This window comes from Streptococcus sp. HMSC062D07 (assembly GCF_001814215.1).
Classification (GTDB): domain Bacteria; phylum Bacillota; class Bacilli; order Lactobacillales; family Streptococcaceae; genus Streptococcus; species Streptococcus infantis_I.
On sequence record NZ_KV815324.1, the window covers coordinates 126,310 to 182,407 of the forward strand.

The window sequence follows — 56,098 nt, forward strand, 5'->3', positions numbered from 1 at the left end:
GAGCAAATATGATATGATATAGTTCAAATTGAAAGAAAAAGAGAAGAAACTAGATGTCTAAACAAGATTTAGCTATGCAAGTATTGCAACAAGTCGTGAAACTCCCTGTTGTTAAAGTTGATCGTTCAAAATTTTTAGTAGATAAATTTTCCAAACTATTAGACCCAAAAGATATTCCTCGATTACTAGAAGAGGGACCAACAGCCTTGTTATCCCAGGATATTTTAGATAAAGTTGCCGATTCTTGTATTAAGGATAATGTTCTATTGGCGAGTGGAACTTCTGTTCTTGCAGGTATTCCTGGTGGTCTAGCCCTTGCAATCACCATTCCAACTGATGTTGCTCAGTTTTATGCTTTCTCCTTAAAACTAGCGCAAGAATTGGGATATATTTATGGCTATGATGATCTTTGGGCTTCACGAAATGAATTGAGTGAAGAAGCCAAAAATACGCTCTTGCTCTATCTCGGGGTCATGCTTGGGGTCAATAGTGCTGGAGCCCTCCTTCGAGCTGGGGGAGTATCAGTTGCTAAACATGTCATGAAGACAGTTCCCCAGAAGGCTTTGGCTAAGACTTTGTGGTATCCCATTTTAGAAAAAGTTTTGAAAATTTTTGGGGTGAATCTGACAAAGGGAGGCTTTGCAAAAGGAATGGGCAAATTTATCCCAATCCTAGGAGGTGTCGTTTCAGGTGGTTTAACCTATACGACTATGAAACCTATGGGTAAAAGTTTGCAAAGAGAATTATCCAAACTAGTCAATTATAGTGAAGCTCAGTATCAAAGAGATGTAGAAACGATTCGAAAAGAAGCAGAAATCATCGAAGTAGAGTAATGGGAAGAAACTAGTAGGCTTGTACTGCTAGTTTTTTTATCCTAGCCCTTGTGGTATAATAAAAAAAGAAAATCTAGTGTGAAAACAGAATGGAGGTTGTGATGGATAATATTATTGACGTATCTATTCCCGTTGCGGAAGTGGTGGATAAACATCCAGAAGTTTTAGATATTTTGGTTGAGCTTGGTTTCAAACCACTTGCAAATCCCTTGATGCGTAATACTGTAGGGCGAAAAGTTTCGCTCAAACAAGGTTCCAAGCTTGAAGGGACTCCTATGGATAAGATTGTGCGTACGCTTGAAGCAAATGGTTACGAAGTGATCGGGTTAGACTAATGACAGATGAACGTATTCATATCCTGCGGGATATTTTATTAGAATTGCATAATGGAGCCTCTCCAGAGTCCGTTCAGGAACGCTTTGATGCGACCTTTACTGGTGTATCTGCTATCGAGATTTCCCTCATGGAGCACGAGTTGATGAACTCTGACTCAGGCGTAACCTTTGAAGATGTCATGGAACTCTGCGATGTGCATGCCAATCTCTTTAAAAATGCTGTTAAGGGCGTAGAAGTTGAAGATACCGAACATCCTGGTCATCCTGTGCGTGTCTTTAAGGATGAAAATCTAGCTCTCCGTGCTGCCTTGATTCGGGTCCGTAGATTGCTCTCGACTTATGAATCTGTGGACGATGAGGAAATGTTGGTTGAGATGCGCAAAGGCTTGGTACGTCAGATGGGGCTTGTTGGTCAATTTGATATCCACTACCAGCGCAAGGAAGAGCTCTTTTTTCCCATCATGGAACGTTATGGGCATGATTCACCTCCCAAAGTCATGTGGGGAGTGGATGATCAGATTAGGGATCTCTTTCAAACAGCCTTAGTGGCAACTAAGTCGCTCCCAGAAGTGCCAATTTCCGCTGTGAAGGAAGCTTTTGAAGCTTTTGCGACAGAGTTTGAAAGTATGATTTTTAAGGAAGAATCAATCCTTCTCATGATTCTGCTTGAATCCTTTACCCAGGATGACTGGATTCAGATTGCTGAGGAAAGTGATGCCTATGGATATGCTATTATCCGTCCGTCTGAGAAATGGGTTCCTGAACGTCAACCTTTTGTTGAGGAAAAAAGTGTAGAAGAACCAACTCAGCCAGAAACTGTAGATGGACAAGTTCAGCAAGTGATTGATACACCAGAAGGTCAGTTTACTATCACCTTTACACCAAAGGAAAAGGAAACGGTGCTAGATCGCAATAGCCAGCAGGCTTTTGGCAATGGCTATCTCTCAGTTGAACAGGCGAATCTTATCCTTAATCATTTGCCGATGGAGATTACCTTTGTTAATAAGGATGATATTTTCCAGTATTATAATGACAATACTCCAGCGGATGAAATGATTTTCAAGCGGACACCGTCTCAAGTTGGACGTAATGTCGAACTATGTCATCCACCAAAATATTTGGAGAAGGTCAAAGCCATTATGCAAGGTCTTCGTGAAGGGAAAAAAGACAAGTACGAGATGTGGTTCAAGTCAGAATCACGTGGAAAGTTTGTCCATGTCACCTACGCTGCAGTACATGATGAAAACGGGGAATTTCAAGGTGTGTTGGAGTATGTTCAGGACATCCAACCCTACCGTGAGATTGATACAGACTTTTTCCGTGGATTAGAATAAGGAGAAAAAATGAGTTACGAGCAAGAATTTATGAAGGAATTTGAAGCCTGGGTTAATACCCAGATTATGATCAACGAAATGGCTCTTAAGGAAAGTCAAAAGGTCTATGAAGAAGATCAAGATGAGCGCGCTAAAGATGCCATGATTCGCTACGAGAGTCGCTTGGATGCCTACCAGTTCTTACTAGGTAAATTTGAAAACTTCAAGGCAGGCAAGGGATTCCATGATTTACCAGAAGGTTTGTTTGGCGAGAGAAATTATTAATGTTTAGAAATTAGAAAGGAGGCTGGGACAAAAGTCCTAGCCTCTCAATTGTCTTTGGATTGTCGAGCAAGACGCAGTGGTTGAGTGGGCTCTACTACGCTGATTTCATCAGCTTTTACAGCCCTACTCAACTGTGCGGAGGTGGGACGACGAAATCGAATTCTAACGAATTACCGATTTCTGTCCCACTCTCTTTTTCATTGTTCCTTGAGCCTTTTTGTGTTACAATGTTAGCATGAAAACGAAAAATATTATTAAAACAGGTTTAGTCGTGGCAGGGCTTGGAGCACTTGCCTTTGGTGCTAAGAAAGTAGCTGATGATCACAAACTCATGAAGACACAGGAAGAGTTAACTGCTATTGTGCGTGACTATTTCTCAGAAATGGGTGAGATTGGGACTCTCTATGTCCAAGTGTACGAAAGTAGCCTTGAACGTCTTGTTGGTGGTGTCATTTTTGAAGATGGTCGTCACTATACCTTTGTCTATGAAGATGAAGATCTCATCTACGAGGAGGAAGTCTTATGATTTCTCCTAAAAATATTGAAGAATTAGCAAATCTAGTAGAGCAGGATGGCAAGAAGGTCTTCCTTTTTGTTGCGGATTGGTGTGGCGATTGCCGTTATATCTATCCTGCCTTGCCAGAGATTGAAGAGGCAAATCCAGAGTTCACTTTTATACGGGTAGACCGAGATGAGTACATGGAACTTGCTAAACTTTGGGATGTATACGGGATTCCAAGTCTTGTTGTTTTAGACAAGGACAAGGAGATTGGACGTTTTGTCAATCGTGACCGTAAAACCAAGGGGCAAATCAATGACTTTTTAGCAAGTTTGAAATAGGAGAAAAGAATGATTTTTACATATAATAAAGAACATGTCGGCGATGTCCTTATGGTCATCGTGAAAAACAGTGGAGATGCCAAGCTAGATGTTGAGCGTAAAGGTAATGTAGCGCGTGTTTTCCTAAAAGAAACTGGTGAAACTGTCGCATGGAACATTTTTGAAGTTTCTAGCATGTTTGAGATCGCTGAGCGCGGTCAAGTCTTTTTAACTGACGACCAAGTAGCACGTTTGAACCAAGAATTGCAAGAAGAAGGATTTGCTGAAGAAATCATCAACGACAAGGAACCCAAATTTGTGGTTGGAGAGATTGTAGAAATGGTTGCGCATCCAGATAGTGACCACCTCAATATCTGCCAAGTTGCTGTTGGGAATGACAAAACAGTACAAATCGTTGCTGGTGCTCCCAATGCACGTGTTGGTTTGAAAACCATTGTTGCTCTTCCTGGAACCATGATGCCAAAAGGCAATCTCATTTTCCCAGGGGAACTTCGTGGGGAAAAGAGTTTTGGTATGATGTGTAGTCCTCGTGAACTTGCCTTGCCAAATGCTCCCCAAAAACGTGGTGTCATTGAATTATCAGACGACCAGGTAGTTGGAACACCCTTTGACCCAGCTACACACTGGACTGCTTAATCACTAAAAGTGGTTTATAATCTTTGCTTGAGGGAAATAAGATGGCAAAAAATGTAGTCATTACAGGTGCAACATCAGGTATTGGTGAAGCAATTGCGCGTGCCTATCTAGAAAAAGGTGAGAATGTTGTACTCACAGGGCGTCGAACAGAAAGACTCGAGGTTCTAAAAAACGAGTTTACAGAAGCCTTTCCAAATCAAAAAATCTGGACCTTTCCGTTAGATGTTACAGATATGTGCATGGTAAAAACTGTTTGTTCAGAAATTTTAGAAACTGTTGGTCAGGTTGATATCTTGGTCAATAATGCTGGACTGGCTCTAGGCTTGGCTCCTTATCAGGATTATGAAGAGTTGGATATATTGACCATGCTGGATACCAATGTCAAGGGTTTAATGGCGGTTACACGCTGTCTCTTGCCTTCCATGGTAGCAACTAATCAAGGGCATATTATCAATATGGGTTCTACTGCAGGGATTTACGCATATGCTGGTGCAGCAGTCTATTCAGCAACCAAGGCTGCAGTCAAAACCTTTTCAGACGGGCTTCGGATTGACACCATTGCGACAGATATCAAGGTGACCACTATTCAGCCAGGAATTGTAGAAACTGATTTTTCAAAAGTTCGTTTCCATGGAGATGAGGCACGGGCGGCGACGGTCTATCAGGGACTTGAAGCCTTACAGGCGCAAGATATCGCAGATACTGTAGTTTATGTGACCAGTCAACCACGACGAGTACAAATCACAGATATGACCATCATGGCCAATCAACAAGCAACTGGATTTATGATTCATAGAGATTAATATTATTTTTAAAAAAGTTACAAATCTTGTAACTTTTTTTCTTTTCCTTCGAATAGATAAGTAGGAGGATGAAAAATGTATAATAAAGTTATTATGATTGGACGTTTAACGTCTACACCAGAATTGCACAAAACCAACAATGACAAGTCAGTGGCTCGTGCGACTATTGCTATTAATCGTCGTTTCAAGGACCAAAATGGGGAACGTGAAGCTGACTTCATCAATATTGTTGTTTGGGGGAAACTTGCTGAAACCTTAGCTAGCTACGCGACTAAAGGCAGTCTCATTTCTGTCGATGGGGAGCTTCGTACCCGTAAGTTCGAGAAAAATGGTCAGACCAACTATGTGACCGAAGTTCTCGCTACAGGCTTCCAACTTTTGGAAAGTCGTGCTCAACGTGCTATGCGTGAAAATAATGCTGGTCAAGACTTAGCAGATCTGGTTTTGGAAGAGGAGGAGCTTCCTTTCTAGAATCAATTATAGAAAAAAGCTGGTTCGTTTATAGACTGGCTTTTTCTATTGTTTCTAGTTTTATTGTTCGGAAATTACTTCTTAAAATAGGTCAAATAAATGTCCTTGTACAATAAAATCAAGCATTTTTTTTGAAAAAGTAGTAGAATAAAGTAATATATATTCAAAATTTTCAGAAAAGGAATGAAATTTGAAGGAAAATAAAGAGAAAAAAGAATTGTTGAAATGGATGATAAAGCGTATATTACTGCTGATTCCAGTTGTCTGTATTCTCTTTTGGATTTTTGGCCGTTGTCAAACAAGTGGCATCAAGGATCAGACTAAAATTGGTGTAACCTATATGACCATGAACAATGAGTTCTATAAAAGTATTCATTCGGAAATTAGTCGAATTTCCGATGAAAGAGGAGCTCTTGTTTGCGTCCGAGATCCAGAATTGGATGAAGAAAGGCAGAGCCAGCAGATTGATGATTTTTGTGCTCAAAAAGTTGATGTGATTGTGATCAATCCGGTCAAGGGGGATAGCCAGTCCATTTTAACTGCTCTTGAAAAAGCTAGAAAACAAGGAATTAAAATCATTGCAGTCGATACCCAATTGAAAAATTTTAAGCCCGATGCAAGTATTGTATCTGATAACTACCAAGCGGGAGTAATGATTGCTAAAGAGCTCATGAAACGTTCTTCTAGCGCTCGAGTCCTCCTTTTGGAGCATAAAGGGACTGTCTCAGCAGATACGCGGATTCAGGGGTTTAAAGACACTATAGAGGGGCACAGTTCTTATCAGATTGTATCGGAACTAGAAACCAAGGGGCAAACGGAGATCGCCATGCCGGCTGTCCAGAATTTTTTACAATCAGGGATTGAAATTGATACCTTGGTTGCCTTAAATGACCGCTCGGCTATAGGAGCTTTAGCTGCAATTAAGGAGCAAGGAAATAGCCAGTCCATTGCAATTTATGGAATCGATGGCTCACCAGATATGAAATCCTTGTTGCACTCGACGGATGATGTAGTGGGAACCGTTGCTCAATCTCCCTTGAAGATGGGAGACCGTGTTATGGAAGTTATCCAAGATATTTCTGAAGGGAAGAGCTATACCAAAGAGGTGATCATTCCAGTTGAAATGATGACAAAGGAAAACATTGATCAGTTTGATGTGAATGGGTGGCAGTAATGAGAAAGTTTAGAGGTGTTCGATACAGTTTGGCCATTCTTATGGTCGTGAATTTTATTGCTGTTATGCTCAACAGCATCATCTATCTTCAAGCAACCAACTATATCATTGCTCAACGCCAAGCCTCTCTATTATTGGAGCGCCTAGAGCGTATTCCTTTTGCTCCATCTACGACTTTTTGGTTGTCAGCAATCTTATTTGCTGGGATTGCCTTAATCTCAATGAGTCGTTATAGACCTCAAACAAGTCGATGGTCCATTTTTGATAAGAGGAATCTTCTAGAGATTCTCCTGATGTTACTGTTGATGTGGGTTCAGAACATAGCTTATAACGGGCTCATTCTCTTGGTTTTTGCAGATATCTTCTATGGCTCCAAAGAGTTGAATACCAAGAGAGATCGGAAGTATTGGTTTGCCTTTATCCTAGTGAGCTTCTTGATGCTCCTTGTAACCAATTCAGACGTCTTTTCGCTTTTCTTCCCGATTCCTTCTCTTGATACCTATATTCATTTTTATCCTGAATCTATCCGTATTTTGGCCTTTTTCTTAAAGAATTCCCTCTACGCCTTGAATATGGTACTCTTCATTATTTCACTTTTATTTTATATCATGAATGTCCTTGCGGAAAACCATGAAGTTGAACAAGAGCTGGCCATGGTGTCCAAGGTTAATACCGAGTTGAACAACTATATGGCCTTATCTGAGAAGATTGCAGAGGATCGGGAGCGCAAGCGGATTGCTCGGGAGATTCACGATACCTTGGGACACGCGTTAACAGGGATTTCAGCAGGTTTAGATGCTGTCGGGGTCTTGATTGATATCAATCCAAGTCGTGCCAAAGAGCAGGTAAAAAACGTATCAGAAGTCGTCCGTGAAGGAATCCAGGATGTGAGAGGCTCTCTCAATCGCCTTCGTCCAGGAGCCCTTGAGGAGCGAACTCTCAAAGATGCTTTAGAAAAGACAATCCGCGAGTACCAAATTCTTTCAAACTTGCAAGTTGATCTCAACTATGAATGGATCGATGTCGATATGGACGTCATGATTGAAGATACAATCTTTCGTGTGATACAAGAGTCTATGACTAATGCGGTTCGCCACGGTCATGCCAGCCACATGGACCTCCATTTTTTTGAGGACGAAGAAGATTACATGATTGAGTTGCAGGATAATGGAGTTGGGTTTGAAACCTTGACCTATGGCTACGGACTCAAACAGATGATGGAGCGTATTTCAATTCTAGGAGGCCAGCTTCAATTTGAAAGTCGCGATGGATTTTTCACACGTGTTAGTTTACCAAAATATAAAGAAGGGAGATAATAGATGATGATAAAAGTAATGGTGGCGGATGACCAGTCCTTGATTCGAGAATCTCTGAAAATTATTTTGTCGGCCTACTCAGATATTGAAGTGGTAGCCACAGTGGAAGATGGGAATCATGTCTTGTCTAGCATTCCACACTCGCATCCGGATTTAATCTTAATGGATATTCGGATGCCAGGCATGGATGGGGTTTTGGCTACAAAAGAAGTAAAAGAGCACTATCCGGATATCAAAATTATTATTTTAACAACCTTTGACGATGATGAATTTATCTATAGTGCGCTCAAGTATGGTGCTTCAGGGTATCTCTTAAAAGGAGCCTCGACAGAGGAGCTTTATGAAGCTATTAAGGTGGTGCATCAGGGAGGAGCAATGATCAACCCTGATATCGCAAGCAAGGTCTTTCAAATTTTCTCGCAAATGGCCAAATCAAATTTCTCTATTGCTGTGGATGAGGATAACGTTAAGGATTTGAGCACGACGGAATGGCGCATTATCCAAGAGATTGGCTATGGTGAGTCAAATAAAGAGATTGCGGCTAAACTCTTCTTATCAGAAGGAACTGTTCGTAATTACTTATCAACGATTTTGTCGAAATTAAACCTAAGAGATCGAACGCAATTAGCGATTTGGTCAGTCCAAACAGGAGTGACCCGACGTGATTTTTCAAAAGGAAATACGGAATGAAATTGAAGCGAAAGCAACTTTGTTTAGGGATTTGTCTCCTTTTTATGCTCTCTTTGAGTGCTGGTTTTTATTGGTGGAAACAGCAACCGACCGTCCTTCATATAGGAGTTTATGCAGGCTCTAGTTGGGATGTACCGACCAGTCAACGTTCTCATGCATTGGATCTTGCGATCCAAAAATTTGAAAAGTCCCATCCTAATGTCCGTGTGGAATATGAAAATGGAATTCCGCAGTCGGAATATTCAAACTGGCTCTCAGAAAAAATTGTATCAGGAAAGACCCCTGATGTGTTTATGGTTTCTGAGAAAGATTTGTCCTTATTGGCGGCACGTGGCGTTTTAGAAAAGTTAAACGGCTATATGAATAAAGAAGACCAAGTTGCTTTTTATCCTGTTGCATTTGAATCAGGTGTTTATCAGGGGCAAACCTATGCCTTGCCATATGAAAGTAATCCTATTTTGATGTGTGTCAATAAAGATTTGCTGGATAAAGAAGGCATTGAGGTTCCCAAAGAAGGTTGGAGCTTGGAAGAGTTCTATACAATTTGTAAAAAACTAACCAAAGATACCAATGGAGATGGTCAATTGGATCAGTTTGGGAGTACAGAATACACCTGGAAAGAAGCTTTGGCAGCAAATGGGGGTAGTCTCTTTCAAGGTGGGATGCTCAAACTTACGGCTCCAGAAGTCAAAGAATCTTTGACTTTTCTGCAAAAATTGGAAGAGTTAAATAAAAATTATAAGGTGAGTTCCAAAGATTTTGACCAGGGGAAAGTAGCGTTTTACCCCATGACTTTGGCTCAATATAGGACTTATAAACCTTATCCCTATCATGTTTCCAAATATTCAAACTTCACCTGGACCTGTATTCCTATGCCTGCTAAGTCAAAAACCACTAAGGCGACCTTGGTTACGACGACTTCTTTTGCCATGTCTGCTCGGACTCCTCATTCAAAGTTGGCTTGGGAGTTGATGCAAGTGTTGACAGAGGATCCAGAAATCCAACAAACTCTTTTTGCTGAATCTCAAGGGATTTCTGTCATGCCTGATGTAGTCAAGAGTCGTTCTAGTAAAGACCTTCTGCAAGTGGATGATTTTGGGGCAGATTCCTTAACCAATCAGACCTTGAACCGAATCATGGAACAAGCTGTAGAAAGTAGTCCCAAGAATGTCTCGAAAGAAGTGTTAGAAAAACTGGACTACTTGATTGGCAATGCCTTGCGCAATCAAGATGTTGAGAACCGCCTGCCGCAAATTCAAAGGGAGATTGAAAGTAGTCTCCAGGTAGGATTTTAAAGAAAAAAAGATGACATCGTGTCAAGTGACAGATGTCATTTTTTTATTGCTAAATGTCATGTTTATAATGTGACATTTGACAATGTAAAAACGCTTTCAAATAATCTACAATAGAGTCAAATAAAGGAGGCGTAGCAAAATGAAATACCTCATTTTAGTCAGTCATGGAGGATTGGCAGAAGGCCTAAAAACATCACTAGCTATGTTTGCTGGTGATAAGATGAACCAGGTCATTGCAGTTGGACTCAAAGAAGGAAAGTCGGTCGATGATTTTGCAGTTGATTTTAGAGAAAGCATTTCAGAATTGACAGCAGATGATTCTGTACTGGTCTTGGCAGATATTGTAGGCGGTAGTCCACTAACCACAGCAGCAACTGTCCTAGAAGAAGTTGGGAAGCTAGATGAAGCTTTGATCCTTGGTGGAATGAATCTTACCATGGCTTTAACAGCAGTAGTGATGAAGGATGTGTTGGATGGAGACGATTTGTCAGCCACCATCTTATCAGAAGCACGATCTGCACTACAGCCTTTTGAAGTTTCAGCCACTAGTGCTGAAGAAGATGATGACGATATTTAATAGGGAGGTACCTTATGGTAGTAACATTTGTACGGATTGATGACCGCATGATTCACGGTCAAACAGTCACACGCTGGGCAAAAGAAAAACCATGTGATGGTTTGATTGCCGTAAACGATGCAGCAGCATCAAACAAGGTTTTGATCCAAGCTTACAAAGGCGCATCAGACAAAAAAACCTTTGTATGGACAAAAGAAGCATTTAAAGAAAAATCAGCAAAAGTAACAGAATCAGATAGTCGTTACTTCTTGATCACCAAAAATCCAATCGATATGAAGGAAATTTTGGTGGACCAAGGTTTTGTTCCAGGGGATGTTAAAGAAATCATCGTAGGCCCTGCAAATGATCGTCCTGGTGCAGTGAAATTGGGTAATAACCAATCCATCACACAGGAAGAAGCAGAAGCCTTCCAAGCCATTCAAGCAGCAGGCTATAAGGTGAAATTCCAGTTGTTGCCTGATGTTTCGATTGGTTACTGGGATGATTTCAAATCTAAATTTGGTTTTTAAACCTAACAATTTTATTAATTAGGTAAATAAATTTACAAACAAAAAGGAGCGTTTGTTATGACAATTTCATGGATTCAAGCAATCTTGCTTGCAGTTTTCGCCAGCTTGTCTTCAATGCCTGGTATGGGAGGTTCCAGTATCGGGAACTATACACTCGGTCGTCCCTTGATTGGTGGGTTGATCTCAGGTTTAATTCTTGGAGATGTGACAACCGGTATTATGGTAGGGGTTGCCCTTCAAGTCGTTTATATCGCCTTGGTAACACCTGGTGGAACCGTATCTGCGGATGTTCGTGCCATTTCTTATATCGGTGTTCCTCTTGCTATCTTGTTTGTGCATGCAAATCACATCACAGATGAAGCTGGAATTGCAGCAGCTGCAGCCCCAATCGGTGCGGCCGTTGGGACAATCGGTACTGTTCTTTTCTACGGAACAGCTACCATGAACTTGCTTTGGCAACACATTGGTTGGAAAGCCGTTGAAGAAGGAAACTTCAAAAAACTCTACGCAGTTGACTGGGTTTACCCATGGATCTCTCACTTCCTCTTCTCTTTCCTTCCAACTATGATTATCACTAAATATGGTGAAAACATGGTTGATTTGATGAAACTTTACCTTCCTATGGATGGTTTCTGGATGAAAGCTCTCTTTACAGTCGGAGCTCTTCTCCCATGTGTCGGTATTGCTATCTTGTTGAAACAAATTGTTACAAAAGCAACTGACTTCATTCCATTCTTTGTTGGATTTACCTTGGCTAAATCTCTCGGCTTGAACTTGGTAGCGAGTGCGGTTGTTTCATTGATCTTTGCAGTAATCTACTATGAACTTGAAGTAATCAAATCTATGAAAGCTGTTCCAGCTGGGGCTGTTTACGTAGACGATGATGAGGAGGATATTTAAAATGGCTGATAGAAAGAAAATTTCAAAGAAAACATTAGCAAAAGCATTTCATCATTGGTATTATGGTCATTTGACTTGTTTCTCTCAAGAACACATGCAAACCTTTGGATACTTGACTTCTATGCTTCCAATCGTAGAAGAAATGTATGATACAAAAGAAGAACAAAAAGATGCTATGCAAACCTATACTGCTTTCTTCAATACTGAACCGCAACTTGGATCTCTTGTTGTAGGGATTACAGCTGGTTTGGAAGAAGCACGTGCAAATGGAGATGCAGTAGATGGTGAAACCATCAATGGGATGCGTGCCGGTTTGATGGGACCAATCGCTGGTATTGGTGACTCTTTGATCGTTGGTACCTTGATTCCAGTTCTTTTGGGGATTGCACTTGGTCTTTCTAAAGGTGGTAACGTCGCTGGTGCTATCTTCTACATCGTCGTATGGAACTTCCTAGTCTACTTTGGTATGCGCTTTGCCTTCTTCAAAGGATATCAATTAGGGGATAAAGCCGTTGAATTCCTAGTAGGACCAAAAGGACAAGCTCTTCGTAAAGCAATCAGCGTTGTCGGTGGTATGGTTATTGGTGCCGTAGCAGCGACTTGGGTCTCTGTTACAACAGCACTCGAATTCAAAAATGCTAATGGAGAAGCCTTCCTTAAAATTCAAGAAAAGATTGATGGTGTTTATCCAGGTCTCTTGACAGCAACCTTCATCACTATTTGCTGGTGGTTGATGTCTAAGAAAAAAGTTTCACCAAACAAAGTCATGTTAATTCTAGTTGTTGTTGCCTTAATTGGTGTTGCTCTAGGTATCTTTGACCCACATCTTAATTACTAAGGTCAAGAGAACCCAATATTTACTAGTAAAAATTTTGAGAATGAAGTAGACTAATCTCCTTCTCTTACACTTCATTCTCAATTTTTATCAGGAGGATTTTCATGGTTACAAAACAAGAACTTGTTAATGGATATGAAACAGAAATTAAGTATCAACGCCACATGCTTGAAAATTTGGGTCGTTGGTTCAGTTTGCTCTTTATCACTGCTAGTATTGGTGTGGTATTGATTTATCTTTTTCATAAAACCTTCCTCCCACTCTTAATTTTCGGAATTTTACTTGCCTTGATTGGAATATTGGGAATGGTGGTTATTGGATATGGTATCTATCGAGGGCGGATCAATCTACAAAAAGTAGTCGATGATTTTAATCGAAAATTGACAATTCTCAATTAATATTAAAGGAACATCTCTTTCATTTTTTGAGGTGTTTTTTTCTTGACTATTTCTGACTAAGTGATACAATAGAACTATGGTTTAGCACTCGAACTTCAAGAGTGCTAATAATATGATTGTCTTATGGAGGAAAGCAGATGTTGAAACCATTAGGAGACCGCGTGGTCTTGAAAATTGAAGAAAAAGAACAAACTGTTGGAGGCTTTGTCCTTGCAGGATCAGCCCAAGAAAAAACAAAAACAGCTAAAGTTGTAGCTACTGGGGAAGGTGTTCGCACCTTGAACGGTGATTTGGTTGCTCCTAGTGTAAAGGTTGGAGATCAAGTTTTAGTGGAAGCTCATGCAGGTATTGATGTCAAAGATGGGGATGAAAAATATATCATCGTAGGTGAAGCTAACATCTTGGCAATTATCGAAGAATAGAAGGAGAAAGTAAGTATGGCAAAAGAAATTAAATTTTCATCTGATGCACGTTCAGCTATGGTTCGCGGTGTTGATATCCTAGCTGACACTGTTAAAGTAACCTTGGGACCTAAAGGTCGTAACGTTGTTCTTGAGAAATCATTCGGTTCACCATTGATTACCAATGATGGTGTAACAATCGCTAAAGAAATCGAACTAGAAGACCACTTTGAAAATATGGGTGCCAAATTGGTATCAGAAGTAGCTTCTAAAACCAATGATATTGCGGGTGACGGGACAACAACTGCAACTGTCTTGACTCAAGCAATTGTTCGTGAAGGGATCAAGAACGTTACCGCAGGTGCGAACCCAATTGGTATCCGCCGAGGGATTGAAGCAGCGGTTGCAACTGCTGTGGAAGCCTTGAAGAACAATGCCATTCCTGTTGCTAACAAAGAAGCGATTGCGCAGGTAGCTGCCGTTTCATCTCGTTCTGAAAAAGTCGGTGAGTACATCTCTGAAGCTATGGAAAAAGTTGGTAAAGATGGTGTTATCACTATTGAAGAATCACGTGGTATGGAAACAGAGCTTGAAGTTGTAGAAGGAATGCAATTCGATCGTGGTTATCTATCACAGTACATGGTCACTGACAATGAAAAAATGGTTGCAGACCTTGAAAATCCATACATTTTAATCACTGATAAGAAAATCTCAAATATCCAAGAAATTTTGCCACTTCTAGAAAGTATTCTTCAAAGTAGCCGTCCACTCTTGATTATTGCAGATGATGTTGATGGTGAAGCTCTGCCAACCCTTGTTTTGAACAAGATTCGTGGGACTTTCAACGTAGTTGCTGTTAAGGCACCAGGATTTGGTGACCGACGTAAAGCTATGCTTGAAGATATCGCAATCTTGACAGGTGGTACCGTTATTACTGAAGACCTTGGACTTGAGTTGAAAGATGCTACCATCGAAGCTTTAGGGCAAGCAGCTAAAGTGTCTGTAGATAAAGATAGCACAGTCATTGTTGAAGGTGCAGGAAATCCTGAAGCGATTGCTAACCGTGTAGCTGTCATCAAGTCTCAAATCGAAACAACAACTTCAGAATTCGACCGAGAAAAACTCCAAGAACGCTTGGCTAAATTATCAGGTGGAGTAGCAGTTATCAAGGTCGGTGCTGCAACTGAAACTGAATTGAAAGAAATGAAACTCCGCATCGAAGATGCCCTTAACGCTACCCGTGCAGCAGTGGAAGAAGGTATTGTTGCAGGTGGTGGTACTGCCTTAGTGAATGTCATTCCAGCTGTTGAAGCTTTAGAATTGACAGGTGACGAAGCAACAGGACGTAGCATTGTTCTTCGTGCCTTAGAAGAGCCGGTTCGCCAAATTGCCTACAATGCAGGCTATGAAGGTTCAATCGTTATCGATCGTTTGAAACATGCAGAAGCTGGTACAGGCTTCAACGCTGCAACAGGTGAATGGGTCAACATGATTGAAGCAGGTATTATCGACCCTGTTAAGGTTAGCCGTTCAGCCCTTCAAAACGCAGCTTCAGTAGCAAGTCTTATATTGACAACAGAAGCAGTTGTGGCTAACAAACCAGAACCTGTAGCACCAGCTCCAGCTATGGATCCATCAATGATGGGTGGTTACTAATAAATAAAAACAGGTAGAAATCATGATTTCTACCTGTTTCTTTTGAATCACTTAAAAAGAGGGAGCTCAGCTTCCTCTTTTTTTATCTTAAATTGTTATGGTTTGATAACTTCAGCTCCACCCATGTATGGACGAAGTACTTCTGGAATAGTGACAGAACCATCTTCATTTTGATAGTTTTCAAGAATTGCAGCAACGGTACGTCCAACAGCAAGTCCAGAACCGTTCAAGGTGTGGAGAAGTTTAACCTTACCATCTGCTTCGTCACGGTAACGGATTTGGGCACGACGTGCTTGGAAATCTTCTGTATTTGAACAGCTTGAAATTTCACGGTAGGTATTTTGTGCTGGGATCCAAACTTCCAAGTCGTAAGTCTTAGCAGCTGAGAAGCCCATATCTCCTGTAGAAAGAGCAACTACACGGTATGGCAAGTTGAGTTTTTGAAGGATGTTTTCAGCGTTAGCTGTCATCTTTTCTAGTTCTTCGTATGATTCTTCAGGTTTAGCAAATTTAACCATTTCAACTTTGTGGAATTGGTGCAAACGAATCAAACCGCGAGTATCGCGACCAGCAGAACCAGCTTCAGAACGGAATGATGGACTCATAGCAGTAAAGTAGATTGGCAAGTCTTTTCCTTCAAGAATTTCATCACGGTAGTAGTTAGTTAGAGGTACTTCAGCGGTAGGAATAAGGACATAATTAGTGTCTTTCAATTCAAAAGTATCATCCTTAAATTTTGGATAATTTCCGGTACCAAACATAGAATCATGGTTAACCATGTAAGGTGTGATGACTTCAGTGTAACCTTCTTTTCCGTGTTCATCCAACATAAAGTTGTAGATAGCACGTTCTAAGCGAGCTCCGAGGCCTTTATAGAAGAGGAAACGAGCTCCAGTGACTTTTCCACCACGTTCCCAGTCAAGAATACCAAGGTCTTCTCCGAGATCCCAGTGGGCTTTTGGTTCAAAGTCAAACTCACGAGGAGTTCCCCAACGGCGAACTTCTACGTTATCATCTTCGTCTGCCCCAATAGGAACACTGTCAGCTGGGATGTTTGGAAGAGTAGTGGTAAATTCTGTCAATTTAGCATCGATTTCAGCTAATTCTGCATCGAGTGCTTTGACTTCGGCAGATAGGGTTTGCATGGCAGCAATCTTATCATCGGCATTTTCCTTATTGCGCTTAGCTTGAGCAATTTCAGCAGAAACCGTGTTACGCTCTGCCTTGAGGGTTTCAACCTTGACCAAGATGTCACGACGTTTAGCATCGATTTCTTTCATCTCGTTCAAGATAGCAGCATCTACACCACGTGTAGCCAATTTTTCTGCGACAGCATCAAAGTCTGTACGAATACGTTTGATATCTAGCATATAAACTCCTTTATGAAAAAAGCACACCTGACAAAGCGTTGGAGTGGCAGAGCCACGGTTCCATCCAACTTCACAGGTGTGCACTTGATTCTGTATTTGATTTAAAACAACGGTAGAATTTCACCTATCTCTCCTATCTGCTCGCAGCATCCGCAGACTTTCTGGAAGAAGAGGATAACCTACTTATCCGTTTCTATGATTATACTAAACTTTCTATTTTTTTGCAAATAGATTTTTGATTTTACGACCGATGATTTGGAGTAAGGTTGGAAGCTTCACAACCTTTTCATTTCCGATTTTTTCCCGAGCAATTTTAAGAATTTTTCCGGAGTCTTTTGAGGCAAAGAGGAATTTTCCTTGGTCTGTAAAAACTTCAAAATGACGACTAACCTTACGGCCTGAAACATTGGCTCCGATTTGATTAACGCTAGACCATGGGATTTGAATATAATCCTCAATATTGCGATCCGAGTAAAACTCCAAGGCTTGGTCTCCTACCAGAAATTTTCCAACTTTTCCTTGTATAGATAGGTAAGAAGTTCCAGTAGTTTGTAAGTCAACGACTTTATTGAGAGATTGTGCCATGTTTAGTCTTCCTTACTTTCACCGAAAAATGCTTGGTAGAGAGCCTTAAGAGCCGCTTTTTCTTGGTCTTTGTGGACAACGAACATGATAGAAACTTCACTAGAACCTTGTGACATCATTTGAATGTTGATATTGTTTTCAGATAAGGCACGAGTGGCTGTAGCAGTTACCCCGATATGGCGCTTCATTTTTTCGCCAACAATCATGATGATAGACAGGTCATGTTCGATTTCAGCATGGTCGACCTCTGCTTTTTGAACAAGTTGACGGAGGATTTCTTCCTCTTTGATTGGTGTAAGCTCGCGCTCACGAAGGATGATAGAAAGGTCATCGATACCTGTAGGCATGTGTTCCCAACCAATATTCAGGTCTTCTAGAATTTGAAGTACTTTACGACCAAAACCAACTTCGCGGTTCATGAGGTACTTGGACATATTGATGCTGACAAAACCAGAATCACCAGCAATCCCCACTACTGGGAATTCATCACTGCTGTGTTTCAGAACGATGCGAGTACCTGGATGGTCAGGATTATTGGTATTTTTGATAACAAGAGGGATTTTCCCGCGGTAGGCTGGAAGGAGTGCTTCGTCATGTAGTACAGAGAAACCTGCATAGGCCAATTCCCGCATTTCACGGTAAGTCAATTCAGGGATTGAGTGTGGCTTGTGAATGATACCAGGGTGGGCAGCAAAAATTCCGTCAACATCAGTAAAGTTTTCATAAAGGTCAGCTTTAACTCCAGCTGCGATAATTGAACCAGTAATATCAGATCCACCACGAGAGAAGGTACAGATTTGATCTTCCTTGGTCACGCCAAAGAATCCTGGGATAACTAGAACTTCTGTGCCATTATTGAGTTCTTCAATTTTGTCATAACTTGAAGGAATGATACGAGCATTTCCAGGTTCGCTTGTTACAACAATACCAGCCTCTCGTGGATGAACATAGCGAGCTTCTAATCCATTTTGGTTAAAGTAAGCTGCAATGAGTTTAGCGTTGTTATTTTCCCCTGCAGCAAGGAAGGTATCGTAAAGAAATTCATTGTTTTCAATTGGAAGGGTAGCGAGAGTTCGGATGCTTTTAGAGATTCGTTCTAAAACAGCAGGTTTAAGCCCGAGTTCGCTAACCATTGCAGCGTAACGATCGATAATCCAATTTTGACTAGCACTGATATCATTTCCTGCTACATAATCACGATAATATTTAATCAAAGCATCCGTAACCTTGGTATCTTTAGCATCGCGCTTTCCTGGTGCAGATACAACTACAAAACGACGTTCAGGGTCACTTTTTACAATGTTTAAAACCTTTTTCAATTGGCTTGCAGAGGCGAGTGAACTTCCTCCAAATTTTACAACCTTCATAAGAACTCCTCAGTTAGTATTTTATACGATTATAGCAGAAAGAAGGGCTTTTTTCAATCTACAATAGGAAAGGCTACATCTTATTAGAGGTCTGGACCTGATTAGCTTAACTTAGTTATTTTTAGTATAGAAAAGACTCTTTAAAAATCGGCTGATACACTTTTATACAATTTTTACTTGTATAACTAAAAAGAAAAAGATATACTTTGAAGATAAAATAATTTAATCAGCTTTTTAAATTAAAGGAGTGGCTATGAATCATATTATCTTTCAAATTCAAGACGATTTAGCGGTGATTACTTTAAATCGTCCCGAGGTGGCAAATGGTTTCCATATTCCTATGTGTGAAGAAATTTTAGAAGCACTGGAATTAGCTGAAAAAGACGATTCTGTTTCATTTATTCTCATCAATGCTGCTGGTAAGGTGTTTTCTGTTGGTGGCGATTTAGTTGAAATGAAACGTGCTGTCGATGAGGATGATATTGATTCCTTAACTCGAATTGCTGAATTGGTCAATACTATTTCTTATAAGATTAAACAGATTCCTAAGCCTGTTATCATGGAGGTGGATGGAGCAGTTGCTGGAGCTGCAGCCAATATGGCCTTGGCAGTTGATTTCTGTATCGCATCTGACAAGTCTAAATTTATCCAGGCTTTTGTAGGTGTAGGATTGGCTCCTGACGCGGGTGGCTTATTCTTGTTGACAAGATCGCTCGGTGCAACTAGAGCAACTCAATTAGCTATGACTGGAGAAGCTTTCACCGCTGAAAAGGCAATGGAGGCAGGAGCTCTATATCGTCTATGTACTAGTGAACAATTAGAAAAAACTAGAGAACAATTGTTGAAGAAGTTGAGACGTGGCTCTTCAAATTCCTATGCTGCGATTAAGAAACTTGTTTGGGAAAGTGAATTCAAGCAGTGGCATGAATATGCTCAACTTGAATTGGAACTACAAAAATCACTATCCTATACGGAAGATTTTAAAGAAGGTGTTCGTGCACATTCTGAAAGAAGACGTCCAAAATTTATCGGGAAATAAAAAATACTTGCACTATTCTTTGAAGTTTGATATACTTTTTTTGTCAAATGTTTTGATTATTAAACTTTTTTTGATAAAGGAGGGAAGAGAAATGGACTACCAACAAGTCAATGACTATTTAACATCAATTTTTAACAACGTCCTAGTGATCGAGGAAGTAAGTTTGCGAGGTAGTCGTTTCAAAGACATCTCTATCAAAGAAATGCACACGATTGATGTTATCGGTAAGTATCCAGAAGTGACTCCAAGTCAAGTGTCCAAAGAGTTGATGGTAACTCTAGGGACTGTGACAACGAGTTTAAACAATTTGGAACGAAAAGGATACATCGAACGTATCCGTTCAGATAAAGATCGTCGTGTAGTGCATCTGCATTTGACAAAGAAAGGTCGCCTCGTACATCGTCTCCATAAACGTTTCCATAAGGCCATGGTCGAAAGAATTATCGAGGGCATGAGTCCTGAAGAAATGAGTGTTATGGGTAAAGGGCTAACTAATCTTTATCACTTTTTGGAGGATTTGAAGTAATGGCTTTTGCAAAAATAAGCCAGGTCGCTCATTATGCTCCAGAGCAGATTATCACTAACGAAGACTTGGCTCAGGTCATGGATACGAGTGATGAATGGATCTCAAGTCGGACAGGGATTAAGGAACGCCATATTTCCAAGACAGAATCAACAGGAGATTTGGCTACAGAGGTTGCAAGACAACTTATAGAGAAGGCAGGGATTTCTGCTGAAGAGCTAGATTTCATCATTATAGCGACGATGACACCTGACTCGATGATGCCCTCAACCGCAGCTCGTGTTCAGGCAAAGATTGGCGCTCATAAGGCTTTTGCCTATGATCTAACAGCTGCTTGTAGTGGATTTGTTTTTGCCCTATCAACTGCAGAAAAGTTCATTTCTTCAGGAACATATCGTAAGGGTTTGGTTATCGGTAGTGAGACCATGTCAAAATCTTTGGATTGGTCTGACCGCTCAACAGCTGTCTTGTTCGGAGATGGAGCTGGTGGTGTGCTACTTGAGGCAAGTGACAAAAAACATTTCTTAGCTGAAAGTCTCAATAGCGATGGTTCTCGTGGTGAGTGTCTCACTTATGGACAAACAGGATTGATTTCACCATTTTCGATTCAAGAAGAACCAGATGTTTTCTTGAAAATGGATGGGAGAGCAGTTTTTGACTTTGCAATTCGAGACGTGGCTAAATCTATTAAACAGACCATCGAAAAAAGTCCAATATCAGCAGATGAACTCGATTATCTCTTGCTTCATCAAGCTAATATTCGAATTTTAGATAAGATGGCTAGAAAAATCGGTGTCGATCGTGACAAGCTTCCTGCTAATATGATGAAGTATGGAAATACTAGTGCGGCAAGTATCCCGATTTTACTTTCTGAGTGTGTAGAAGAAGGGCTCATCCATTTGGATGGTAGCCAAAAAATTCTCTTGTCAGGTTTCGGTGGAGGTTTGACATGGGGCACACTTATTGTTACAATTTAGGTAATCATGTGGTGATCACATTGTTATAAAAAAACTATTTATTTTAAAGGAGTCTATCATGGCAGTATTTGAAAAAGTACAAGAAATTATCGTTGAAGAACTTGGAAAAGATGCATCAGAAGTAACACTTGAATCTACTTTTGATGATTTGGATGCAGATTCATTGGACTTGTTCCAAGTAATCTCAGAAATCGAAGATGCTTTTGATATCCAAATCGAAGCTGAAGACAACTTGAAAACAGTTGGCGACTTGGTTGCTTACGTTGAAGAGCAAACTAAATAATTAGAATAAATAAAGAAGGAGTAGGGGAGACCCGCTCCCTCTTGTTTAGGTAATAGTTTGACCGTCAAATTATAATAAAGTCGAACTATTACGTAAGCAAGACTTATGGAGGCAATATGAAAACACGTATCACTGAATTATTAAATATTAAATATCCTATCTTCCAAGGTGGAATGGCCTGGGTAGCAGATGGCGATTTGGCTGGAGCTGTTTCAAAAGCTGGTGGTCTCGGTATCATTGGTGGAGGAAACGCACCTAAAGAAGTGGTTAAAGCCAACATCGATAAGATTAAATCTTTAACAGACAAGCCTTTTGGTGTCAATATCATGCTCTTGTCTCCATTTGTTGATGATATTGTGGACCTTGTGATTGAAGAAGGGGTTAAGGTAGTCACAACTGGTGCAGGAAACCCAAGTAAATATATGGAGCGATTTCATGAAGCAGGAATCACCGTTATTCCTGTAGTTCCTAGCGTAGCTTTGGCTAAACGTATGGAAAAAATCGGTGCAGATGCTGTCATTTGTGAAGGTATGGAAGCCGGTGGACACATTGGTAAATTAACAACCATGACCTTGGTTCGTCAAGTTGCAGCGGCTGTTTCAATTCCTGTTATCGCTGCTGGTGGTATTGCAGATGGTGAGGGAGCTGCTGCTGGATTTATGCTTGGTGCGGAAGCTGTGCAAGTAGGAACTCGTTTTGTAGTTGCTAAAGAATCAAACGCCCATCCAAACTATAAAGCTAAAATTTTAAAAGCTCGTGATATTGATACAACGATTTCAGCACAACACTTTGGACACGCAGTTCGTGCCATCAAAAATCAATTGACTCGTGATTTCGAACAAGCTGAAAAAGATGCCTTCAAACAAGAAAATCCAGATTTGGAAATCTTTGAGCAAATGGGGGCGGGAGCTCTAGCTAAAGCTGTTGTCCATGGTGATGTGGATGGTGGTTCAGTTATGGCCGGCCAGATTGCAGGTTTGGTTTCTAAAGAAGAAACTGTTGAAGAAATCTTAAAAGATATCTACTATGGTGCAGCTGAGAAAATTCAAAAAGAAGCCGCTCGTTGGGCAGGAGTTACAAGAAATGACTAAAACAGCCTTTCTATTTGCAGGTCAAGGAGCCCAGTACCTTGGAATGGGTCGTGAACTATACGACCAATATGCTATCGTCAAGGAAACAATCGACCAAGCTAGCCAAGTCTTAGGTTATAATCTTCGTGACTTGATTGATAACGATGAAACGAAGCTAAATCAGACTCGTTACACACAACCAGCTATTTTGGCTACATCCGTTGCCATTTACCGACTACTAAAGGAGAAAGGTTACCAACCAGATATAGTGGCAGGTCTGTCTCTTGGTGAATATTCTGCCCTTGTAGCTAGTGGCGCCTTGGATTTTGAAGATGCGGTGGCTCTAGTTGCTAAACGTGGTGCTTATATGGAAGAAGCGGCACCTGCTGGATCTGGTAAAATGGTAGCCGTACTCAATACTCCAGTTGAAGTTATTGAACAAGCTTGTCAAGAAGCTTCTCAACTTGGCGTTGTGACTCCAGCTAACTACAATACCCCAAGTCAAATTGTTATTGGTGGTGAGGTGGTTGCTGTGGATCGTGCAGTTGAACTCTTGCAAGAAGCAGGAGCAAAACGCTTAATTCCGCTAAATGTTTCTGGACCTTTCCATACAGCTTTATTGGAACCTGCTAGTCAAAAATTAGCTCAAGTCCTAGAAGATGTTGAGTTTAACGACTTTGCTTGTCCACTTGTTGGTAATACAGAAGCAAAAGTCATGGAAAAAGAACGAATTGCAGAACTCTTGACTCGTCAAGTCAAGGAACCTGTTCGTTTCTATGAAAGCATTTCAGTCATGCAAGAAGCTGGTGTGACTCGTTTTATCGAAATTGGTCCTGGGAAAGTCTTGTCAGGATTTGTTAAAAAGATTGATAAAACTGCTCAACTTGCAAATGTGGAAGATCAAGCAAGTTTACAAGCACTCTTAGAAAATTAGATAAAATGGTAGAAGTTCTGAAAGGAGAAAAATGAAACTAGAACAGAAAAATGTCTTTATTACAGGCTCAAGTCGAGGAATTGGTCTTGCCATTGCTCATAAATTTGCCAGCTTGGGAGCCAATGTTGTCTTGAATAGTCGTGGTGAAATCTCCGAGGAGCTTCTAAACGAATTTAAACCTTACGGGGTGAAGGTCCTTGCTATTTCTGGTGATGTTTCTGATTTTACGGATGCAAAACGAATGGTGGACCAAGCCATTGAAGGACTAGGTTCAGTTGACGTCCTAGTGAATAACGCCGGGATTACTCAAGACACTCTCATGCTGAAGATGACAGAAGAAGATTTTGAGAAGGTCTTGAAAGTCAATTTAACGGGAGCCTTCAATATGACGCAAGCAGTCTTGAAGCAGATGATAAAAGCTCGTGAAGGGGCCATTATCAATATGTCCAGTGTCGTTGGTTTGATGGGAAATATCGGTCAAGCAAACTATGCTGCTTCTAAGGCTGGTCTAATTGGATTTACCAAATCAGTAGCACGTGAGGTAGCCAACCGTAATGTACGTGTCAATGCCATTGCACCAGGAATGATCGAATCAGATATGACTGCAGTCCTATCTGATAAGGTAAAAGATGCCATGCTGGCACAAATTCCGATGAAACAATTTGGTCAAGCTGAGCAAGTGGCAGAGGTCACAGCCTTTCTTGCAAGCCAAGATTATCTAACGGGACAAGTCATTGCAATTGATGGTGGACTTACCATGCAATAAGAGTTAAAATAGAGGTATGAAAATGAAACTAAATCGTGTAGTAGTAACAGGTTATGGATTAACATCTCCAATTGGGAATACGCCAGAAGAATTTTGGAACAGTTTAAAGAATGGAAAGATTGGGATTGGTGAAATCACCAAGTTTGATCACAGTACTTTTGACGTTCATAATGCAGCAGAGATTAATGATTTTCCTTTTGACAAATATTTTGTAAAAAAAGATACCAATCGTTTCGATGATTATTCTTTATATGCCTTGTATGCAGCTCAAGAAGCAGTTGACCATGCTAATCTTGACGTAGAAGCACTTGATAAAGACCGCTTTGGTGTCATCGTTGCATCTGGTATCGGTGGAATCAGAGAAATCGAAGACCAAGTCCTCCGACTTCACGACAAAGGACCAAAACGAGTTAAACCATTAACACTTCCAAAAGCCTTGCCAAATATGGCTGCAGGAAATGTAGCTATGCGCTTTGGTGCTAATGGTATCTGTAAATCTATCAACACAGCTTGCGCTTCATCAAATGATGCTATCGGAGATGCCTTCCGTTCTATCAAATTTGGTTTCCAAGATATCATGTTAGTTGGTGGATCAGAGTCTTCAATTACTCCATTTGCAATCGCTGGTTTCCAAGCCTTAACAGCTCTTTCAACAACAGAGGATCCAACTCGTGCTTCTATTCCATTTGATAAAGACCGTAATGGATTTGTCATGGGTGAAGGTTCAGGGATGTTGGTTCTTGAGAGCTTAGAACATGCTGAAAAACGCGGAGCAACTATCCTAGCGGAAGTTGTTGGTTACGGGAACACTTGTGATGCCTACCATATGACTTCACCACATCCAGAAGGCCAAGGTGCTATTAAAGCTATCAAACTTGCTTTGGAGGAAGCTGAAATCACACCAGACCAAGTAGCTTATGTCAATGCTCACGGTACATCAACTCCTGCTAATGAAAAGGGAGAAAGTGGTGCTATCGTAGCGGTTCTTGGTAAGGAAGTACCTGTATCTTCAACCAAGTCATTTACAGGCCACTTGCTCGGTGCAGCAGGTGCAGTTGAGGCTATTGCAACAATTGAAGCAATCCGTAACAACTATGTTCCAATGACAGCTGGGACAACAGAAGTGTCAGACTACATTGAAGCAAACGTTATTTATGGACAAGGCTTGGAACATGAAATTCCTTATGCTATCTCAAATACTTTTGGATTTGGTGGGCATAACGCAGTTCTTGCTTTCAAACGTTGGGAGAATAAGTAAAAATGAATTTAAATGAAATCAAAGACTTGATGGCACAATTTGACCAGTCAAGCTTGAAAGAATTTTCTTATAAAAATGGAACGGACGAGTTGGTCTTCAGTAAGAATGAAGCGAAACTTGTGGCAGAAACAAGTCCAGCACCTCAACCTGTAGTTCCAGCAGCTGTACCTACAGTTGCACCACAAGCTCCAACTACAACACAAGTTGTAGAAGCAGTTTCAGAAACAAGCGCTAGTGAATCTGTAGCTGAAGGAGACCTTGTAGAAAGTCCACTTGTCGGAGTTGCTTATTTGGCTGCCGGACCAGACAAACCTAATTTTGTTTCAGTTGGTGATACTGTTAAAAAAGGACAAACCTTGGTCATCATTGAAGCTATGAAAGTTATGAATGAAATTCCAGCACCTAAAGACGGTGTTGTAACAGAAATTCTTGTTGAAAATGAAGAAATGGTTGAGTTTGGGAAAGGCTTGGTACGTATCAAATGATTGATATTCAAGGAATTAAAGAAGCTTTGCCACACCGTTATCCCATGCTCTTAGTAGATCGTGTCTTAGAAGTTAGTGAAGATACAATTGTTGCTATTAAAAATGTGACGATTAACGAACCTTTCTTCAATGGTCATTTTCCTCAATACCCAGTTATGCCTGGAGTCCTCATTATGGAAGCCTTGGCTCAGACAGCGGGTGTTTTGGAATTGTCTAAACCTGAAAACAAAGGGAAACTTGTCTTCTATGCTGGCATGGATAAGGTTAAGTTTAAGAAACAAGTTGTTCCTGGTGATCAGCTTGTCATGACAGCAACTTTTGTCAAACGTCGTGGCACAATCGCCGTAGTAGAAGCGAAGGCAGAAGTAGATGGTAAGCTTGCAGCAAGCGGTACTTTGACCTTTGCTATTGGAAACTAGGGAGGTTTTCCATGTTTCGTAAGATTTTAATTGCCAATCGTGGTGAAATTGCTGTTCGTATTATTCGTGCGGCACGAGAGTTAGGAATCGCAACAGTCGCTATCTATTCGACTGCTGACAAGGAAGCTCTCCACACGCTTTTGGCTGATGAGGCTATCTGTATCGGCCCTGGCAAGGCTACAGAATCTTATCTGAACATCAATGCCATCCTATCAGCTGCGGTCTTGACTGAAGCTGAAGCTATTCACCCTGGATTTGGTTTTTTAAGTGAAAATTCCAAATTTGCAACCATGTGTGAAGAAGTTGGTATCAAATTTATCGGGCCATCAGCTCATGTCATGGATATCATGGGGGATAAAATTAACGCCCGTGCTCAAATGATTAAGGCAAACGTGCCTGTCATTCCAGGATCAGATGGTGAAGTTCATACTGCAGAAGAGGCTCTAGCTGTTGCCGAAAAAATTGGTTATCCAGTTATGCTGAAAGCTTCAGCTGGAGGTGGTGGTAAAGGAATTCGTAAGGTTGAAAAGGCAGAAGATCTTGTATCAGCCTTTGAAACAGCCTCTAGTGAAGCCAAAGCAAACTTTGGTAACGGGGCTATGTACCTAGAGCGCGTGATTTATCCTGCTCGCCACATTGAAGTACAGATTCTTGCTGACCAGATGGGACATGTTATTCACCTAGGTGAGCGTGACTGTTCGCTTCAGCGGAATAACCAAAAGGTTTTAGAAGAAAGTCCTTCGATTGCCATTGGGAAAACACTGCGTAATGAAATTGGTGCTGCAGCAGTCCGTGCAGCGGAATCTGTTGGTTATGAAAATGCTGGTACTATTGAATTCCTACTAGATGAAGCAAGTGGCAAATTCTACTTTATGGAGATGAATACTCGTGTCCAAGTAGAACATCCAGTAACCGAATTTGTTTCTGGTGTGGATATTGTTAAAGAACAAATCCGTATTGCGTCAGGTCAACCTTTGACTCTGAAACAAGAAGATATTGTTCTAAAAGGACATGCTATTGAGTGCCGTATCAACGCAGAAAACCCAGCCTTTAATTTTGCACCGAGCCCAGGTAAGATTACTAATCTTTATCTACCAAGCGGTGGTGTTGGCTTGCGTGTTGACTCTGCAGTTTATCCAGGGTATACCATTCCACCATACTATGATAGTATGATTGCTAAAATTATTGTTCATGGTGAAAATCGTTTTGATGCACTCATGAAAATGCAAAGAGCTCTTTATGAACTCGAAATTGAAGGGGTCGTCACCAATGCTGATTTTCAACTCGATTTGATTTCAGATTGTCGTGTGATAGCAGGGGACTACGATACTTCATTCTTGATGGAAACTTTCTTACCACACTATCAAGAAAAAGAATAATATAAAAAGTATGAGACTGAAAAGGGGGATGTATGGCTCTATTTAGTAAAAAAGATAAATATATACGAATTAATCCCAATCGTTCACTTAGAGAAAAGCCCCAAGCCAAGCCTGAGGTTCCAGACGAACTCTTCTCAAAATGTCCAGGTTGTAAACATACCATTTACCAAAAGGATTTGGGGAGTGACCGTAGTTGTCCTCACTGTGGCTATACCTTCCGTATTTCAGCTCAAGAGCGTCTTGCTTTAACCATTGACATGGGAAGCTTCCTAGAGATGTTTACAGGAATTGAGACACAAGATCCATTGGAATTTCCAGGCTACCAGAAAAAATTAGCCTCTATGCGTGAAAAAACAGGTCTTGATGAGGCTGTTGTTACAGGAACTGCTTTGATTAAGGGTGAAAAAGTTGCTCTTGGAATCATGGATTCTAACTTTATCATGGCGTCTATGGGAACAGTAGTTGGTGAAAAAATCACTCGTTTGTTTGAATACGCGACAGCTGAAAAATTACCAGTCGTCTTGTTTACAGCATCTGGTGGAGCACGTATGCAAGAAGGAATCATGAGTTTGATGCAGATGGCTAAAATCTCTGCAGCAGTCAAACGTCATTCCAATGCAGGTCTCTTTTACCTAACAATCCTTACTGATCCAACAACTGGTGGTGTTACAGCTTCCTTTGCTATGGAAGGGGATATTATCTTGGCAGAGCCTCAAAGTTTGGTAGGATTTGCTGGACGTCGTGTCATTGAAAATACCGTAAGGGAAGATTTGCCAGAGGATTTCCAGAAGGCAGAGTTTTTGTTAGAACATGGATTTGTGGATGCGATTGTTAAACGGAGAGAATTGCCAGATATGATTGCTCGATTAGTAAGGTTACATAAGGGGGATTGTTGATGAATATTGCAAAAATCGTCAGAGAAGCACGTGAACAAACCCGCTTAACTGCCTTGGACTTCGCAACAGGAATATTTGATGACTTTGTAGAGCTACATGGTGATCGCTCTTTCCGAGATGACGGTGCTGTTATTGGTGGTATCGGTTGGTTGGGAGACCAAGCAGTAACTGTTGTTGGAATTCAAAAAGGTAAAAGCTTACAGGATAATCTTAACCGTAACTTTGGACAACCTCATCCTGAAGGTTATCGAAAAGCCCTTCGCTTGATGAAGCAGGCTGAAAAATTTGGTCGTCCTGTTGTAACCTTTATCAACACGGCAGGTGCCTATCCTGGTGTCGGAGCAGAGGAGCGTGGCCAAGGTGAAGCTATTGCTCGCAACCTCATGGAGATGAGCGATCTTAAGGTGCCAATTATTGCCATTATTATCGGTGAAGGTGGCTCAGGAGGGGCTTTAGCTCTTGCAGTAGCTGACCGTGTTTGGATGTTAGAAAACTCGATCTATGCAGTTCTCAGTCCTGAAGGCTTTGCGTCTATTCTTTGGAAGGATGGCAGTCGTGCCATGGAAGCTGCAGAGTTGATGAAAATTACTTCTTTCGAATTGCTAGATATGAAAATTGTTGATAAGGTTATCTCTGAGGTAGGTCTATCAAGTAAAGATCTGATCAAGCAAGTCAAAGAACAACTCCGAGCAGAACTTGATGAACTTGGTAAACTACCACTAGAGCAGCTCATTGAGGAACGTTACCAACGCTTTAGAAAATACTAAGAAATATAAAAAAGCTAGAACTAACTATAAGTTCTAGCTTTTTGGATTCTATAAAATACATTTCAGAATGAAAAATTGACTCTTGTAAAAATATCTGTTAATATAACAAGAGATGCGTGTGCTATAAAAATAAGTCAACAAAGCTTTTTGGGAGTGAGTATGAAAAAAATAGGTCATTTGGGAATCTATACATTACTGGTATTCCTATCAATTTATCTACTAGATTTCAGTAGTCTTTATCTGGCTAAGATGTTTGTCTGGGGTATGGATGGCTATTCTATTATTGTAGCAGTAGAGCAACTAGCTCTTTTAGGACTATTTATCTATTGGCTTAAAAAGAAAAAAATGCTCTATATTTTTGAGAAAAGGGGCTCGAAAAAATCCAGATTCTTTTACCTTGTAGTTAGTCTAGTGGCTACTTATTTTGTCCGTCAGTCCTTAAGTGCTTTTCACTTACAGTTTAGTCGCTTCATTAATAATCACTATATCTTTGAAGATCTTCTTTCAGTCATATCCATCAGTGGTGAATCTACTATTTTAACGACTTGCTTCTCTTTTATTTCCGTTGTCATTTTGGGGCCTATATTGGAGGAGATTGTTCATAGAGGCTATTTTATGAATACCTTTTTCCCTAAGTCCAAATACTACTTGGATGTCATCTTATCAGCTCTTATATTTGGGCTCAGTCATTTGGTATTGTCCCATCGCGACCCCATCAGTTTGATGATTTATTGTTTTTTCGGTCTTTTCTTTGCTTTAGTCTACCGTTGGACAAAGAATTTAAAAATCACCATCCTGTGCCATAGTTTTATTAACTTTTTCATTCATGCAGATTTCATCTGGTTGTTGCTTTCTAATTTAATCTATAATCGTTTTTTTAGATAGCATTTGAGGAGACAAATAAAAAGTGTTTGATATCTATCAAACACTTTTTATATTTAATTTTCTTCAGTTACAAATTGACTGAGCAGTCCGTTAATGAAACGGGCTGATTTTTGATCTGAAAAGCTTTTTGCAAGTTCAATAGCTTCATTCACAGCTACAAGTTGAGGAGTATCAAAGGAAGTGATTTCGAAAACTCCTAAACGCAATAAATTCTTTTCAACTAAGGTTAAACGTTCAATCGTCCAACCAGACTTTAAATGCTGAGTGATTTGTTTATCTAGTTCCTCTTTTTGAGCTTGAACACCAGATACAAGATCGATTAGGAAACTAGGGAGTTTTACCTCGTCGTCTTCTCGATCATGAGTATAAGCGAAGCGACAAGCAGTTTCAATATCAGAACCATATTCAAGACTCATCAGTGCTTGGAAGGCACATTTTCGTAGTTCGCGTCTAGATTCTAATAATGGACTAGTCATTGAGGAAGTCCTCATCAAACAAATCTTTTAATGCTGGTTTTGGTGTTTTATCTGGTGCAATACCAGCAACGTGAATATTCACAGCATTGAGTTCTACATCAGCCATATTACGAACGGCATCTTTGACAGCTTTTTGAATAGCCATTGCAACCTTAGGAACCTTGACACCATACTCAAGATAGAGATAGATATCAGCTATTAGTTCTTCTTCAGATTCTTTTAGATAGACGCCACGACCGAGTGAAAGTTTTGAAAGGGTGTCAGATACTGATTTATTTGAAAAAGAGTGGACACCATCAACTTTAGCTGTAGCGATTGCAATGATTTTTTCAAGTACACGTGGGGCGATAACGATTTCGCCTAATTGTTCTTCAATTCCCATAGAATGACCTCTTTCTAGAGATTAGGCACGAGAAACGTAAGTTCCTTCTGCAGTGTTGATAACGAGTTTTTGTCCTGCTTCGATGAAGTCTGGAACGTTCACGACAAGACCAGTTTCCATTGTAGCTGGTTTACCAGAACCGGTAACAGTTGCACCTTTAATAGATGGTTGAGTTTCAGCAACTGTCAATTCAACAGTTGTAGGTACTGTTACACCGATTACTTCAGTTCCATAAAATTGAATTTTAACCTCAGAATTTTCAAGGATGTAAAGCAACTCATTTTCAACATTTACAACAGGAATTTCGTATTGGTCGTAAGTTTCAGTGTTCATGAAATAAGCTGTATCGTCCATTTTGTACAAGTATTGTGCTGGCACAGTTTCGATAATCGCTTGTTCAAATTTTTCCTCTGGACGGTAGCTAGTTTCAAATGTTGAACCAGTACGGACATCACGCAATTTCATACGCATGATAGTGTTTCCTTTACCTGGTTTGTGGTGGCTAGCTTCCAAAACGCGGATCAATTTTCCGTCAGCTGTTTCAAAGGTCATACCAGCCTTTAATTTACTTGCTTCGATCATGTTTTTACCTCTTTAATAAAATAATTTACTCTTTATTGTATCATAAGTCGCAAGATTTCTCAAATATCAGGAAAGTGAAATTAGTTGACAGGAACGATGTTTCCTTCTTCGTCTTTGGTTACCAATACGTACTTGCCATCGACTTCGATGTAGAAGTTTTTATTAGCGGTTTGTTTAGAGTTGGTAGTTTGTTCAGGACTAGTAGATTCTTCTGCAGAAGTTATGACTTCTTGAGTAGTAGTTTCTTGTGCAGGAGTTGTCATTTCTGAATTAGTAGTTTCTACTGAGTTAGCGGGTTGTTCAGGGCTAATAGTCTCTAGTGGGCTAGCAGCTTGCTCAGGACTTGCAGTTTGTACCGGAGTAAAAGCCTGGTTTGGATCAGCGGGTTGTACTGGGGGAACTGTTTGATTTGGGCTAACAGGTTGAGCTTGTTGGGTGAGTTGACCACCGAGAGTTTGACCGAGATTCATACCCATAAACATGTTCATACCATTGCCATTACCTTCGTTATTGGCTGCAGCAATAAGAGCTTCGTTACGAGCACGACGTTCTTCAATTTCGATGGTATTGTATTTCATAGCAACGAGTTCGCTATCAAGTTTACGAACAAGTTCTAAGCTTTCTTGGTCGTAGCTCAAATCCTCAAGAAGGATATTGGTTGCTTCAATACCGTAAAGACCAATCCATACCTTATTGACTTCTTGTTTAGCGATTTCATTGAAGGTATCTTGATTAGCATTTAGACTATAGATATCAACTCGGTACTCATTAGTAAATTTGGCAATTGCGATTGCAATTTTAGGGGAAATATTTTGTCGAAGAGTTCCTTGAGCAATATCTTGGAGTGTAAATGGTTTATGATCTTCAATTTGTTGACTGATGGAACTGACATAGAAAAGTACTGGGTCAGAAATCTTGATATCAAATAAACCGTAAAAACGAATATTGAGCAATTGTTGGTAACGTTCACTGAAGTATTCTACAGCGTTTTGTGTACCAAATTTATTCCCTGCGATTGGTTGCATGCGGATAAAGATGATTTCTTGTCGGGTAACCACTTGTCCACCAAATGAGAAGCGGTTTTTGAAGTTTTCCCAAGTTCCTCTTATTCCGCCTTTTTCTAGAAGCCAAGCGTTATCGCCTGCACGCCATTCATGGCTTCCAGCTTCGAGGACATCCCCTAGGAAGGTACCATTATTAACAAGAACGGCAACATATCCTTGAGGGACAATGACAACAGAACCATCTGTTAAAAGACCTGTATTTTGATTGCTTTGTCTTGAACTACCGTCAGGATCTTTTGTAAGAAGTTGCCCCTTGATGGCCATAACATCTGAAGAAACGTGGTCTGGAAGCACAACGGCTTCCTTGAATTTGCTATCATTAAAACTATTTAGCCCAGCTGAAAGGGCGGCACGAATAAATCCCATAATTTCCTCCTAATTATATAGTTCGTCTTCATCCACAACATCGTAGGTATCGAGTACCCATTGGTTAGGACTACGGGTGATATCAGATCCGCAATAGTCACATTTGCTGATAGCTGATATTTTCAGTGGAGCGCCACAGTTTGGACAGCGGTCGCTAACGGCTTCATCTTGGACAGAGCTTTCAGTTTGACTGCCATGTTTGCGGATGAAGTTCATTTGATAAACTGTAAATAGATCTTGTTGAGGGTCTCCCTCAATAACCTTACGAGTCTTATCTTCGATGACATAGTCTCGTAAGGTAGATGATAAGATAACGACTAAAGTATCATTTCCATCTGGATTACTATTGAAATCTTTAATTCGAACATTTTCAACGTAAACGCGTTCCAAAACATTCGTTGTTTGAGATTGGATATAGTCTTCCAGTTGAGCACTGTGTTGAGTATAGAGACTAACACTTTCAAGAGAACGCACCAAGTTCCAATCCTTTTTAGTCCAAGCAGCCTGCAACTGGATATAAACTTCTTTAGCCCATGAAGTGAAAGCAGAGGCATCAAAGTTTGGATCATAGTATCTAAGTCGATCAATGGCTTGGCTATTATTTTCAACTCGACGATGGATAGTTGGTTGTGGTTGGTAGCTAGTAGAACTTCCATAAGATTTACCAGATGATGAATTCTGGTCATTCAGATATTTGATAAGCATGAAGAGTATGAAACCTCCGACACCAAACATAATCAGAATGTTCATGCCAGTGCTTAAAGAATCCCCCAAATTCGAGTAACTACCGCCAGAACGATAGCTGCTTCTAGAAGAAGAACTACCACTTGAACGGCTTCGGCTAGAGCTACTACTTCGAGAACTGCTACTACTTCGTGAGCTACTGCGACTAGAACTACCACTTCGAGAATGGCCGACACCTGCATCGATGGATTGTAGGGGAGTTACAAAGAGAAGAAGCAAGCAAGCAGCGATAAGAGTATATAACTTTTTCATATGTCTCCTAACTATGTGAGTACAAAAATAGTTTTTGCTAAATTTTATGTCTATAAAGAGTTTTGGAGTTTTATAGTTTTATTTTCAATAAACCACCCTATAATCCAACCAAATACGAGTATATAATTCTCGATAGCACCAATCGCATTAACAGGAGAATGATATTCAATAAAATTTAACAAATGATTTGTTCCTATTCCTATACCACCAATAATGAGGGCAAGAAGGGCAATTCTCAGGTAAAACCAATCGTACTTAATATTAACGGCAAGAATAATAATTAAGACAGCTAGATTCCAAATTCCAATTTCTCTTTGCCATCCTGCAGAAACACCGTAACCAGAATGCTCTCCCATATATGATGGGAGAAAGATTTGTAGAATAGAAGCACCCAACATGGCGACGATAACTAAAATAAATAGTACTCGTAAAAATTTGTTCATTTATTCTCCTTTTCTATTTTTTAGTAGAAAAGTCTATTAGCGAAAGTATATTTACTCGTTCTCTTTCAACTTAGCCAATTCTTGGGCAAGTAGTTTGAGGGCTACTTGTGGGTTGGCTTGTCCTTTAGTCGCTTTCATGAGGAATCCAGTAAAGGCCTTGTCGGCGTTGCGTTTTCCTGACTTGAAGTCGGCAACGGCAGCCTCGTTATCAGCAAAGACTTGGTGTATGATTGGAATCAACACATCAGGATCTGAGATCTGAACCAAACCAGCTTTTTCAACGTATTCGCGAGCACCACCGCCATTTTTGGCTAGGTGAACAAAGACTTTCTTAGCAATCTTAGATGAGATAGTACCGTCTTCGATGATGGCAATCATTTCTACTAAGTTTTCTGGTGTCAATTCGATTTGTTCAAGTGTCTTGCCTTCGGCATTCAAGAACTGAGCAACTTCACCTTGGAGCCAGTTAGAGACTTGCTTAGCATCACCACCAAGTGAAACTGCTTTCTCAAAGAAGTCAGAAGTGACTTTGTTGGCAGTCAACTGGCTAGCATCGTAGTCTGATAATCCGAGTTGAGAGACATAGCGTGCACGGCGCTCTTTTGGAAACTCTGGCAACTCAGTGCGCATTTCCTCAATCCACTCGTCTGAGATCTCAAAGAGTGGTAGGTCTGGCTCTGGGAAGTAGCGGTAGTCTGCAGCACCTTCTTTGACACGCATGAGGATGGTTGCCTTGTTAGCTTCATCATAACGGCGTGTTTCTTGGCGGATTTGACCACCTGAACGAAGGATTTCAGCTTGGCGTTGGACTTCGTATTCAAGACCCTTACGCACGTTTGAGAAGGAGTTAAGATTTTTCAACTCTGTCTTGGTACCGAATTTTTCTTGACCATAAGGACGAAGCGAGATGTTGGCATCCACACGCATAGAACCTTCTTCCATCTTAACGTCAGAGATACCAGCGTATTGGATCACTTCCTTGAGGGCTGTTAGATAAGCATAAGCTTCTTCTGGTGAACGCATGTCTGCTTCAGATACAATCTCAATCAAAGGCACCCCTTGGCGGTTGAGGTCAACATAAGAGTAACCATCTGTACCATGGGTGTTTTTACCGGCGTCTTCTTCCAAGTGGGCTCGTTCAATACCGATTTTCTTAGTTGTACCGTCTTCTAGCTCCACTTCAATCCAGCCGTTGTAACCGATTGGTTCATCAAACTGAGAAATTTGGTAGGCTTTAGGATTATCAGGGTAGAAGTAGTTCTTGCGGTCAAAGTGCATCTTCTTGTGGATGTCCATGTTGAGGGCAAGAGCTGCCTTGATACCAGCATCGACAACGCCTTTATTGAGAACTGGTAGTACTCCAGGGAAAGACCAGTCGATCACGTTAGTGTTGGCATTTTGGTCATTTCCAAAGTGGGCAGAAGTAGGTGAGAAGATTTTTGAATTGGTGTTGAGCTCTACGTGGACTTCAAGTCCAATGACTGTTTCAAAGTTCATTAGTTATCACCTCCAAAAATCACGGGTTGTTGTTTGTGGTAGTCTGTTGTTGCTTCAAAAGCAGCAGCAGCTTGGTAGATAGTTTCTTCTGAATACTTAGGACCAATCAATTGGAGTCCTACTGGTAGACCTTGAACAAATCCAGCAGGAATAGAAATCCCCGGTAGACCAGCCAAATTGACAGGAATTGTCAAGAGGTCAGCCAAGTACATAGCAACTGGATCGTGGTTGAGTGAATCCAAGTCATAAGCAACGCTAGGAGCAGTTGGTCCCAAAATCAAGTCGTAATCCGCAAAGACGTTTTCGAAATCTTGGATGATAAGGGTGCGAACTTGCCCAGCCTTCTTGTAGTAGGCATCATAGTAACCTGATGAAAGGCTGAAAGTACCTAGCATGATACGACGTTTAACTTCTTCACCGAAACCTTGGCTGCGGCTGTTTACATAGATTTCATCAAGGTTAGTCGCATCCTCTGCACGGTAGCCGTAACGAATACCATCAAAACGTTGCAAGTTTGAGGATGCTTCTGATGAAGCGATGATGTAGTAAACTGCCACACCGTATTTAGAGTGAGGAAGGCTAACTTCTTCAACGATAGCACCAAGATTTTCAAAGTGCTTAGCGGCTTTGAGGATGGTTTCCTTAACTTCTGGGTCAATTCCTTCACCAAGGTATTCCTTAGGCAAAGCGATTTTCATTCCCTTGATGTCTTGGCCGATTTTTGAAGTAAAGTCATCAATGCGAACTGGGGCAGAAGTAGAGTCTTTGGCATCTTGGCTAGCAATAGCATTGAGCAAGAGAGCATTTTCTTTAACCGTAGGGGCGAATGGTCCGATTTGGTCTAGCGAGCTACCAAAGGCAATAAGACCAAAACGTGAAACTGTTCCGTAGGTTGGTTTGAGACCAACAATCCCGTTAAAGGCAGCAGGTTGGCGGATAGAACCACCAGTATCAGAACCAAGTGATAAACGGACTTGTCCAGAAGCTACAGCTGCAGCTGAACCACTTGATGATCCACCAGGAACCTTGCTGTGGTCCCAAGCATTTTTGGTTGCGCCGTAGTAAGATGTTTCACCAGAACCACCCATGGCAAACTCGTCCATGTTAGTTTTTCCAACAACGATCAGGCCCTTAGCTTTTGCATTGGCAACAGCTGTCGCATCAAAGATTGGCTCGTAGTTATAAAGCATTTTTGAGGCTGCAGTTGTTAGGAGGCCGTCTGTAGAGATATTATCCTTAACAGCTAGCGGAATTCCAGAAAGAACATTGTCAGCATCGATTCCAGCTTCATCAATAGCTTTAGCCTGAGCAAGAGCTTGATCTTCAGCGATTGTAACAAAAGAATTGAGGGCTTCCTCACGAGATTTGATATCTTCAAGCGTTGCTTGAGTTAGTTCTGTTGCAGAAATTTCCTTGGAGACAAGGAGATTGTGCAACTCTTCAATGGTTTTATTGTTAAAAGTCATTAGGCGTCTCCTCCATCATCTAGGATAGCTGGCACCTTGATATAGTAGTTATCTTTTTCAGGTACATTTTTAAATAAGCGATCACGATCTGTTCCTTCTTCGGCCACATCAGGTCGGAGAACAGTTTTACGGTCAGCCATCGTTGTAGTAGGTGCAACACCAGTAGTGTCGACTTCACTGAGCAATTCGACCATATCAACAATTTTTGAGAGTGTTGTCGCAAACTCTGCAGTTTCTTCTTCTGAGAATTTTAATTTTGAAAGATTGGCAACGTGAGTTACCTCTTCTTGCGTAATTTTCATCGGATATCCTTTCGTGAAATGATGATTCTTTATCTGTTCTATTTTACCATATTTTCCTATAAATAAGGCAAGCCAAGCTAAAAAGAAACAGAAATTGAAAAATACTTTTTATTTCGATATAATGGTTGAAATTAGAAGAAAGAATAACAGTCGTTTTTAGTTGGCAAATAAGATTGATGATTGATCAAATTAAAAAACATTAGGGGTGAAATATGACAATTTGGGAGTTACTTTTTACCAGTAAAAAGACAGTTCCTCCTCATTTGGGAGCCTGGTACTTTTTATTACCTACATCTTTGGTAATCATAGCTGTTTTATCGATTCGTTTCGCATCATCTAAAGGTTACAGAAACTTTTGGTATTGGGGACAATTGATTCAGTTGCTCATTATCAACGTTTGGTATATTACTGCACGTCTGCCCCTATCTGAGGCTCTCCCTTTTTACCATAGTCGCATGGCTATGTGGATGATTCTTTTTGCCCCTAATAAGACCTTTTTCAAGCAATATTTTGCTCTGATTGGAGTTTTTGGTTCTATCATGGCCTTGGTTTATCCAGTCTTTTATCCTTTTCCTTTTCCTCATGTTTCGTCTGTGAACAATGTTTTCGGACACTGGGCCCTCTTGGCTAATTGCTTGATTTATCTTGTTAGATATTATAAAGTTGAAAAAGGGGATATTTGGAAAATATGCCAGATGACTTTTGGAGTCAATGCCATTATCTTTCTTGCCAACCTCTTGACAGGAGGAAATTATGGCTTTATGAGCAAGCCACCTGTGATTGGGGATCATGGTAGTTTGCTTAACTATTTGATAGTGACCAGTTTGATGACAGGTATTCTCATCCTTATCAATCAACTCGTTAAATATAAACATAAGAATAGTTAATATACAACTGAATTCGTTACCTTAAGGAGACTTTATGCATCATTTTATTACAAGAACCCAAACGACGCCACCGCCTATTCCGATTTTTTGGTACGGTGTCATGATAGGCCTTCTTGCCTTATCTATTTATGCTTCTCTTACTTACTACAAAAACCCCAAATTTGTTCGATTGTTTAAGTGGATTCAAATAGCACAACTGCTAGCGCTCTATACTTGGTATATTGGATTTGGGATTCCGTTTTCGAACAGCCTGCCTCTTTACCATTGTCGTTTGGCCATGTTCGCGGTTGTATTCTTACCAGATAAATGGAAAACCAAGCAGTATTTTGCCCTTATGGGAGCCAGCGGGGCAGTGTTTGCTTTGGGCTACCCTGTTTTTGACCCCTATGATTTTCCGCATATTACCAGTTTTTCTTTCCTGATTGGCCATTATGCCCTCTTGGTCAATTCCCTGGTCTATCTCATGAATCACTACGATAAGACCTTGCTGAAAAAGTATCGAATTATCGCCTACACTTTTATTCTCAACCTTTTCCTAGTTGGGGTCAATCAAGTGACAGGTGGAAATTACGGGCTTTTGAATACCACGCCGTTTATTCCAAATGCCCCTATATGGATAAAGTATCTTCTGGTTTCAATCATTCTATCTACAGCCCTAGTGCTCTTTGATATATTGTTTAAGAAACGTTGGCAAAAGAAAATTGCTCTAGAAAAAATTAAATTTTGAAGAGATTGTAACTAGAGATACAAAATAAATATTGAATAAAAGAATCTTATGAGCAGGTCTAGTATCTTGACCTGCTTTTTCTTGTGTAAGCAATTGAAAAACTCTCTAAAATCCGATATAATGGAGTGTTGAAAGGAATGTTAGGGTCCGATGTAATAAAGAGTGATTATAAATTGAAATCATTAAAAAAGTAGAAAGAAAGAGAAGTTATGAGTATTCAAGAAGAAATTAAGAAACGCCGTACCTTTGCCATTATCTCCCACCCGGATGCTGGTAAAACGACGATTACAGAGCAGTTGCTCTACTTTGGGGGAGAGATTCGTGAGGCAGGTACTGTAAAAGGGAAGAAAACAGGAAACTTTGCTAAGTCTGACTGGATGGATATCGAGAAACAACGTGGGATTTCGGTAACCTCATCTGTCATGCAGTTTGACTACGATGGGAAACGGGTAAACATCCTAGACACTCCAGGGCACGAGGACTTCTCAGAGGATACCTATCGTACCTTGATGGCGGTGGATGCTGCGGTCATGGTAGTGGACTCTGCCAAGGGTATCGAGGCTCAAACCAAGAAATTGTTTGAGGTTGTCAAACACCGCGGGATTCCAGTCTTTACCTTTATGAACAAGCTGGACCGTGATGGTCGTGAACCACTAGACCTCTTGCAAGAATTGGAAGAAGTCTTGGGTATTGCAAGTTATCCAATGAATTGGCCAATCGGGATGGGGAAAGCCTTTGAGGGGCTCTACGACCTCTATAACCAACGTTTAGAACTCTACAAAGGGGATGAACGTTTTGCCAGCCTAGAAGATGGCGATAAACTCTTTGCTAGCAACCCTTTCTATGAGCAAGTGAAAGATGATATTGAGCTTTTGAATGAAGCAGGAAATGAATTCTCAGAGGAAGCCATTCTTGCAGGTGATTTGACACCAGTCTTCTTTGGCTCGGCCTTGACTAATTTCGGTGTGCAGACCTTCCTTGAAACCTTCCTCAAGTTTGCTCCAGAACCTCATGGACACAAGAAAACAGACGGTGAACTTGTCGACCCTTATGATAAGGATTTCTCAGGTTTTGTCTTTAAAATTCAAGCCAACATGGACCCTCGACACCGTGACCGTATCGCATTTGTTCGTATTGTATCGGGTGAATTTGAGCGTGGTATGAGTGTCAATTTGCCTCGTACTGGTAAGGGAGCTAAACTTTCTAATGTCACCCAATTTATGGCGGAAAGTCGTGAAAATGTGACCAATGCCGTAGCTGGAGATATTATTGGGGTTTATGATACAGGTACCTACCAGGTTGGAGATACGCTTACTGTTGGCAAAAACAAGTTTGAGTTTGAACCACTACCAACCTTCACGCCTGAGATTTTCATGAAGGTTTCACCTAAGAACGTTATGAAACAAAAATCCTTCCACAAGGGAATGGAACAGTTGGTACAAGAAGGAGCCATCCAGCTTTATAAGAATTACCAAACAGGTGAGTATATGCTAGGTGCTGTTGGACAACTCCAGTTCGAAGTCTTTAAACACCGTATGGAAGGCGAGTATAACGCTGAAGTTGTCATGACTCCAATGGGTAAAAAGACAGTTCGTTGGATTAAACCAGAAGATTTAGATGAACGTATGTCTTCAAGTCGAAACATCTTGGCAAAGGACCGCTTTGACCAACCTGTCTTCCTTTTCGAAAATGACTTTGCCCTCCGCTGGTTTGCGGACAAGTATCCAGATGTGGAGTTGGAAGAAAAAATGTAACTCAGTACCAACAATTGGAACTAAAGTTCCTAATTGTTGGACGCTAGTCGCTATTCGGCGAACTAGCTAACTGCCTTACTAACTACGTTTGGCAAATATAATCGATTTGCCAAACTCTGTGTCGTAATCTAATAAACGGTAACAGTTAAAAAGTGGATTAGCTACCTGCCTCATTAACTTAGTTTGGAATCACTCAAAGAATAAACAAAAAGACTAGAAATTAGATATATTTCTAGTCTTTTTATTTTAAATTATATTAGTAGTGGAACTTCTATTTATTGAAAAGCATCTATACCAACAACTTTGATAAGGAATGTAAGGAGGATAAGCAATAGAATGCTGACTCCATTATTCACTAGGTGCAGTAAGATAGACATCTCTAGACGTTTGGTGCGATAAGCAGTCCAAGTTAAGACTGCAGACATCCAGCCATAGATCAAGAAAGAAGGAAGATTATTTGGGATATGGGCTATAGTGAAGAGAAACCAACCTAAAATATATCCAATTTTCTCGTATCCTTCGAAGAGTTTAGTAGGGATGATACCTCGACAGATAACTTCCTCACAAATAGGTGCCACTATTGCAACCACGAAAATGCTGGAAATTAGAGAGCTTTCTGACATGATGCTATTGATAGCCTCTTGATTCGAAGTAGTTGTTTGCTTCAGAAGTTGTAACCAAATCGCACCAATCAGATTTCCTGTGACAATGGCTACATAACTAAGAGCAATTCGAGGGGCGTCATTAATAGCAAAGAGTTTCGATTTTAGATTTAATAACTTACTTTTGTGAGCACCATATAAAAAGAGTGTAACAATAGCGGTAGAGACAAGCCCCACTATTAGAGATGACCAGATAGATCCAAGTTGCGTTTTTTGAAGCAACATTAAAGTCACGATAGGAACTTGCGATAGGGCCATTGCCACAAGAAAGATTCCTAGCCAAATCAATCGTTTACGATAATCTTTAAAAAAATTCATTCAAATATCTCCTAAAAAATTTATTTCATTATAGCATACTTTGGATAGGAATTCTATTAATTACCAGAACATAAGTGCCGATAGTACAAGTAAGATATTTCGGATTATGTGACTATAAAATGATAAATCTTGTCTTAAGGTTTTAGGAAATAAAAAGTTTAGAAAGCTGACTCCCAAAAGGATATAAAAACTGACAGAAAGTATGGTTAAAGGATTGTGCAGAAAAAATAAACTAAGAAAGATAAGGGTTGTTAGCCTGCCTGTCTTTTTATGAGTTGGTAATTTTCTCCATTTGTTTAACGGCAGAAAGGTAGCAATATCAAGTCCGAAAAGGAAAAAGAAAGAGATGAGTAACAAGTCAACGATTTCTTTTTGTAGTAGAGTGTCTGTGCTTATGCTTTCAAATAAAATAAAACATACTCCAGCAACGTTAATGATAACCATGCTGCTATACAATAAAAAGAAGGATCGACTACGATTGTGTAGCTGACTATTCACGTGATCATGTCCTGAAAGATAGTGGATAAATGTACAGATACCTGCTAATAACATTAAGAGGAGTAAAAAGTAAAAGCAGGATTGTTTGAGTGTTAAAGCAATACCAGGCCAAACTAAGCAACTACAGCAGCCTAAGTAGACCAAGGAAATCAATAAAAGAAGTTGGATTGATTTGTTCATTTTTTCCATATAAAACCCCTACGTTTTTTTAAAATTATAACTAAAATGATTCATGAAAAATCATCTTTTTCCCAAGTGTTATTTTTTGACTCTCAACTGTCTTTTAAAAATCTTATCAACAGAAAAAAACATCCCTCATTTTTTGAAGGATGTGCTTTTTGATAATAACATTGCTAACGCTTAGACCAAGTTCGCTTCATAAAGAGTAATATGATTGGATAAATTTCAAGACGTCCTGCAATCATTGCAAAGGATAGGAGGAGTTTTGAAAATGGACTAAAAATTGAGAAACTTGCAGTTGTTCCGAGAATTGGGCCGATATTGTTAAAGCAACTGAAAACGGCACTCGTAACAATCATTAAATTGTCAGCATCTAAACTGATAATGAAAATTAAGCTGAGTAGAATCATGACGTAAACTACAAAGTACTTGAGAATCTTGTGCTGGGTATCCTTATCAATTACCGTTTGGTTAACATGGAGAGTTAAAACACGGTGAGGTGATATGGTAGACAAAAATTGATTTTTAGCAATTTTAGCTAGAATAACTCCACGCATCACTTTGAGACCACCAGCAGTAGATCCAGCAGAACCACCAATGGCCATCAGCATCAGTAGGATATACTGAGAAAACAAAGGCCAATTGGTTATGTTGCCATAACCAAAACCAGTTGTAGTGATGATATTAGAAACTTGGAAGAAGGCCATTTCAAAACTTTGTGAAACGCCACTATAAAGGTGGAGTGTATTGAGAGTAATTAAGCCGGTAGAAACAACGACAATCAAGAGATAAGCACGAAGCTCCTCATCGAAAAAGAATTCCTTGACTCGACGAAGCATGAGATAGTAGTAGAGGTTGAAATTGACACCAAACATCAATACCCCAACACTCGTCAGATAGGTAATGAGAGAACTATTATAGTGGGCGATTCCATCATTGTAAACAGTGAAACCACCAGTCCCAGCAGTTCCCATAGCGATAACGAAACTATCGTAGAGTGGCATACCGGCAAGATAATAAATCACTACAAAGAGGGCGAACATTGCCAGATACAGGATGTAGAGTATTTGTGCTGTATTTTTTAGCTTAGATACCACCTTACCAAATACTGGTCCAGGAACCTCAGCCTTCATAACCTCAAGATGACTATTTTTTGCATTGTCCATAATAGCTAGGGCAAAAACTAGCACCCCCATACCTCCGATGAGGTGGGTGAAACTTCTCCAAAACAGAAGAGAACGGCTTAAGACAGAAACATCATTTAAGATAGTTGCTCCCGTAGTAGTGAAGCCGGAACTAGTTTCGAAGAAGGCATCTATAAAATTGGGGATTTGACTTGAAAAGACAAAGGGAAGGGAGCCAAAGAAAGACCAAAGGATCCAACATAGGGCAACAATTAAGACTCCTTCTTTAGCATAGATACGTTGTTTTTTAGGTTTTTTGATGATTCCGAGAAGACCTAGGACAACAAGAATCCCGATGGTAGAGAAAAGAGCTGTAAAAACTTGATTAGATTCTCGATAGTAAAGAGCAATACCAACCGGAACTAAAAGTAGCCCAGCTTCAATCAAGAGTAGCTTTGCAAGAAGAAAGCGTACCATACTTCTATTCATAGCTTACCTCTCTAACAAATCGTAAATCTTGGTGATATTTGAAAGCAAAGTGATAACCACTAGCTTATCACCGACCTGGAGGGTATCTTCTCCTGTTGGGAAAATCGTTTTTCCATTGCGGATAATAGCAGCAATCAAGATATCCTTTTTGAGCTTCAATTGAGATAAAGGCTTGCCAGTCATTTTATTGGTTTCCTTGATAAGGAATTGAAGAGTTTCTACCTGTCCATTTGCTAGATGGTGCATAGCTTGAAGGTCAGAATATTGCGCATTTACACGACCATGGATAAAGTGCATGATGGTATCAACAGCGATTGTTTTAGGGGTGATGATACTTGAGAAATCTGTTGCGTGGATAATTTCTAATAAGCTAGTGCGGTTTACTTTGGTAATATTTTTCTGAACACCTATGTTATCCAAAAACATAGAGGTAATGATATTTTCCTCGTCGACTCCTGTCAAAGTGGCAACAGCATCATAGTTTTGTGCACTTTCTTCTAAGAGGGTGTCCTTAGTTGTTCCATCGCCTTGGACTATATAGAGTTTAGGGAATTTTTCACTGAAAAAGGCAGCTCTTTCAGGATTGACCTCAATAACCTTGGTATCGATACGACTGTCTTTTAACATACCTAAGAGATAGTAAGCAATTTTCCCAGCTCCTATGATGAGTAAACTCTTAACAACTCTGGACTTAATATAGTTGTGGAAGAGCATCATATCGACACGATGTCCTGTCACAAAGATACGGTCTTTATCTTCTAAAATCATATCTCCACTAGGAATCATGAGTTTGTGGTCGCGTTCGATAGCACAGACAATAACATTACCAAACTTTTTACGGAAATCAGCAATAGACATCTGACAAATATTACTGAAATTTCGTACCTTGAATTCCATTAAGCTGACTAATCCACCTGCAAAACGCTCAACAGAAAGAGCATTGGGGAAGTCTATAATATTAGCGATAGCACGAGCTGCTAGGAGTTCTGGGTTTACAATGAGTGAAAATCCAAGAATATTTTTTTCTTTAAAGTAAGGGTTGGAATATTCAGGATTTCGTACACGAACAATGGTTTCCTTTGCTCCCATTTTTTTGGCTAAAACAGCCGAAACCATATTGACTTCGTCGTATTGAGTCATGGCAATGAAAATATCACAATCTTGAACATTGGCTGCTTCTAACATAGCAAAGTCAGCTCCGTTACCTGCGATTCCCATAATATCAAAACGGCTGGTCAAGTATTTTAGAACAGTTTCGTTCTGTTCAATTAAGACAACATCATGGTTGTCAGCAACCAGTGAACGACAGAGGGCAGAACCTACTTTTCCCCCTCCGACAAGAATAATCTTCATAGTTAGTTAACCTACTTTTTCAATATGTCTCTATCATACCTTTTTTTAGAAAAAAATGCACTCAACAACCGACTGCTTCCTTCTTTAATAAAGGGATTAGGGGAATTCGAACAAATATTTTGCTTTAAACATTATATGTTTATGAAAAAACTTGTTCCGAAAATTCTTAATCTATGTATATTCTATGATATTGCTTGCTGAAAGTTGAAATTTTAACTTTTGTAAATATGCTTGTAAAAAAAATGAAAAAATCAAGTCATTTCTATTGACAATCAGGCTGAAAGTGTTATACTAAAAAAGTAGTTTCGCTGATTTACTTCAAACCTGTTGTGAGGTAAGTTAACGACGCCTTAACCACGCTGTTTGCTGAGCTTGACTCCGGGCAGTGTGGCTATTTTTTTGCACTAGTGAGAGGAAGCAAGGCATGGCCAATCATATTGTATTGTTTGAACCACAAATTCCACAAAATACGGGGAATATTGCACGAACCTGTGCGGCGACGAATGCGCCCCTTCATATTATCAAACCGATGGGCTTTCCGATTGATGATCGTAAAATGAAGCGAGCCGGGCTAGACTATTGGGACAAACTTGAGATCTATTTTTATGATAGTTTAGATGAATTTATGAAAAAAATGGATGGTCAAGTCTACTTGATTTCCAAGTTTGCAGAAAAGGTCTATTCAGATGCTGACTTCACGATAGAAGGAAACCATTATTTTCTTTTTGGACGTGAAGATAAAGGTTTGCCTGAGGAATTTATGAGGGAACATCCTGAAAAAGCTCTCAGAATTCCTATGAATGATGAACATGTCCGTAGTCTCAATGTATCCAATACAGTATGTATGATTGTCTATGAGGCCCTTCGTCAACAGAATTTTGCGGGTCTCGAACTGGTTCATACTTACGAAACGGATAAGTTAAAATAAACACTGAGAAGAGATAAAATGCTTGCGCTTGCAAGCTTTTTTTGTTATCATTAGAGGGTCTTCAGGGCAGGGTGTGATTCCCGACCGGCGGTAAATTTGACTAGCTATTTTAGCTTTCTCTTCGTTGTCTTGTCTCGATATACTTTAAGTATTATCTTCGACTGCGACGTCTAGATAAATCTAAAAATCTTAGCCAAATAAGTCCGCGAGCGCAAGCTGATGTGGTGAGATTCCACAACCGACAGTATAGTCTGGATGGGAGAAGACGAAAGGATAGCTTTGTCTATTCTGCTTCATTATAATAGAAATAAAACCAGTTTCTTTGTAAGCTTAGGTTGTTTTTTGAGATAGTTAAGAGAGTAGATAGAGAGAAACTTTCCAACTTCTTCTGATTTTATAGAAAATTGGAGGAACCTGTTATGACAAACACACGTCGACTTTCGACCATTGCAATTTTATCAGCACTTTCATTTGTGTTGATGTACTTTGACTTTCCGCTTCTACCGGCAGCACCCTTTTTAAGGGTTGAGTTCAGTATCTTACCAGTTCTTGTAGGTTTGGTAGTCTTGGATTTACCAGCGGCTTTAGGAGTACTATTCCTTCGGTCTTTGTTGAAAATACTTTTGAACAATCAAGGAGTTAGTACCTACATTGGTTTGCCGATGAATATCGTAGCCTTAGGGGTCTTTGTTCTTGCTTTTGGTCTGATTTGGAAAAAAGAGCGTACAACCATGCGTTTTGTCCTAGCTTCATTAGCAGGGACGATTGGTCTTACTTTAGCCATGTTAGTTCTAAACTACGTTTATGCTGTACCTTTGTACGCAAAATTTGCTAACTTCGATATAGAGAATATTCTAGGACTTAGTAATTACTTGTTGGCAATGGTCTTACCATTTAATTTGATTGAAGGAGTCATCTTTGCCATCTCATTCTGGTTATTATTTGTCCTCTTGAAACCAACTTTGAAATACTATGAAAGATAAACAAACATATTTAACAAAGGGCTCTTTTGCCCTTTTACTATTTGTAATTCTGGGTTATGTCGTTAAGTTTTATCCAGAACAATTGATACCATTTGATTCGTCTATCCAGACAGCAATCCGTGGAGATTTACCAGCTATATTGACAACTATCTTTCGAGGGATTACTCGTCTGATTGACATACCAATCGTTATTTCTTGGGCAATTCTATTGACTGTTATTTTTTATCTGAAAAAGTGGAAGTCAGAAAGCCTTTTAGTAGCTGGCAATCTTAGTTTGGCTGGAATTTTAATTGTGTCCTTAAAACACCTCTATCAACGTCCGCGACCTGAAATTTTACACTTGGTCGAAGAAAAAGGATTTTCTTTCCCTAGTGGTCACTCGCTAGCAGTAACCCTCCTAATCGGTTCTCTAATTATCATTGTGGGACAGAGAGTGAAAGATAGGACTGTAAAGCTCATTCTCCAGATTTTACTGGGAATCTATCTAGTAAGCGTAATCATTTCCAGAGTCTATCTGGGAGTTCATTACCCATCAGATGTTCTTGCCAGTCTCTGTCTGGGTCTTGGAATTCTATTCATTGAATTCCCATTTTATGACAAACTTCGCTTTCAATGGCGCTTTACAGGCAAGCAAAAGTAGTTATTAACTCTTCTTGAGGAGATAAAAATGAAAGTCAATATTACAGATCTTCATCCGACTCAACTATACTTATCAGAAAAGAAGTTGCATTATATCCAGATGCTTTATCACTCGGTAGAGAGGCCAAATATAAACCCAATTAGTGTTCTTGCATCTGGAGATTGTTTGCTGATTACAGATGGGCATCACAGAGCTTACCAAGCTTTGTTAGCAGGTCAAAATACGATTTCTGCTGAGTGGGATAAAGATGGTGGTGATGAACTATATCATCTCTATATGCAAGCTTGCGAGGAAAGAAAGATTTATTCTATTCTGGATTTAAAAAATCATATCTTGCCTGAAGATGAGTATGAAGCAAAATGGTACAACTGGTGTAATGGTTTTAATCAAGCAGTAACTCTCTTATTGAAAAGGAAGTTAAAGTGAAACAAATCATTCAAATAGATAGTTCTTTGATTTCAATCACGCCTCCAGACAATGTTTTGAACCCTTGGATTTGTAGAAAGTGGAAGTGCTGAAAAAGGGACAAGCCTGTACTTAAAACTGGACTCCTACTAAATTTAGTATCCCTTATAATCGCTCAAAACAGAGCGGTTTTTTATTTGTAGTTCAGGACTCTTTCACAAAAGAAATGACAGTCAAATTCAGTAATAAAATTTCTCTAAAATTAGAATTTTTCTCTTGCATTTGAGATAGATTAGTGTATAATAGTAGGGTATGTGTAAAACATACTTGTGGGAGGTAAAAATCTCTAAATTACCGCCAAAACCACAAAGGAGGATTTAAAAATGGCTAAAAAAGTCGAAAAACTTGTAAAATTGCAAATCCCTGCTGGTAAAGCTACACCAGCTCCACCGGTTGGACCTGCTCTTGGTCAAGCTGGTATCAACATCATGGGATTCACAAAAGAGTTCAACGCTCGTACAGCTGATCAAGCTGGTATGATCATTCCAGTTGTTATCTCAGTATACGAAGATAAATCATTTACTTTCGTTACTAAAACACCACCAGCTGCTGTTCTTTTGAAAAAAGCTGCAGGTGTTGAAAAAGGATCAGGTACACCTAACAAAACTAAAGTTGCTACAGTTACTCGTGCACAAGTACAAGAAATTGCAGAAACTAAGATGCCAGATTTGAACGCTGCAAACATTGAGTCTGCAATGCGTATGATCGAAGGTACTGCTCGTTCTATGGGATTCACTGTTGTTGACTAATCAATAACTTCCCTATATAACCCGCAAGACTTCATCATTTCGAGAAGTGACGTGGGAGATGAAAATCGATTGAACCACTTACAAGGAGAATAGAAAATGGCTAAAAAAAGCAAACAACTTCGTGCTGCTCTTGAGAAAATCGACAGCACAAAAGCATACAGCGTAGAAGAAGCTGTAGCTCTTGCAAAAGAAACTAACTTTGCAAAATTTGACGCAACTGTAGAAGTTGCATACAACTTGAACATCGACGTGAAAAAAGCTGATCAACAAATCCGTGGAGCAATGGTATTGCCAAACGGTACTGGTAAAACAGCTCGCGTTCTTGTATTTGCACGTGGTGCAAAAGCTGAAGAAGCTAAAGCTGCTGGTGCAGACTTCGTTGGTGAAGACGACCTTGTTGCTAAAATCAACGACGGTTGGTTGGACTTCGACGTAGTTATCGCTACACCTGACATGATGGCTCTTGTTGGACGTCTTGGACGTGTCCTTGGACCACGTAACTTGATGCCAAACCCTAAAACTGGTACTGTAACAATGGACGTTGCTAAAGCAGTTGAAGAGTCTAAAGGTGGTAAAATCACTTACCGTGCTGACCGTGCAGGTATCGTACAAGCTATCATCGGTAAAGTTTCATTTGAAGCTGACAAGTTAGTTGAAAACTTCAAAGCATTCAACGAAACAATCCAAAAAGCTAAACCAGCTACTGCTAAAGGAACTTACGTAACAAGCTTGACAATCACAACTACTCAAGGTGTTGGTATCAAGGTTGACGTTAACTCACTTTAATAAGTAAAAAATCAAAAGGTTGGGACATTTTGTCTCAACCTTTTTTCTATTAAAAGGTAAAAATACGTATAAACTTTCTAATCTATTTGATATTGTAAAGTATCTAGATAGAAAATTCAGAAAATTGTTTCTTTTGTCTTGAAAATTTTTGAAAAAATGGTATTATAGAAACAAGTCATTTTTAGAGAAGAGAAAGGGGAACGATGGAGAAACTCATTTTAGACTCACCAAAGTCAGGTTCGGAACTCGTTTTGGAAACGCTCCGTGACCTAGGAATCGATACGATTTTTGGTTATCCAGGCGGGGCTGTATTGCCTTTATATGATGCTATTTATAATTTTAAAGGCATCCGCCATATTCTAGGTCGCCATGAACAAGGTTGTCTTCATGAAGCAGAAGGTTATGCTAAATCAACAGGGAAACTTGGTGTCGCAGTCGTCACAAGTGGACCAGGAGCTACCAATGCCATTACTGGGATTGCAGATGCTATGAGTGACAGTGTTCCCCTTTTGGTCTTCACAGGTCAGGTAGCAAGAGCGGGAATCGGTAAGGATGCTTTCCAAGAAGCAGATATTGTTGGTATTACCATGCCAATTACCAAGTACAACTACCAGGTTCGAGAGACGGCGGATATTCCACGTGTGATTACAGAGGCTGTGCACATTGCGACTACCGGTCGTCCAGGACCAGTTGTTATTGACTTGCCAAAAGATGTTTCAGCTCTTGAAACGGACTTTGTCTATTCTTCAGAGATAGATTTACCAAGTTATCAACCAACTCTAGAACCTAATGAGATGCAAATCAAGAAGATCTTGAAGCAACTCTCTAAGGCTAAGAAGCCAGTTTTGTTAGCTGGTGGTGGTATTAGCTATGCAGAGGCTGCAGCGGAGTTAAATGAATTTGCAGAGCGTTATCAAATTCCGGTTGTGACCAGTCTTTTGGGACAGGGAACAATTGCAACTAGCCATCCACTGTTTTTGGGAATGGGTGGGATGCATGGTTCCTTTGCAGCTAATATTGCTATGACAGAAGCTGATTTTATGATTTCGATTGGTTGTCGTTTTGATGACCGTTTGACTGGTAATCCTAAGACATTTGCGAAGAATGCCAAAGTAGCGCATATTGATATCGATCCAGCAGAGATTGGTAAGATTATCGCTGTTGATATCCCAGTTGTTGGTGATGCGAAAAAGGCCTTGCAGCAGTTGCTAGCGGAGCCAATCGTTCGTAACAATACTGAAAAATGGATTGAAAAAGTTACCAAAGATAAGAATCGTGTTCGTTCTTATGATAAGAAGGAACGTGTTGTCCAACCACAAGCAGTTATTGAACGAATTGGTGAATTGACTAAGGGTGATGCCATTGTCGTAACTGACGTCGGACAACACCAAATGTGGACAGCTCAATACTATCCATACCAAAACGAGCGTCAACTCGTAACTTCAGGTGGACTAGGAACCATGGGATTTGGAGTTCCTGCAGCCATTGGGGCAAAAATTGCTAATCCAGATAAGGAGATCGTGCTCTTTGTCGGTGATGGTGGTTTCCAAATGACCAATCAGGAATTGGCAATCTTGAATATCTACAAGATTCCAATCAAGGTCATCATGCTTAATAACCATTCACTTGGGATGGTTCGTCAATGGCAAGAAGCCTTCTACGATGGTCGAACATCAGAGTCAGTCTTTGATAGCCTCCCAGATTTCCAATTGATGGCTCAAGCCTATGGAATTAAGAATTATAAATTTGATAATCCTGAAACCTTAGAAAAGGATTTGGAAGTCATCTTGGAAGATGTACCAATGTTTATCGAGGTAGATATTTCTCGTAAAGAGCATGTTTTACCGATGGTACCAGCTGGTAAGAGTAATCATGAGATGTTGGGGGTGAAGTTTAATGCGTAGAATGTTAACAGCCAAACTTCAAAACCGGTCAGGAGTTCTCAATCGTTTTACCGGTGTTTTGTCTAGACGCCAAGTCAATATTGAGAGTATCTCGGTAGGGGCGACAGAAAATCCTAATGTGTCACGGATTACCATTATCATTGATGTTGCATCTCACGATGAAGTGGAGCAAATCATCAAACAACTCAACCGTCAGGTCGACGTTATTCGTGTCCGTGATATCACAGATAAACCGCATCTCGAGCGTGAAGTGATTCTGATCAAGGTCTCAGCGCCTGCGGAGAAGCGGGCAGAAATTTTAGCTATTATCCAGCCTTTCCGTGCAACTGTTGTTGATGTGGCTCCGAGCTCCATTACTGTTCAGATGACTGGAAATGCGGAAAAGAGTGAAGCTTTGATTCGGGTTATTCGACCGTACGGTATCAAGAATATCGCTCGTACGGGTGCAACTGGATTTACCCGCGATTAATACTCTTCGAAAATCTCTTCAAATCACGTCAGCTTTGCCTTGCCGTACTCAAGTACAGCCTGCGCCTAGCTTCCTAATTTGCTCTTTGATTTTCATTGAGTAAAAAATAACTTAAATTTGTTAAACCAGCCTAAAAGGCAATAAATAATAGAAAAGAGAGAAAAACTATGGCAGTTCAAATGGAATACGAAAAAGATGTAAAAGTAGCAGCACTTGATGGTAAAAAAATCGCTGTTATCGGTTATGGTTCACAAGGTCATGCTCATGCTCAAAACTTGCGTGATTCAGGTCACGATGTAATCATCGGTGTTCGTCCAGGTAAATCTTTTGATAAGGCAAAAGAAGATGGTTTTGATACTTATACAGTAGCAGAAGCAACTAAATTGGCTGATGTTATCATGATTTTGGCACCAGACGAAATCCAACAAGAATTGTACGAAGCAGAAATTGCTCCAAACTTGGAAGCTGGGAATGCAGTTGGATTTGCGCATGGTTTTAACATCCACTTCGAATTCATCAAAGTTCCTGCAGATGTAGATGTCTTCATGTGTGCTCCTAAAGGGCCAGGACACTTGGTACGTCGTACTTACGAAGAAGGATTTGGTGTTCCAGCGCTTTACGCTGTCTACCAAGATGCAACAGGAAATGCTAAAAACATCGCTATGGACTGGTGTAAAGGGGTTGGTGCAGCACGCGTTGGTCTTTTGGAAACAACTTACAAAGAAGAAACTGAAGAAGATTTGTTTGGTGAACAAGCAGTTCTTTGTGGTGGTTTGACTGCCCTTATCGAAGCTGGTTTTGAAGTCTTGACTGAGGCTGGATATGCTCCAGAATTGGCTTACTTTGAAGTACTTCACGAAATGAAACTCATCGTTGATTTGATCTACGAGGGTGGATTCAAGAAAATGCGTCAATCAATTTCAAACACAGCTGAATACGGTGACTACGTTTCAGGCCCACGTGTCATCACTGAACAAGTGAAAGAAAACATGAAAGCAGTTCTTGCTGATATCCAAAATGGTACATTTGCCAACGACTTTGTGAACGACTACAAAGCTGGACGTCCAAAATTGACTGCTTACCGTGAACAAGCAGCTAACCTTGAAATTGAAAAGGTTGGTGCCGAATTGCGTAAAGCAATGCCATTTGTTGGTAAAAACGACGATGATGCATTCAAAATCTACAACTAATTTTTGAGAATAAAAATAGAAGGCGAGTTGGGGGGTACCTAACCCGCTTTTTATCTTGAAAAAGAATCAAGGAGAAGATTATGCTTAGTGCAAAAGATGTGGTGAAGGCCCACAAGGTTCTGAGTGGTGTCGTAGCCAATACACCACTTGACTACGATCATTATTTATCAGAAAAATACGGAGCTAAAATTTATCTCAAAAAAGAAAATGCTCAACGAGTCCGCTCTTTTAAAATTCGTGGAGCTTATTATGCCATCTCACAATTGACTAAGGAAGAACGTGAACGTGGAGTAGTGTGCGCATCAGCGGGAAATCACGCTCAAGGTGTTGCCTACACTTGTAACGAGATGAAGATTCCTGCAACAATCTTTATGCCAATTACAACGCCTCAACAGAAAATTGGTCAGGTTCGTTTCTTTGGTGGAGATTTTGTAACTATCAAATTGGTAGGAGATACCTTTGATGCCTCGGCCAAGGCAGCTCAAGACTATACAGTTGCTGAAAATCGTACGTTTATTGATCCTTTTGATGATCCCTATGTTCAAGCTGGTCAAGGAACAGTAGCTTATGAAATTTTAGAAGAAGCGCGAAAAGAATCCATTGATTTTGATACTGTCTTGGTGCCTGTAGGAGGTGGAGGACTCATTGCGGGAGTTTCTACTTATATAAAGGAAATGAATCCGGATATTGAAGTTCTAGGTGTAGAAGCCAACGGAGCTCGTTCCATGAAGGCAGCCTTTGAGGCTGGAGGTCCGGTTAAACTTAAAGAAATTGATAAGTTTGCAGACGGGATTGCTGTGCAGAAGGTTGGGCAATTGACCTATGAAGCAACCCGTAAAAATGTTGAAACGCTCATCGGAGTGGATGAAGGTTTAATCTCTGAGACATTGATAGATCTTTACTCTAAACAGGGGATTGTAGCTGAGCCTGCAGGTGCTGCTAGTGTGGCAGCCTTGGAAGTACTGTCAGATTATATAAAGGGTAAGACTATTTGTTGTATCATCTCTGGAGGAAATAACGATATCAACCGTATGCCAGAGATGGAAGAGCGTGCCTTGATTTATGATGGCATCAAGCATTACTTTGTGGTAAACTTCCCACAACGTCCAGGTGCACTTCGCGAGTTTGTAAATGATATTTTAGGACCGAATGACGACATCACACGTTTTGAGTATATTAAACGTGCCAGCAAGGGAACGGGACCAGTCTTAATCGGGATTGCTCTTGCTAACAAGCATGATTATGCGGGCTTGATTCACCGAATGGAGAAATTTGACCCGTCTTATATTAACTTGAATGGGAATGAAACTCTATATAATATGCTTGTTTAATATCCTATAAAATTTTTATCATATCATTTGCCTAACCTATATACGAGTGCTATAATGTAAGTGAAGAAAGGGGGAGATTCCCATGGTTTTACAAGTTTTACTTGTTCTAGTGATTCTAATGCTTATTGTAGGAGCTATGTTAGTGAGCTCTGTTTATGTCGTTCGTCAACAGTCTGTTGCAATTATCGAACGATTTGGTAAGTATCAAAAGTTAAGTAATAGTGGTATTCATCTACGGGCACCATTTGGCATTGACAAAATTGCAGCTCGTGTGCAGCTACGCCTTTTACAAAGTGAGATCGTGGTTGAAACCAAAACCCAAGATAACGTTTTTGTGACTATGAATGTCGCAACTCAGTATCGTGTAAATGAGTTAAACGTTACAGACGCTTACTATAAATTGATGAGACCTGAAGCTCAAATCAAATCTTATATTGAAGATGCATTGCGCTCATCTGTTCCTAAGTTAACTTTGGATGAATTGTTTGAGAAAAAAGATGAAATTGCATTAGAAGTTCAAAAACAAGTAGCGGAAGAAATGTCAACGTATGGGTATATTATCGTTAAGACGCTCATTACCAAAGTTGAGCCGGATGCAGAAGTCAAACAATCAATGAACGAAATTAATGCTGCCCAACGTAAGAGAGTGGCAGCTCAAGAATTGGCTGAAGCAGATAAAATTAAGATCGTTACAGCGGCAGAAGCTGAGGCAGAAAAAGATCGCCTCCATGGTGTGGGGATCGCAGAGCAGCGGAAAGCAATTGTTGATGGACTTGCTGATTCTATTAAAGAGTTAAAAGGAGCCAATGTCGAATTA

At 40.2% G+C, this 56,098-nt stretch carries 63 protein-coding genes and 1 riboswitch (1 of these 64 cut by a window edge); of the genes, 48 read left to right on the forward strand and 15 right to left on the reverse strand.

All coding sequences use genetic code 11. From position 1 onward, the window contains the following. Window positions 1-53 precede the first annotated feature (53 nt). The 20 genes from HMPREF2957_RS01245 (at window position 54) to groL (ending at window position 15,267) form a co-directional block, all read left to right on the forward strand. Window positions 54-833, forward strand: coding sequence for a hypothetical protein (locus tag HMPREF2957_RS01245; RefSeq protein ID WP_070677044.1), 780 nt, complete (start codon window positions 54-56; stop codon window positions 831-833). A 101-nt stretch (window positions 834-934) separates the two neighbouring features. Then, a complete protein-coding gene (locus HMPREF2957_RS01250; RefSeq protein WP_000368732.1) occupies window positions 935-1,168 on the forward strand; it encodes a DUF1858 domain-containing protein in 234 nt (77 codons plus the stop codon). Further along, on the forward strand, window positions 1,168-2,502 hold the full coding sequence (locus tag HMPREF2957_RS01255) for a DUF438 domain-containing protein (RefSeq protein ID WP_070677045.1): 1,335 nt from the start codon (window positions 1,168-1,170) through the stop codon (window positions 2,500-2,502). The genes HMPREF2957_RS01250 and HMPREF2957_RS01255 overlap by 1 nt, the downstream gene beginning before the upstream one ends. Window positions 2,503-2,511: 9 nt before the next feature. Next, window positions 2,512-2,766, forward strand: coding sequence for a DUF1912 family protein (locus tag HMPREF2957_RS01260; protein WP_070677046.1), 255 nt, complete (start codon window positions 2,512-2,514; stop codon window positions 2,764-2,766). A gap of 235 nt (window positions 2,767-3,001) precedes the next feature. Further along, complete coding sequence (locus HMPREF2957_RS01265; RefSeq protein WP_024053819.1) at window positions 3,002-3,292, forward strand: DUF4651 domain-containing protein; 291 nt, start codon at window positions 3,002-3,004, stop codon at window positions 3,290-3,292. Continuing rightward, window positions 3,289-3,606: a thioredoxin family protein gene (locus tag HMPREF2957_RS01270; RefSeq protein WP_006144978.1), complete on the forward strand. Its 318-nt coding sequence runs from the start codon at window positions 3,289-3,291 to the stop codon at window positions 3,604-3,606. Before HMPREF2957_RS01265 ends, HMPREF2957_RS01270 begins: the two co-directional genes overlap by 4 nt. Window positions 3,607-3,615: 9 nt before the next feature. Next, the gene (ytpR, locus tag HMPREF2957_RS01275; protein ID WP_070677047.1) at window positions 3,616-4,242 is read left to right on the forward strand and encodes a YtpR family tRNA-binding protein; all 627 of its coding nucleotides are present in this window, start codon (window positions 3,616-3,618) and stop codon (window positions 4,240-4,242) included. A gap of 41 nt (window positions 4,243-4,283) precedes the next feature. Then, entirely contained in the window at window positions 4,284-5,045 is a 762-nt protein-coding gene (locus HMPREF2957_RS01280) for an SDR family NAD(P)-dependent oxidoreductase (protein WP_070677048.1), read from the forward strand. Between the two features lie 75 nt (window positions 5,046-5,120). After that, window positions 5,121-5,516, forward strand: a complete 396-nt coding sequence (locus HMPREF2957_RS01285) for a single-stranded DNA-binding protein (RefSeq protein ID WP_006144984.1) — start codon at window positions 5,121-5,123, stop codon at window positions 5,514-5,516. A gap of 229 nt (window positions 5,517-5,745) precedes the next feature. Next, window positions 5,746-6,690 (forward strand): substrate-binding domain-containing protein, encoded by a 945-nt coding sequence (locus tag HMPREF2957_RS01290; RefSeq protein ID WP_398577643.1) that lies wholly within the window; start codon window positions 5,746-5,748, stop codon window positions 6,688-6,690. Continuing rightward, entirely contained in the window at window positions 6,690-8,006 is a 1,317-nt protein-coding gene (locus HMPREF2957_RS01295; RefSeq protein ID WP_004251849.1) for a sensor histidine kinase, read from the forward strand. Before HMPREF2957_RS01290 ends, HMPREF2957_RS01295 begins: the two co-directional genes overlap by 1 nt. A gap of 6 nt (window positions 8,007-8,012) precedes the next feature. After that, window positions 8,013-8,696, forward strand: coding sequence for a response regulator transcription factor (locus HMPREF2957_RS01300; protein ID WP_004251853.1), 684 nt, complete (start codon window positions 8,013-8,015; stop codon window positions 8,694-8,696). After that, on the forward strand, window positions 8,693-9,991 hold the full coding sequence (locus tag HMPREF2957_RS01305) for an ABC transporter substrate-binding protein (RefSeq protein ID WP_006150426.1): 1,299 nt from the start codon (window positions 8,693-8,695) through the stop codon (window positions 9,989-9,991). Before HMPREF2957_RS01300 ends, HMPREF2957_RS01305 begins: the two co-directional genes overlap by 4 nt. A gap of 139 nt (window positions 9,992-10,130) precedes the next feature. Beyond that, window positions 10,131-10,568 carry a PTS sugar transporter subunit IIA gene (locus HMPREF2957_RS01310; protein ID WP_004251855.1) on the forward strand — a complete coding sequence of 146 codons (438 nt, stop codon included), beginning with the start codon at window positions 10,131-10,133 and terminating at the stop codon, window positions 10,566-10,568. Between the two features lie 14 nt (window positions 10,569-10,582). Then, window positions 10,583-11,077 carry a PTS sugar transporter subunit IIB gene (locus tag HMPREF2957_RS01315; protein ID WP_000261775.1) on the forward strand — a complete coding sequence of 165 codons (495 nt, stop codon included), beginning with the start codon at window positions 10,583-10,585 and terminating at the stop codon, window positions 11,075-11,077. Window positions 11,078-11,134: 57 nt separating this feature from the next. Then, window positions 11,135-11,977: a PTS mannose/fructose/sorbose/N-acetylgalactosamine transporter subunit IIC gene (locus HMPREF2957_RS01320; RefSeq protein ID WP_000156207.1), complete on the forward strand. Its 843-nt coding sequence runs from the start codon at window positions 11,135-11,137 to the stop codon at window positions 11,975-11,977. Then, window positions 11,961-12,815, forward strand: a complete 855-nt coding sequence (locus HMPREF2957_RS01325) for a PTS system mannose/fructose/sorbose family transporter subunit IID (RefSeq protein WP_029689583.1) — start codon at window positions 11,961-11,963, stop codon at window positions 12,813-12,815. The genes HMPREF2957_RS01320 and HMPREF2957_RS01325 overlap by 17 nt, the downstream gene beginning before the upstream one ends. 101 nt (window positions 12,816-12,916) lie before the next feature. Continuing rightward, a complete protein-coding gene (locus HMPREF2957_RS01330; protein ID WP_004251862.1) occupies window positions 12,917-13,210 on the forward strand; it encodes a hypothetical protein in 294 nt (97 codons plus the stop codon). 137 nt (window positions 13,211-13,347) lie between these two features. Beyond that, entirely contained in the window at window positions 13,348-13,632 is a 285-nt protein-coding gene (gene groES / locus HMPREF2957_RS01335; protein ID WP_070677049.1) for a co-chaperone GroES, read from the forward strand. 15 nt (window positions 13,633-13,647) lie between these two features. Beyond that, a complete protein-coding gene (groL, locus tag HMPREF2957_RS01340; protein ID WP_070677050.1) occupies window positions 13,648-15,267 on the forward strand; it encodes a chaperonin GroEL in 1,620 nt (539 codons plus the stop codon). Window positions 15,268-15,362: 95 nt separating this feature from the next. Here groL and serS read toward each other — a convergent pair whose 3' ends face one another. The 3 genes from serS to HMPREF2957_RS01355 form a co-directional block, all read right to left on the reverse strand. Continuing rightward, entirely contained in the window at window positions 15,363-16,637 is a 1,275-nt protein-coding gene (gene serS, locus HMPREF2957_RS01345; protein ID WP_070677051.1) for a serine--tRNA ligase, read from the reverse strand. 213 nt (window positions 16,638-16,850) lie between these two features. Next, window positions 16,851-17,222 (reverse strand): DUF956 family protein, encoded by a 372-nt coding sequence (locus HMPREF2957_RS01350; RefSeq protein ID WP_004251868.1) that lies wholly within the window; start codon window positions 17,220-17,222, stop codon window positions 16,851-16,853. 2 nt (window positions 17,223-17,224) lie between these two features. After that, window positions 17,225-18,589 (reverse strand): aspartate kinase, encoded by a 1,365-nt coding sequence (locus tag HMPREF2957_RS01355; protein WP_006147931.1) that lies wholly within the window; start codon window positions 18,587-18,589, stop codon window positions 17,225-17,227. A 253-nt stretch (window positions 18,590-18,842) separates the two neighbouring features. Here HMPREF2957_RS01355 and HMPREF2957_RS01360 point away from each other — a divergent pair, with 253 nt between their 5' ends. From HMPREF2957_RS01360 to HMPREF2957_RS01425, 14 genes are all read left to right on the forward strand, one after another. Beyond that, window positions 18,843-19,628: an enoyl-CoA hydratase gene (locus HMPREF2957_RS01360; protein ID WP_025170321.1), complete on the forward strand. Its 786-nt coding sequence runs from the start codon at window positions 18,843-18,845 to the stop codon at window positions 19,626-19,628. Window positions 19,629-19,719: 91 nt separating this feature from the next. Then, window positions 19,720-20,154: a fatty acid biosynthesis transcriptional regulator FabT gene (locus HMPREF2957_RS01365; protein WP_070677052.1), complete on the forward strand. Its 435-nt coding sequence runs from the start codon at window positions 19,720-19,722 to the stop codon at window positions 20,152-20,154. Beyond that, window positions 20,154-21,128 (forward strand): beta-ketoacyl-ACP synthase III, encoded by a 975-nt coding sequence (locus HMPREF2957_RS01370; protein WP_070677053.1) that lies wholly within the window; start codon window positions 20,154-20,156, stop codon window positions 21,126-21,128. The genes HMPREF2957_RS01365 and HMPREF2957_RS01370 overlap by 1 nt, the downstream gene beginning before the upstream one ends. A 58-nt stretch (window positions 21,129-21,186) precedes the next feature. Then, complete coding sequence (locus HMPREF2957_RS01375) at window positions 21,187-21,411, forward strand: acyl carrier protein (protein ID WP_000257840.1); 225 nt, start codon at window positions 21,187-21,189, stop codon at window positions 21,409-21,411. 116 nt (window positions 21,412-21,527) lie between these two features. Continuing rightward, window positions 21,528-22,502: an enoyl-[acyl-carrier-protein] reductase FabK gene (gene fabK, locus HMPREF2957_RS01380; protein ID WP_004251880.1), complete on the forward strand. Its 975-nt coding sequence runs from the start codon at window positions 21,528-21,530 to the stop codon at window positions 22,500-22,502. Then, entirely contained in the window at window positions 22,495-23,415 is a 921-nt protein-coding gene (gene fabD / locus HMPREF2957_RS01385) for an ACP S-malonyltransferase (RefSeq protein ID WP_049494244.1), read from the forward strand. Before fabK ends, fabD begins: the two co-directional genes overlap by 8 nt. A 31-nt stretch (window positions 23,416-23,446) precedes the next feature. After that, window positions 23,447-24,181, forward strand: a complete 735-nt coding sequence (gene fabG / locus HMPREF2957_RS01390) for a 3-oxoacyl-[acyl-carrier-protein] reductase (RefSeq protein WP_049494243.1) — start codon at window positions 23,447-23,449, stop codon at window positions 24,179-24,181. A 22-nt stretch (window positions 24,182-24,203) separates the two neighbouring features. Then, window positions 24,204-25,439 (forward strand): beta-ketoacyl-ACP synthase II, encoded by a 1,236-nt coding sequence (gene fabF, locus HMPREF2957_RS01395; RefSeq protein WP_070677054.1) that lies wholly within the window; start codon window positions 24,204-24,206, stop codon window positions 25,437-25,439. Between the two features lie 2 nt (window positions 25,440-25,441). After that, window positions 25,442-25,924, forward strand: coding sequence for an acetyl-CoA carboxylase biotin carboxyl carrier protein (gene accB, locus HMPREF2957_RS01400; protein WP_070677055.1), 483 nt, complete (start codon window positions 25,442-25,444; stop codon window positions 25,922-25,924). Further along, window positions 25,921-26,343 carry a 3-hydroxyacyl-ACP dehydratase FabZ gene (fabZ, locus tag HMPREF2957_RS01405; protein WP_000565515.1) on the forward strand — a complete coding sequence of 141 codons (423 nt, stop codon included), beginning with the start codon at window positions 25,921-25,923 and terminating at the stop codon, window positions 26,341-26,343. Before accB ends, fabZ begins: the two co-directional genes overlap by 4 nt. Window positions 26,344-26,354: 11 nt before the next feature. Then, window positions 26,355-27,722 (forward strand): acetyl-CoA carboxylase biotin carboxylase subunit, encoded by a 1,368-nt coding sequence (accC, locus tag HMPREF2957_RS01410; protein WP_070677056.1) that lies wholly within the window; start codon window positions 26,355-26,357, stop codon window positions 27,720-27,722. Window positions 27,723-27,754: 32 nt separating this feature from the next. Next, the gene (accD, locus tag HMPREF2957_RS01415) at window positions 27,755-28,618 is read left to right on the forward strand and encodes an acetyl-CoA carboxylase, carboxyltransferase subunit beta (protein ID WP_070677057.1); all 864 of its coding nucleotides are present in this window, start codon (window positions 27,755-27,757) and stop codon (window positions 28,616-28,618) included. Beyond that, window positions 28,618-29,385 carry an acetyl-CoA carboxylase carboxyl transferase subunit alpha gene (locus HMPREF2957_RS01420; RefSeq protein ID WP_004251895.1) on the forward strand — a complete coding sequence of 256 codons (768 nt, stop codon included), beginning with the start codon at window positions 28,618-28,620 and terminating at the stop codon, window positions 29,383-29,385. The genes accD and HMPREF2957_RS01420 overlap by 1 nt, the downstream gene beginning before the upstream one ends. Before the next feature lie 159 nt (window positions 29,386-29,544). Beyond that, window positions 29,545-30,270 carry a CPBP family intramembrane glutamic endopeptidase gene (locus HMPREF2957_RS01425; protein WP_070677058.1) on the forward strand — a complete coding sequence of 242 codons (726 nt, stop codon included), beginning with the start codon at window positions 29,545-29,547 and terminating at the stop codon, window positions 30,268-30,270. A 53-nt stretch (window positions 30,271-30,323) separates the two neighbouring features. Here the strand turns inward: HMPREF2957_RS01425 and nusB are convergent, their stop codons facing one another. The 9 genes from nusB to gatC all read right to left on the reverse strand — a co-directional run bounded on the left by nusB (window position 30,324) and on the right by gatC (window position 37,844). Continuing rightward, window positions 30,324-30,746 (reverse strand): transcription antitermination factor NusB, encoded by a 423-nt coding sequence (nusB, locus tag HMPREF2957_RS01430; protein WP_004251901.1) that lies wholly within the window; start codon window positions 30,744-30,746, stop codon window positions 30,324-30,326. Beyond that, complete coding sequence (locus HMPREF2957_RS01435) at window positions 30,739-31,128, reverse strand: Asp23/Gls24 family envelope stress response protein (RefSeq protein ID WP_004251907.1); 390 nt, start codon at window positions 31,126-31,128, stop codon at window positions 30,739-30,741. Before HMPREF2957_RS01435 ends, nusB begins: the two co-directional genes overlap by 8 nt. A gap of 21 nt (window positions 31,129-31,149) precedes the next feature. After that, window positions 31,150-31,710 carry an elongation factor P gene (efp, locus tag HMPREF2957_RS01440; RefSeq protein ID WP_004251910.1) on the reverse strand — a complete coding sequence of 187 codons (561 nt, stop codon included), beginning with the start codon at window positions 31,708-31,710 and terminating at the stop codon, window positions 31,150-31,152. A gap of 80 nt (window positions 31,711-31,790) precedes the next feature. Next, complete coding sequence (locus tag HMPREF2957_RS01445) at window positions 31,791-33,140, reverse strand: SPFH domain-containing protein (RefSeq protein ID WP_070677059.1); 1,350 nt, start codon at window positions 33,138-33,140, stop codon at window positions 31,791-31,793. 9 nt (window positions 33,141-33,149) lie between these two features. Beyond that, a complete protein-coding gene (locus HMPREF2957_RS01450; protein ID WP_070677060.1) occupies window positions 33,150-34,136 on the reverse strand; it encodes a zinc-ribbon domain-containing transport protein in 987 nt (328 codons plus the stop codon). Window positions 34,137-34,186: 50 nt separating this feature from the next. After that, window positions 34,187-34,579, reverse strand: coding sequence for a hypothetical protein (locus tag HMPREF2957_RS01455; RefSeq protein ID WP_049494237.1), 393 nt, complete (start codon window positions 34,577-34,579; stop codon window positions 34,187-34,189). Window positions 34,580-34,630: 51 nt separating this feature from the next. Beyond that, complete coding sequence (gatB, locus tag HMPREF2957_RS01460; protein WP_070677061.1) at window positions 34,631-36,076, reverse strand: Asp-tRNA(Asn)/Glu-tRNA(Gln) amidotransferase subunit GatB; 1,446 nt, start codon at window positions 36,074-36,076, stop codon at window positions 34,631-34,633. Further along, window positions 36,076-37,542, reverse strand: a complete 1,467-nt coding sequence (gene gatA / locus HMPREF2957_RS01465; protein WP_070677062.1) for an Asp-tRNA(Asn)/Glu-tRNA(Gln) amidotransferase subunit GatA — start codon at window positions 37,540-37,542, stop codon at window positions 36,076-36,078. The genes gatB and gatA overlap by 1 nt, the downstream gene beginning before the upstream one ends. Continuing rightward, the gene (gatC, locus tag HMPREF2957_RS01470; RefSeq protein WP_006147946.1) at window positions 37,542-37,844 is read right to left on the reverse strand and encodes an Asp-tRNA(Asn)/Glu-tRNA(Gln) amidotransferase subunit GatC; all 303 of its coding nucleotides are present in this window, start codon (window positions 37,842-37,844) and stop codon (window positions 37,542-37,544) included. Before gatC ends, gatA begins: the two co-directional genes overlap by 1 nt. Window positions 37,845-38,056: 212 nt before the next feature. On the opposite strand from gatC, the gene HMPREF2957_RS01475 reads away from it, so the two are divergent. The 3 genes from HMPREF2957_RS01475 (at window position 38,057) to HMPREF2957_RS01485 (ending at window position 41,212) form a co-directional block, all read left to right on the forward strand. Next, window positions 38,057-38,731 (forward strand): YwaF family protein, encoded by a 675-nt coding sequence (locus HMPREF2957_RS01475; protein ID WP_070677063.1) that lies wholly within the window; start codon window positions 38,057-38,059, stop codon window positions 38,729-38,731. Between the two features lie 34 nt (window positions 38,732-38,765). Beyond that, window positions 38,766-39,458, forward strand: coding sequence for a YwaF family protein (locus HMPREF2957_RS01480; RefSeq protein WP_070677064.1), 693 nt, complete (start codon window positions 38,766-38,768; stop codon window positions 39,456-39,458). A 209-nt stretch (window positions 39,459-39,667) separates the two neighbouring features. Beyond that, window positions 39,668-41,212, forward strand: a complete 1,545-nt coding sequence (locus tag HMPREF2957_RS01485) for a peptide chain release factor 3 (RefSeq protein WP_070677065.1) — start codon at window positions 39,668-39,670, stop codon at window positions 41,210-41,212. Between the two features lie 275 nt (window positions 41,213-41,487). On the opposite strand, the gene HMPREF2957_RS01490 is transcribed toward HMPREF2957_RS01485, so the two are convergent. The 3 genes from HMPREF2957_RS01490 to trkA all read right to left on the reverse strand — a co-directional run bounded on the left by HMPREF2957_RS01490 (window position 41,488) and on the right by trkA (window position 45,836). Continuing rightward, window positions 41,488-42,192 (reverse strand): CPBP family intramembrane glutamic endopeptidase, encoded by a 705-nt coding sequence (locus HMPREF2957_RS01490; protein WP_070677066.1) that lies wholly within the window; start codon window positions 42,190-42,192, stop codon window positions 41,488-41,490. A gap of 851 nt (window positions 42,193-43,043) precedes the next feature. Next, window positions 43,044-44,483 (reverse strand): TrkH family potassium uptake protein, encoded by a 1,440-nt coding sequence (locus tag HMPREF2957_RS01495; RefSeq protein WP_070677067.1) that lies wholly within the window; start codon window positions 44,481-44,483, stop codon window positions 43,044-43,046. A 3-nt stretch (window positions 44,484-44,486) separates the two neighbouring features. Further along, entirely contained in the window at window positions 44,487-45,836 is a 1,350-nt protein-coding gene (gene trkA / locus HMPREF2957_RS01500) for a Trk system potassium transporter TrkA (protein WP_070677068.1), read from the reverse strand. Window positions 45,837-46,260: 424 nt separating this feature from the next. Between trkA and HMPREF2957_RS01505 the strand changes: the two genes are divergently transcribed. From HMPREF2957_RS01505 to HMPREF2957_RS01555, 11 genes are all read left to right on the forward strand, one after another. Further along, window positions 46,261-46,764: a tRNA (cytidine(34)-2'-O)-methyltransferase gene (locus HMPREF2957_RS01505; protein WP_036756945.1), complete on the forward strand. Its 504-nt coding sequence runs from the start codon at window positions 46,261-46,263 to the stop codon at window positions 46,762-46,764. Window positions 46,765-46,817: 53 nt separating this feature from the next. Then, window positions 46,818-47,035: riboswitch (FMN riboswitch) on the forward strand. Between the two features lie 148 nt (window positions 47,036-47,183). Further along, complete coding sequence (locus HMPREF2957_RS01510; RefSeq protein ID WP_070677069.1) at window positions 47,184-47,747, forward strand: ECF transporter S component; 564 nt, start codon at window positions 47,184-47,186, stop codon at window positions 47,745-47,747. Next, window positions 47,737-48,387 carry a phosphatase PAP2 family protein gene (locus HMPREF2957_RS01515; RefSeq protein ID WP_070677070.1) on the forward strand — a complete coding sequence of 217 codons (651 nt, stop codon included), beginning with the start codon at window positions 47,737-47,739 and terminating at the stop codon, window positions 48,385-48,387. The genes HMPREF2957_RS01510 and HMPREF2957_RS01515 overlap by 11 nt, the downstream gene beginning before the upstream one ends. 27 nt (window positions 48,388-48,414) lie before the next feature. Next, on the forward strand, window positions 48,415-48,813 hold the full coding sequence (locus HMPREF2957_RS01520; RefSeq protein WP_070677071.1) for a ParB N-terminal domain-containing protein: 399 nt from the start codon (window positions 48,415-48,417) through the stop codon (window positions 48,811-48,813). Window positions 48,814-49,175: 362 nt separating this feature from the next. Next, on the forward strand, window positions 49,176-49,601 hold the full coding sequence (gene rplK / locus HMPREF2957_RS01525) for a 50S ribosomal protein L11 (RefSeq protein ID WP_001085808.1): 426 nt from the start codon (window positions 49,176-49,178) through the stop codon (window positions 49,599-49,601). A 96-nt stretch (window positions 49,602-49,697) separates the two neighbouring features. After that, window positions 49,698-50,387: a 50S ribosomal protein L1 gene (rplA, locus tag HMPREF2957_RS01530; protein WP_001085672.1), complete on the forward strand. Its 690-nt coding sequence runs from the start codon at window positions 49,698-49,700 to the stop codon at window positions 50,385-50,387. A gap of 203 nt (window positions 50,388-50,590) precedes the next feature. Further along, a complete protein-coding gene (locus tag HMPREF2957_RS01535; protein ID WP_070677072.1) occupies window positions 50,591-52,291 on the forward strand; it encodes an acetolactate synthase large subunit in 1,701 nt (566 codons plus the stop codon). Beyond that, complete coding sequence (gene ilvN / locus HMPREF2957_RS01540) at window positions 52,284-52,760, forward strand: acetolactate synthase small subunit (RefSeq protein WP_004251957.1); 477 nt, start codon at window positions 52,284-52,286, stop codon at window positions 52,758-52,760. The genes HMPREF2957_RS01535 and ilvN overlap by 8 nt, the downstream gene beginning before the upstream one ends. A gap of 167 nt (window positions 52,761-52,927) precedes the next feature. After that, window positions 52,928-53,950, forward strand: a complete 1,023-nt coding sequence (ilvC, locus tag HMPREF2957_RS01545) for a ketol-acid reductoisomerase (protein WP_006147961.1) — start codon at window positions 52,928-52,930, stop codon at window positions 53,948-53,950. Window positions 53,951-54,030: 80 nt separating this feature from the next. Continuing rightward, window positions 54,031-55,281, forward strand: a complete 1,251-nt coding sequence (ilvA, locus tag HMPREF2957_RS01550) for a threonine ammonia-lyase IlvA (protein ID WP_070677073.1) — start codon at window positions 54,031-54,033, stop codon at window positions 55,279-55,281. Window positions 55,282-55,363: 82 nt separating this feature from the next. Continuing rightward, window positions 55,364-56,098, forward strand: the 5' portion of a protein-coding gene (locus HMPREF2957_RS01555; protein ID WP_004251962.1) for an SPFH domain-containing protein. The gene runs 162 nt beyond the window's last position; the window shows 735 of its 897 coding nt (coding positions 1-735); its start codon is at window positions 55,364-55,366; its stop codon lies beyond the right edge, outside the window.

Coding starts and splice junctions, on each gene's coding strand:
- rplK (WP_001085808.1), top strand. CDS start 49,176: ATGGCTAAAAAAGTCGAAAAACTTGTAAAATTGCAAATCCCTGCTGGT.
- fabF (WP_070677054.1), top strand. CDS start 24,204: ATGAAACTAAATCGTGTAGTAGTAACAGGTTATGGATTAACATCTCCA.
- HMPREF2957_RS01490 (WP_070677066.1), bottom strand. CDS start 42,192: ATGAATTTTTTTAAAGATTATCGTAAACGATTGATTTGGCTAGGAATC.
- HMPREF2957_RS01270 (WP_006144978.1), top strand. CDS start 3,289: ATGATTTCTCCTAAAAATATTGAAGAATTAGCAAATCTAGTAGAGCAG.
- accD (WP_070677057.1), top strand. CDS start 27,755: ATGGCTCTATTTAGTAAAAAAGATAAATATATACGAATTAATCCCAAT.
- HMPREF2957_RS01280 (WP_070677048.1), top strand. CDS start 4,284: ATGGCAAAAAATGTAGTCATTACAGGTGCAACATCAGGTATTGGTGAA.
- HMPREF2957_RS01260 (WP_070677046.1), top strand. CDS start 2,512: ATGAGTTACGAGCAAGAATTTATGAAGGAATTTGAAGCCTGGGTTAAT.
- groES (WP_070677049.1), top strand. CDS start 13,348: ATGTTGAAACCATTAGGAGACCGCGTGGTCTTGAAAATTGAAGAAAAA.
- HMPREF2957_RS01355 (WP_006147931.1), bottom strand. CDS start 18,589: ATGAAGGTTGTAAAATTTGGAGGAAGTTCACTCGCCTCTGCAAGCCAA.
- rplA (WP_001085672.1), top strand. CDS start 49,698: ATGGCTAAAAAAAGCAAACAACTTCGTGCTGCTCTTGAGAAAATCGAC.
- HMPREF2957_RS01515 (WP_070677070.1), top strand. CDS start 47,737: ATGAAAGATAAACAAACATATTTAACAAAGGGCTCTTTTGCCCTTTTA.
- HMPREF2957_RS01290 (WP_398577643.1), top strand. CDS start 5,746: ATGATAAAGCGTATATTACTGCTGATTCCAGTTGTCTGTATTCTCTTT.
- serS (WP_070677051.1), bottom strand. CDS start 16,637: ATGCTAGATATCAAACGTATTCGTACAGACTTTGATGCTGTCGCAGAA.
- gatC (WP_006147946.1), bottom strand. CDS start 37,844: ATGAAAATTACGCAAGAAGAGGTAACTCACGTTGCCAATCTTTCAAAA.
- HMPREF2957_RS01350 (WP_004251868.1), bottom strand. CDS start 17,222: ATGGCACAATCTCTCAATAAAGTCGTTGACTTACAAACTACTGGAACT.
- gatB (WP_070677061.1), bottom strand. CDS start 36,076: ATGAACTTTGAAACAGTCATTGGACTTGAAGTCCACGTAGAGCTCAAC.
- HMPREF2957_RS01495 (WP_070677067.1), bottom strand. CDS start 44,483: ATGAATAGAAGTATGGTACGCTTTCTTCTTGCAAAGCTACTCTTGATT.
- HMPREF2957_RS01360 (WP_025170321.1), top strand. CDS start 18,843: ATGAATCATATTATCTTTCAAATTCAAGACGATTTAGCGGTGATTACT.
- HMPREF2957_RS01480 (WP_070677064.1), top strand. CDS start 38,766: ATGCATCATTTTATTACAAGAACCCAAACGACGCCACCGCCTATTCCG.
- HMPREF2957_RS01520 (WP_070677071.1), top strand. CDS start 48,415: ATGAAAGTCAATATTACAGATCTTCATCCGACTCAACTATACTTATCA.
- HMPREF2957_RS01255 (WP_070677045.1), top strand. CDS start 1,168: ATGACAGATGAACGTATTCATATCCTGCGGGATATTTTATTAGAATTG.
- HMPREF2957_RS01510 (WP_070677069.1), top strand. CDS start 47,184: ATGACAAACACACGTCGACTTTCGACCATTGCAATTTTATCAGCACTT.
- HMPREF2957_RS01455 (WP_049494237.1), bottom strand. CDS start 34,579: ATGAACAAATTTTTACGAGTACTATTTATTTTAGTTATCGTCGCCATG.
- HMPREF2957_RS01250 (WP_000368732.1), top strand. CDS start 935: ATGGATAATATTATTGACGTATCTATTCCCGTTGCGGAAGTGGTGGAT.
- nusB (WP_004251901.1), bottom strand. CDS start 30,746: ATGACTAGTCCATTATTAGAATCTAGACGCGAACTACGAAAATGTGCC.
- HMPREF2957_RS01265 (WP_024053819.1), top strand. CDS start 3,002: ATGAAAACGAAAAATATTATTAAAACAGGTTTAGTCGTGGCAGGGCTT.
- fabZ (WP_000565515.1), top strand. CDS start 25,921: ATGATTGATATTCAAGGAATTAAAGAAGCTTTGCCACACCGTTATCCC.
- HMPREF2957_RS01295 (WP_004251849.1), top strand. CDS start 6,690: ATGAGAAAGTTTAGAGGTGTTCGATACAGTTTGGCCATTCTTATGGTC.
- HMPREF2957_RS01315 (WP_000261775.1), top strand. CDS start 10,583: ATGGTAGTAACATTTGTACGGATTGATGACCGCATGATTCACGGTCAA.
- HMPREF2957_RS01300 (WP_004251853.1), top strand. CDS start 8,013: ATGATAAAAGTAATGGTGGCGGATGACCAGTCCTTGATTCGAGAATCT.
- HMPREF2957_RS01365 (WP_070677052.1), top strand. CDS start 19,720: ATGGACTACCAACAAGTCAATGACTATTTAACATCAATTTTTAACAAC.
- HMPREF2957_RS01320 (WP_000156207.1), top strand. CDS start 11,135: ATGACAATTTCATGGATTCAAGCAATCTTGCTTGCAGTTTTCGCCAGC.
- accB (WP_070677055.1), top strand. CDS start 25,442: ATGAATTTAAATGAAATCAAAGACTTGATGGCACAATTTGACCAGTCA.
- HMPREF2957_RS01485 (WP_070677065.1), top strand. CDS start 39,668: ATGAGTATTCAAGAAGAAATTAAGAAACGCCGTACCTTTGCCATTATC.
- HMPREF2957_RS01535 (WP_070677072.1), top strand. CDS start 50,591: ATGGAGAAACTCATTTTAGACTCACCAAAGTCAGGTTCGGAACTCGTT.
- accC (WP_070677056.1), top strand. CDS start 26,355: ATGTTTCGTAAGATTTTAATTGCCAATCGTGGTGAAATTGCTGTTCGT.
- efp (WP_004251910.1), bottom strand. CDS start 31,710: ATGATCGAAGCAAGTAAATTAAAGGCTGGTATGACCTTTGAAACAGCT.
- HMPREF2957_RS01450 (WP_070677060.1), bottom strand. CDS start 34,136: ATGAAAAAGTTATATACTCTTATCGCTGCTTGCTTGCTTCTTCTCTTT.
- HMPREF2957_RS01475 (WP_070677063.1), top strand. CDS start 38,057: ATGACAATTTGGGAGTTACTTTTTACCAGTAAAAAGACAGTTCCTCCT.
- fabG (WP_049494243.1), top strand. CDS start 23,447: ATGAAACTAGAACAGAAAAATGTCTTTATTACAGGCTCAAGTCGAGGA.
- HMPREF2957_RS01310 (WP_004251855.1), top strand. CDS start 10,131: ATGAAATACCTCATTTTAGTCAGTCATGGAGGATTGGCAGAAGGCCTA.
- HMPREF2957_RS01505 (WP_036756945.1), top strand. CDS start 46,261: ATGGCCAATCATATTGTATTGTTTGAACCACAAATTCCACAAAATACG.
- trkA (WP_070677068.1), bottom strand. CDS start 45,836: ATGAAGATTATTCTTGTCGGAGGGGGAAAAGTAGGTTCTGCCCTCTGT.
- ytpR (WP_070677047.1), top strand. CDS start 3,616: ATGATTTTTACATATAATAAAGAACATGTCGGCGATGTCCTTATGGTC.
- HMPREF2957_RS01305 (WP_006150426.1), top strand. CDS start 8,693: ATGAAATTGAAGCGAAAGCAACTTTGTTTAGGGATTTGTCTCCTTTTT.
- HMPREF2957_RS01435 (WP_004251907.1), bottom strand. CDS start 31,128: ATGGGAATTGAAGAACAATTAGGCGAAATCGTTATCGCCCCACGTGTA.
- HMPREF2957_RS01245 (WP_070677044.1), top strand. CDS start 54: ATGTCTAAACAAGATTTAGCTATGCAAGTATTGCAACAAGTCGTGAAA.
- HMPREF2957_RS01285 (WP_006144984.1), top strand. CDS start 5,121: ATGTATAATAAAGTTATTATGATTGGACGTTTAACGTCTACACCAGAA.
- groL (WP_070677050.1), top strand. CDS start 13,648: ATGGCAAAAGAAATTAAATTTTCATCTGATGCACGTTCAGCTATGGTT.
- HMPREF2957_RS01375 (WP_000257840.1), top strand. CDS start 21,187: ATGGCAGTATTTGAAAAAGTACAAGAAATTATCGTTGAAGAACTTGGA.
- ilvC (WP_006147961.1), top strand. CDS start 52,928: ATGGCAGTTCAAATGGAATACGAAAAAGATGTAAAAGTAGCAGCACTT.
- HMPREF2957_RS01420 (WP_004251895.1), top strand. CDS start 28,618: ATGAATATTGCAAAAATCGTCAGAGAAGCACGTGAACAAACCCGCTTA.
- gatA (WP_070677062.1), bottom strand. CDS start 37,542: ATGACTTTTAACAATAAAACCATTGAAGAGTTGCACAATCTCCTTGTC.
- fabD (WP_049494244.1), top strand. CDS start 22,495: ATGACTAAAACAGCCTTTCTATTTGCAGGTCAAGGAGCCCAGTACCTT.
- HMPREF2957_RS01425 (WP_070677058.1), top strand. CDS start 29,545: ATGAAAAAAATAGGTCATTTGGGAATCTATACATTACTGGTATTCCTA.
- ilvA (WP_070677073.1), top strand. CDS start 54,031: ATGCTTAGTGCAAAAGATGTGGTGAAGGCCCACAAGGTTCTGAGTGGT.
- fabK (WP_004251880.1), top strand. CDS start 21,528: ATGAAAACACGTATCACTGAATTATTAAATATTAAATATCCTATCTTC.
- HMPREF2957_RS01445 (WP_070677059.1), bottom strand. CDS start 33,140: ATGGGATTTATTCGTGCCGCCCTTTCAGCTGGGCTAAATAGTTTTAAT.
- HMPREF2957_RS01330 (WP_004251862.1), top strand. CDS start 12,917: ATGGTTACAAAACAAGAACTTGTTAATGGATATGAAACAGAAATTAAG.
- HMPREF2957_RS01325 (WP_029689583.1), top strand. CDS start 11,961: ATGAGGAGGATATTTAAAATGGCTGATAGAAAGAAAATTTCAAAGAAA.
- ilvN (WP_004251957.1), top strand. CDS start 52,284: ATGCGTAGAATGTTAACAGCCAAACTTCAAAACCGGTCAGGAGTTCTC.
- HMPREF2957_RS01370 (WP_070677053.1), top strand. CDS start 20,154: ATGGCTTTTGCAAAAATAAGCCAGGTCGCTCATTATGCTCCAGAGCAG.